Source organism: Brevibacterium sp. S111, assembly GCF_004745075.1.
GTDB lineage: Bacteria > Actinomycetota > Actinomycetes > Actinomycetales > Brevibacteriaceae > Brevibacterium.
Genome location: NZ_RHFH01000001.1, coordinates 56,153 through 111,520, shown reverse-complemented (window position 1 = coordinate 111,520; position 55,368 = coordinate 56,153). Strand labels below are relative to the sequence as shown.

Below are 55,368 nucleotides of genomic sequence, written 5' to 3'. Positions count from 1 at the left end.
ACCTGTTCCTCGGGCGGATGCGCGCCCAGGTGGCCACCGACATCGAAGAGCGCGTGGCGAAACAGGCCGCGAAGCCCAAGCGCAAGGGTGCCGATGAGGAAGCCGAGGACCGGATCGTCGCGGATCGCGTCGGCGACGATGACAGCACCGACGGTGACAAGCCCGAATAGGGCGACCGAGCCCAGACGGGCCTGCAGCGCCTCAGAGTGCCAGGCCCAGCCCCATCAGCGCGGAGAAGGCCAGGCCGGTCAGTCCCGTGGACTTGATCGGCGGGACCAGGCCCGGCCCTGTGGTGCCGCTGAGCACGGTCTTCAGCGGGCTCAGCGCAGGGACCATGGCAAGGATCGCCAGCGCCACTGCCGGATGCCCGTCGAGGATCGCCAGCGCCAACAGCGCGAACGGCAGCAGCACGAGCACCGCGTAGGCGATGCGCGCGGCGTTGTCGCCGAGCCGTACGGCCAGAGTGATCTTGTCGGCCTCGATGTCGGTGGGGATGTCGCGGAGGTTGTTGACCATGAGCACCGCCGAGGCGAGCGAACCGATCGCCACGGCACCGGCCCAGCCGCTGAGGCTGAGGTGACCGACCTGCATCCACATCGTGCCCAAGGTGGCGACGAGGCCGAAGAAGACGAACACGAACACTTCACCCAGCCCCATGTACCCGTAGGGTTTCTTCCCGCCCGTGTAGTACCAGGCCGCGGCGACTGCGGCAGCCCCGACGATGAGGAACCACCAGGCCTGTGAGACGAGGACGAGCACGATGCCGGCGAGACCGGCGATGCCGAAGAAGAGGAAGGCCGCTCGCTTGACCGCATGCGGCTCCGCCAATCCGGTGGCTGTCAGCCGAACCGGTCCGACGCGTTCGTCATCGGTGCCGCGGATGCCGTCGGAGTAGTCGTTGGCGAAGTTCGATCCGATCTGCAGGCACAGCGAGACGATGAGGGCCAGAAGACCGCGCAGCAGGATCTGAGCCATGCTGACGTGGTCGCTGCTGCCGGCGAGATCGTCGAGGATGAAGGCGGTGAAGCCGCCGAGCGATCCGATAGCGGCACCGGTGCCGATGAGGACGGGGGCGAGAGCCAGGGGGAGAGTTCTCAGTCGAGCTCCCGATATCCACTGGGCGGCATCAGCCATAGGTCTCGCTCACCTTCCTGTCATGTCCTCGAACCGTCTCATATTACCGATTGTTCACCGGCAACGGTATTCGGTGTCTCAAGGACCAGACCCGGCCTCGAGTTCGGCGGCGACTTCCGCTGCCGCCTTCCTGTCGGGTTTGCCGATCGACCGGCTCGGAATCTCCTCGACGGCGAAGACGAGCTGCGGCAGGAGCTGCCCGGTCATGTCCCGGTCGAACCCATTGAGGTGCCGTGCCAGCTGCCGCGGAGTCTCCTCCGCACCGAATGGGCAGTCATCGGCGAGTCGGACGAGGGCGACGATCTTCTTCCCCCACTCCGCGTCGGGCACCCAGGTCACAAGCATCTCCGTGACACCGGCGCGCTGCCAACTCGGCAGCAGCCCGGTCTCCAAGGCGTGCGGGGAGACGTTCTCACCGCCGGAGACGATGATGTCATCCGCGCGCCCGAGCACGCTGAGCACTCCGTTGTCGAGTCGACCGAGGTCGCTCGTGTGCATGAGTGCCCGCCCCTGCTCATCGGTGGTGAGTGCCGCCGACTCGATGGGAGTGATGGTCCCGTCGTCGTCGATGCCGACGTAGGCGTCGGCGACGACGGGTCCGCGCAGGTCGATCGTGCCCGCCTCGGTGATGGTGATGTCGACCCCGTCGAAGGGGACACCGTCGTAGACGCACCCACCCGCTGTTTCGCTCATCCCGTACGTCCGCACGATCGCCAGTCCGGCTTCGTCGGCCCGGTCGAGCAGTGCCGGTGAGATCGCCGCCCCGCCGAGGAGGATGTGGGAGATCTGCGCGGCCGCCCGCGTCGCTCGGTCATCGTCAAGGATCCGGTGCAGCTGAGTGGGCACGATCGAGGTGTATGTGGGCCGCCCGCCCGCCCGCTGCAGCAGCGAGTCGACAGCGGCTGCGAATGATTCTGCGGTGAACCTCGCCGAGGCGGCCCGCACGGGGGCCCGCCCCGCCAAGCGGGCTCGCAGCTCCACTTGGAATCCGGCGATGTGGTTGACCGGCAGACATAGGTGCCAATCTCCGGGTCCGGACAGGAACCGTTCGGTCGCTCGCGCCGAGGTGGTCAGGGCGTGGGAGGACAAGGCGACGGCCTTCGCCTGCCCGGTCGATCCCGAGGTGAAGAGGACGAGCGCCGGCGACGAGCCGGGACCGGCCCACATTCGGGGATCCGCTTCGGTGACGGCACCGGCCCGGGAGGCCGGGAGGATGAGGATCGACGTCCCCGCAAGGGCACGGTCGATGGCCTCGGGCAGTTCGGCGGCGCTGAGTTCGCGACTGGTCACGGTCGACCTCGGTGGCTCAGTAGTACCAGGGGAACGGGGACCAGTCGGGGTCACGCTTCTCGAGGAAGGCGTCACGGCCTTCGACGGCTTCGTCGGTCATATAGCCCAAGCGGGTGGCCTCACCGGCGAAGACCTGCTGCCCCATGAGTCCGTCATCGGCGAGGTTGAACGCGAACTTGAGCATGCGCTGCGCGTTCGGGGACTTGCCGAGGATCTCACGCGCCATCGTCAGGGCTGCCGATTCGAGTTCGGCATGGTCGACGACCTCGTTGACGGCGCCCATATCGGCCATCTGCTGTGCCGAATAGGTGCGGCCGAGGAAGAAGATCTCGCGCGCCTTCTTCTGCCCGACCATCTTCGCGAGATACGCCGAACCGTAGCCGGCGTCGTAGGAGCCGACATCGGCATCGGTCTGCTTGAACTTCGCATGTTCGCGTGAGGCGATCGTCATATCGCACACGACGTGCAGGCTGTGCCCGCCGCCGGCCGCCCAGCCGGGGACGACGGCGATGACGACCTTCGGCATGGTGCGGATGAGGCGCTGGACCTCGAGGATGTGGAGGCGTCCGGCCCGTGCCGGGTCGACGGACTCCCGGGTCTCACCGGCAGCGTACTGGTAGCCCGACCGTCCGCGGATGCGCTGGTCGCCGCCGGAGCAGAACGCCCAACCGCCGTCCTTCTCACTCGGGCCGTTGCCGGTCAGCAGCACGGCTCCCACGTCCGAGGTCTGGCGGGCGTGATCGAGGGCGCGATAGAGCTCATCGACGGTGTGGGGGCGGAAGGCGTTGCGGACCTCGGGGCGGTCGAAGGCGATGCGCACGCAGCCGATGTCGTCACCGGTCGTCGGGTCGATCGCCCGGTGGTAGGTGATGTCGGTGAAGTCGAAGCCGGAGACCTCACGCCATAGGGAGGGGTCGAAGATTGCTGAAACCGTCATGGTCACCAGCCTAGCGCTTGGTTATGAGTTCGGAGTCCAGGTGTCGTGGGCCTGGAGGCGAACCTCATCAGGCATCGCTTGCTGCCTTCGGCAAAGGCGCATGATGTCTCCGCCGAAGGCGCAAAGACACCTTGTGAGCCAGGCCATGCGGGTCTAGACTCAGTCACCATTCCGGAGAATCGGAACGACAAGCGCACCAGAACAGCAGTCAATGGGAGACTGAGATGGCCGAAGTTCTGCTCTACCACCATATCCAGGGCCTCACCGACGGGGTCGCCGCCTTCGCCGAGGATCTGCGGCAGCAGGGCCATACCGTGCACACCCCCGACCTGTTCGACGGACGGACCTTCGCCTCGATCGACGACGGCTTTGCGTTTGCTCAGGAGGTCGGCTTCGATACGCTCCGCGACAAAGGTCTGGCGGCAGTCAACGGGGTGGGATCTGAACTCGTCTATGCGGGCTTCTCCTACGGAGTGATGACTGCCCAGAAGCTGGCTCAGACCCGCCCTGGTGCGCGAGGCGCTCTGTTCCTTCATTCGTGTGCCCCGGTCTCCGAATTCGGGCAGTCGTGGCCGGAAGGAGTTCCGGTGCAGATCCACGGGATGGAAGGCGATGAGTTCTTCGACGAGGACCTGCCGGCAGCACGTGAGCTCGCTGAATCGACACCCTCGGCCGAACTGTTCGTCTATCCCGGCGATGCGCACCTCTTCACCGATTCCTCGCTCGAGGCGTTCGACGCCGACGCTGCTGGGCTGGTGCGCTCACGGGTGCACGCTTTCCTGCAGGACCTCTGAGCTCACGACTCTTTGGGCGCGAAGTTCTCGGGGCACGCTGACCTCAGAGTGCGCGGGGCACCGCGTCGAGATCTGTGCTGAGACACCGCTTTCCAAGCACGCGGCTTCGTGCTGTCGTGCCCCAACGACAGGGGATAGTCTGAGCCCATGCCCGAGATCGCACACACTTCGTCTGCTTCTGCCGCTGCCACCGCCTCCGCACCGCTCGATCTGCCTGAACGGTTCGAAGACATGCTCGAACGGCTCCACGTGGTGCGGCTGCCGATGGTCACCCGGTTCAGAGGCATCACCGAACGCGAGGTCGCGCTCTTCGCCGGACCGGCCGGGTGGGCAGAGTTCTCCCCGTTCACCGAGTACGGCACCGCGGAGGCGAGCCGGTGGCTGCGGGCGGGACTCGAATTCGCAGGGTTCGTTCCCACCCTCGCCGAGGCGGCTCCAGCCGCCGCTTCTTCCCGCGGTTTCGTGCCTGAGAGGGTGAGCGTGAATGGGACCTTGCCCGCCTGCGCTCCAAACGAGGTCGAGTCGATTCTCTCCCGCTATGGAACGGTGTCCACGATCAAGGCGAAGGTCGCCGAACACGGCATCGACTCCCTCGACGAGGATCTCGAACGGCTGCGGGAGCTGAGGCGTCTGTTCCCGGACACGACCTTGCGCCTCGACGCGAACGCCGGGTACTCGCTTCCGGACGCACTGGAGGCGTGCGAGGCCTTCGCCGGTTTCGAACTCCAATACTTCGAACAGCCCGTGGCAGGGGTCGAGGGGCTTGCGCAGCTGCGCGAAGCACTCACCCGACGGGACATTCCGATCGTTCTCGCCGCCGACGAGTCGATCCGCAAGGCCGAGGATCCGCTGCGTGTGGCCGAACTCGGTGCCGCCGAGGTCATCATCGTCAAGGTCCAACCGTTGGGCGGGATCGGGCAGGCTCTGTCCGTCATTGCCGCCTCGGGCTTGCCCACGGTCGTGTCCTCAGCGCTCGAATCCTCCGTCGGGCTGGCTGCGGGGGCCGAACTCGCCGCCCGGCTGCCGCGCACTCGGGCCAGTCGGGACATCCTCGGCGAGTCGGTAGCCTGCGGTCTGGGCACCGGGCGTCTCTTCACCGCCGATGTCGTGTCCGAATCAGCGAGCCTGACCCCGGTCGACGGGAGCATCCCCGCAGCGCGAATCACCCCGGATCCTGACCGTCTGCAGCAGCTGGCGGTGGATCCGGGGCGATTCGACTGGTGGACGCGGCGACTTCAACAATGCTGGACGTTCCTGCGCCGCGGAGGGACAGCAGAGGTCTAGACCCCCGGCCGGCCCATGTCTGGGCCACGGACTGCGGGGCCACCGACGGCCCGGACCTGTGTTGAGTGGGCGAGCTCAGCCGGCGTTCTTCACGGCCTCGACGAAGGCGTCGGCGGTCTTGGTCACCGTCGCCTCTTCGACATCGGCGACATTGGACACGGAGACAAGATTGTTGTCGACCTGAGCGTAGACCATCCTCATCTCCATCGCGGTCTGCCCGGCGGCATCGAAGGAGGCGACGACTCCGGCGGTCGCATCGGCCCCGGCGACCTCTGGATCGAAGGTCTGATAGTTCATCGTCATCTCCAGGCCCGCGGTCTTGAGCTTGACATCGCTGCACTCTTCGGCGATCTTCGACGGCCCATCGAGCTGGGTCTGCGGACCCTCAGGATCGTCGAAGCTCGTGATGCCTGCGGACAGGACATTGTCGGTGGAGGTGGCGGCCACTGTGGTGCCGTCCGAGGCAAGGTTCGCGTTGAGGATGTCGAGAGTGATGTTCTTGCACTTGGCCGGTTCGAACTCCGAGCCCTCGATGGCCTTCACCGACTCACTGTTGGCCTGGCCGGCCCCCTCGACGACCTTGAACGACTGGCCCTCGGCAGAGGTGGACTCGAGGATGTCCTTCAGCTGCGCCTCATCGAGCTTCTTCGCCTCCGGCGTCTGCTCGGCGGTCGGCGAGGAGTCTCCGCTGCCGTCGGGCTTGTCTGCACTCTGGTCACCGCCCGTGCATCCGGTCAGGGACAGTCCAGCGATGAGAGCGATGGCTGGGAGTATGCGTTTCATGTTGGGCCTCTCGAGTCAGCGTTCAGTGAAGATCAGCGTTCAGAGGAGTCAGCAGTCGTTGATTCATGACCGTTCCCAATATAGTCGCCGACGGTCTCAGCTGAGGCTGCTGTCTGTGTCGGATCTGGAACATCACCACTGACCTGGTCGTGGCCCACATCGGCCGTGGGGTGTCGATCGTCGGTCACGGTTCGTTCGTCGCCGCTCGCGGCATTTCTGTCGTCGGCTGCCGCGTCGGCCAGCGCCGAGGTGATCCGCACCGCGGTCACCTCGTCCTGTCCCAGCGCGGTGAAGTGTGCGGTCCGCTTGCCGGGGATGATCGGGTCGTGCATGGCCGCGGCCAGCCGACCGGTGAACGTCAGCCGCCCCTTCTTGTCCGCCTTCTGCTGGTAGGCATTGCTTCCGCCGGGACCGGACACGCTGATGTCATAACGACGGCCGGGATCGAAGAGCCCGGGCGTTCGGACACGGAAGCTGCCGGTGCCGGTCAGGGAGAAACCCGCGGCGCTGACGCCGTCGAAGCGTACGATCTGTGGCCGACGCCGGGAGATCTCGACGCGCCACCCGTGAATGTCGAAGAGGGCGTGCCCGGTGAGATAGGTGAATCGGCCGCCATCGGCCACGCGATCGGTGAGGCCTCGGTTCGAGCTCGAGTAGTTCCGCCGTCTGGCAAGCGTCTTCAGCCACGCACCGAGCTCGCGTTCCCAACTGGTCCAGTTGTGCAGCCCGCTGGTGCGGGGGAACCAGGAATGACGGATGCCGAGTGCGCTGAGTCGGGCGGCGAAGCGCTCGCCCTGAGCGTTGATCATCTTCTCCACCAGGTCCCGATCGTTCGTGCCCTCGAGGCTGCCGGATCCGGCGCTGAACCACAGGTCGAGGCCGGCGAGGTTCTCGGCCAAGGCATACGGGGAGTTCGCCAGCCATTCGCCGCGATCGGCGACCGGATCACCGAAGAGCGTCATCGACCGAGCACCTTCACGCATTGCGATGATGTCGAAGGCCGGTACGGTCGACAGCGGGTCCAAGGGGGAGGAGAACGCGGCTGCCGCCCCGTATCGGTCGGGATGCCAGGCCGCGTATTTCATCGCTCCGTACCCGCCCATCGACAGTCCGGCCAGTCGTTGGTTCTCCGGGGCGAAGTCCACGGAGAAGTTCGCCATGAGGAACTCGGGGATCTCCTCGGTGTGGAATCGGGGCCAATCGTGGACTTCGCTGCCGACAGCCAGCCGCGAGTACGTCCCGGCGCCGCCGTCGGGCATGACGATGAGGGAGGGGGAATCGAGAGTGAGCTCTTCGGCGGACCCGAGATCCGTCCACGACCGGAAATCGTCGCCACCGCCGTGGAAGAGGTGGATGACGGGGCTGACCTCGGCGGGAATGCCCGGCAGCAGCACCCGCACCCCGACGGTCCGGCCGAGAGCGGGGGAGTAGAGGAAGAATTCGCGCAGCCTCGGAGAGAGTTTCCGCTTGTCTCGGATGTGCCAGGTCCGTGCGTCCTTGCCGCGGGGTTCGGGTCCGAGGAAGGAGCTGTTCTGGTCGAGGGCGGGGTACAGTCCGCGTTGGGAGCGAGCCGCGGTCAGGGTGCGGATGGCACGAGCTCCCATCGCGATGATCAACGAGCGGCGCATGCGTCGAGGCTAGAGGGTGGAGATGAACCGCAGGTGGGTAAGTGGTTGAATATCAGGTGATGTCGAATTCGAGCGCGGCGGCGCAGCAGATAGCCCGGAGCCTGATCCGATCGCGGGTCACGGACGTGGTCATCGCCCCCGGGTCCCGGTCGGCCCCCTTGGTCTACGCCCTGGCACCGCTGAACGAGGCGGGGCTCATCCGCACGCACGTGCGCATCGATGAGCGTGACGCCGGGTTCCTCGCCCTCGGTCTTGCGCGCGGTCTGCGCGTGCGGGGCGGGGAAGCGGCCGTGGCGATCGTGACGACCTCCGGCTCGGCCGTGGCCAACCTCCACCCGGCCGTTCTCGAAGCCTCCTACGGACACCTGCCGCTGCTGGCCCTGACCGCCGACCGGCCCGCCCGACTGCGCGCCACCGGCGCGAACCAGACCATCGACGACCAGTCCCAGGTCCTCAGCGATGTCCGCGCCCGCTTCGACATTCCCGCGGGTGAGAGTTCGGACGTGATCGAGCGCGCCGTGATCGAGGCAGTGTCCGCGACCGCGGGCACGACCGGTGGAACCGGCACCGAGGCGGCCGGTCCGGTCCAGTTCAACGTGCAGTTCGACACCCCGCTCGTGCCCACCGTCGACGAGCTGAAGGCGTGGGCCGAAGAGATCGGCACCCTGCGGGCCGGACCGATGCGAGCGCGTGAGCCCCTGTGTTCGGAGGTGCACGTCACCGTCACCGATGGAACGGTCATCGTTGCCGGGGACGCCGGCGGACACTCGGCCGAGACCGTGCGAGCGCTCGCCGCCGACCACCATCTGCCGGTGCTCGCCGAACCCTCGAGTCCGCTGTCGCGGTCCACCCAGGCGACCTCGACATTCGTGCCCGCCCATGCGCGTGTGCTCGGCGAACACATCGAGCTGCGGGACGCGATCCGCACCGTCATCGTCCACGGCAAACCGACGCTGACGAGGCCCGTCGCCGCACTGCTGGCCGACGATTCCGTGCACGTGCAGCATGTGCCCGATGACATCGACACGGTCGGAATCACCGTGTTCGACGAGGCAGCCGTCACAGGCGAGGCAATCGACTCGGGGTCGGCAGAAGCCGACGCCTCATCGGGACCCGCCTGGGTGCGGAACTGGGTCGAGACGGGGGCCTCGATCGTGGCGGACGTCCGGGCCGAACGGGCTGAAGAGGCGGGCGCATCCTCACCTGTGAGCCTGCCCTCGGCGGAGAGGTTCCAGACGACGGCGCGGAGGATCACCGAACACCTCGCCGAGCAGGAGATCACGCTGTTCGTGGCGAGCTCGAACTCGGTGCGCTACCTCAGCGACGCCGAGACCATCCGGGCCCGCATCCACGCCTCTCGCGGTCTGGCCGGCATCGACGGGCTCGTGTCGACCGCAACCGGTCTGTCTCTCGGGCTGGGGGAACCGGTCGTCCTCCTCATCGGCGATATCGCGATGCTCCACGACGTCGGCGGACTGCTCACTCCGACCGCTGAGGCAGCCGGTGACGTGACGATCGTCGTGCTCAACGACGATGGGGGCGCGATCTTCTCCGGACTCGAACACTCACAGCCCCACCTCGAGGCCCACCTCGAGCGATACTTCACCGTCCCGCACGGTCGCGGATTCGCCGAACTGGCAGCCGCCTACGGCTGGGACTACGCGCAGGTGAGCGACGCTCCGGGCCTGAGCGCTGCACTGGCAGCCGAGGATTCCACGACCGGGCGGCGGATCGTCGAAGTGACACCTCTCGGCTGACGTCACACGAGTCCTCCCGATCGGATCATCCGTCCGACCGGGCCGGCAGCCTGACCGGATCGTCAGCCCGGCTCGCGTCTCAACTCAGACCGAGCGCCCTGCGCATCGGTTTGAGCTTCGCATTCGTCTCGGCCACCTCGGTGTCGGGATCCGAATCGGGCATGATCCCGGCCCCGGCGTACAAGCGGATCCGATTGCGCTCCTCGAGCTGGCCGCAGCGCAGGGCGATGCCGAACTGCCCGTTGCCGCGCCCGTCCATCCACCCGACAGGACCCGAGTACCGGCCCCGGTCGAGGGGTTCGAGCTCATCGACGTGGGCCACAGCGCTCGCCTGCGGATACCCGCCGACGGCCGCGGTCGGGTGGACGGCCGCGGCGACGTCGAGGGCGTTGAGACCGGAGTCGGCGGCCAGCGTCGCCTGCGCGTCCGAGGCCGAATGGATGACATTGGCCAAAGGCAGCAGGTGCGGGCGCTCATCGACGGTGACATCCTCGGCGACCGATCCCAGGCTGCGCTGCAGGGAGGCGATGGCGAAGGCGTGCTCGGTGCTGTCCTTGTGTGCGCTCAGCAGCTTTCTCGCCGCCGGCAGCTCGTCCATCGGGTCGGCCTCGACCCGGTAGGTGCCGGCGAGGACGCGGGAGGTCACCCGATTGTTCTCCACCCCGATGAGCAGCTCCGGGGTCGATCCGATGAGACCCGCGACATCGAAGGTCCAGCAGCTCGGGTAGCTGCGGTTGAGCGCACCGAGCACCGATCGGACGTCGATGTCGCCCTCGGTGGTCACGACTTCGTCGCGGGCCAGGACGATCTTGCGCAGCGAGGGATCGTCGGAGAACGCGTCGACTTCGTCGGAGGTCTCGACGGGAGTGAGCATGTCCGCGACCTGCGCGACGAGCTGCGACCACCGCGTCGGGTCGAGGTCACCGGGTTCGGCATGGGCCGATTCCACCCGTCGCAGCGGTTCGGGACGCAGCAGCGGGGGCAGGGGAGGTTCTGCGGCGGTGGTGATCGAGGTCAGCCACACGCGGCCGCCGCGGCGACCAAGGACGAATTCGGGGACGTGGATGATCGAATCGACCGTGGATTCGCCCGAATAGGCGACCGTGGCGAAGCACATCAGCCCGGATCCGAGGAGGTCGACCTCATCTTCGACGGTGGCCGCCTCGGTGATGGCCTTCCAGGCCTGGGACAGTTCGGCGAAGCGTTCAGGGCCGCTGGCGCGGATGCGCAGCACTCGGCCGAAGCCGATGAGCCCGGAGGTGTCACGCACCCAGCAGGAGAACCCGGAGGTGGGCAGCAGCTCGAGTGTCTGCTCGACGGTGGTCGGCAGGCCGGATTCGAAGGGGAAGCCGGGCCCGGGATCGACGTCATCGACGAAGCGGGAGCGCACGTTCAGGCGCGGGGCGGCGGCCAGGATGTCGGAGGTGCCTAGAGTCGTAGTCATGTCGCCTCGAGTCTAGACGAGGATGCGGGCTCGCGGCCTCCCCGCTGGAGTCGCGGTGAGCACTCGGGGCAGGAAGTGTGGCCATGTCCACACCGTCTGCCGCATGTCCGCGGTCGTGCGGATTCGCCCTCCCGCCGCAGGTGTTGAGACAATATGGTCATGAATCGTGCCAAGCTGGACAAGCAGCCCGCTGACGTCGCGTCGATGTTCGATGATGTCGCCTCCCGTTACGACCTCACGAACGATGTCCTCACCTTCGGGCTCGCCCGTGCATGGCGTCGCACCGTCGCCCATTCCGTGGCCGCAGGGCCCGGCGAACGTGTGCTCGATCTGGCGGCGGGAACCGGCACTTCGTCGATGACGTTCACTCACCACGGCGCCGAGGTGGTCGCCGGGGACATCTCCACCGGGATGCTCGCCGAGGGGCGCCGACGGCACCCGAAGATCGACTTCATCTACGCCGACGCGATGGATCTGCCCTTCGCCGATGCCAGCTTCGACGTCGTCACGATCTCCTTCGGCATCCGCAACGTCAACGACGTCGACACGGCACTGGCCGAGATGCTGAGGGTGCTCAAGCCCGGCGGCCGTCTCGTCATCTGCGAATTCTCCACCCCGACGCTCGACGCCTTCAGCCTCGTGTACAAGGAGTACCTGATGAAGGCGCTGCCGGCCATCGCCCGGGCCGTGTCCTCGAACCCCGAGGCCTACGTCTACCTGGCCGAATCGATCCGCGCCTGGCCGAACCAGGACGCTTTCGCCCACCAGATCCTCGATGCCGGCTTCGACCAGGTGAAGTACCGCAACCTCACCGGCGGAATCGTCGCTGTCCACCACGCCCTCAAACCCGCCGAGCCGGCAGCGAATGCCGGGGCGTCGGAGCCGACCGACCGGGCGGAGCACGGTGGCGAAGCGGAGACGCACACGCCTTGACGATGAATGAGTTCGATGCCGAGGTCGTCGTCGTCGGAGCCGGCCCCGCCGGATCGGCGATCGGCGCCTACCTCGCCCAGGCCGGCCACGAGGTCATCATCCTCGAGAAGTCAGGTTTCCCGCGCGACAAGATCTGCGGCGATGCCCTGACCCCGCGTGCGGTCAAGGAAGCCGGATTCCTCGGCATGGATCTGCCGGCCTCCGACGGCTGGCATCCGAACAAGGGGCTGCGCCTCATCGGCGGCGGGCACCGCCTCGAACTCGACTGGCCGGACATCGACGGCACCCCGAACTACGGGCTCACCCGCCCGCGCATGAGCATGGACGAGGCCTTCGCCCGGCATGCTCAGCGCAGCGGAGCCCGACTCTTCGAACAGGTGCGGGCCATGTCCCCGGACATCGGCGACGACGGGTGGATCAGGGGCGTGCATGCCTCCGGCACCGACCACCGAGGCCGCCGCGTCGGACCCGAAGCCCACTTCCGGGCCCCCATCGTCATCGCCGCCGACGGCGTGTCCTCCCGTCTGGCCGTGTCGATGGGGTTGGAGAAGCGCGACGACCGGCCGATGGGAATCGCCGCCCGTGCCTATCACACGACGCCTCGGCACGCCGATGACTACATCGAATCCTGGGTCGAGATGCGGTCGACGAACCAGGCCGGAGAGGCGGAGACCCTGCCCGGATACGGGTGGATCTTCCCCCTCGGCGACGGCACGGTGAACATCGGTGCCGGCCTCCTCGACTCCTCCCCGCAATTCAGATCCGTCGACCTGCGCAAGGTGATGGGGCAGTGGATCGCCGACATGGGCCACGAGTGGGGCATCGACGAATCGACCTCGCTGGGTCCGATCAAATCCGCCGCCCTGCCCATGGCGTTCAACCGCACTCCGCACTTCCACCGCGGTCTGCTGCTCGTCGGCGACTCCGGCGGTATGGTCAACCCGTTCAACGGCGAAGGCATCGACTATGCCTTGGAATCGGCGCGCATCGCCGCCGAGGTGATCTCCACGTACTCCCGTTACCCGCAGGCCGTGATGCGCCGCCGACTCGAGGAATACCCGGCACTGCTCGGAGACTCCTTGGGCGGTTACTTCACTCTCGGCCGTGTTTTCGCCGCGATCATCGGCCACCCTGCGCTCATGCAGTTCGGAATCAAGTACGGTATGGGTGTTGACGTTGTGATGGAGTTCGTCGTCAAATTGTTGGCGAACCTCTACCGCGACCCGAAGGTCTCCGAGGCCGATCTCATCGACAGGGTGATCTCCGCCCTGGCCCGAATCGTCCCGGCCACCAGCAATGTCTGAGCACATGGGCGAAGACTCTGAGCGCAAGGGCAAGGACAACGGCATGCCGACACCGACTACGACGAATGACGAGGACATGAGCCACCTAGCCTCTCCGGCCACCTTCACCGGTGACGACGCCCAGCTCGCGGCGGAGATCTCGACTCAGTTGGAAACCGTGGAGGCCAAACTCTACGAGGTGACCGAACAGACCCGCAGGCTCCCCGACGAGACCTCGAAGCACCTGTTGGCCGCCGGCGGCAAGCGGGCGCGCCCGAACCTCGTCCTGCTCACCGCCCGCCTCGGCGACGCCGAGAACGAGGACATCATCGATGCGGCCGTGGCCGTCGAACTCATTCACCTCGCCTCGCTCTACCACGATGACGTCATGGACGATGCTCCCGTGCGCCGCGGTGCGAAGGCCGCTCATGAGGTGTGGGGCAATTCGGTGGCGATCCTCACCGGCGATCTGCTCTTCTCCAAGGCCTCGGGGGTCACCGCGAAGCTCGGTCCCGAGGCCGTGCGCATCCAGGCCGAGACCTTCGAACGTCTCGTCCTCGGCCAGCTCAACGAATTCGCCGGACCGCCCGAAGACGCCGACGAGATCGAGCACTACATCCAGGTGCTCGCCGATAAGACCGGATCGCTCATCGCCACCTCGGCGCGGTTCGGTGTCATGTTCTCCGGCGCCGATCAGGCACTCGCCGAACCCGTCAGGATCTTCGGCGAACGCGTCGGCGTGGCCTTCCAGCTCGCCGATGACATCATCGACCTGACCACGACATCCTCGGAATCGGGAAAGACCCCGGGCACGGACCTGCGCGAACGCGTCCCCACCCTGCCCGTCCTCTACGTGCGTGCCGCTGCCGCCGCCGGCGATGACTCCGCGACCGAGGTGGTCCGACTCCTCGACGCCGACCTCACTTCCGATGCGGCTCTGGAGTCCGCTCGCGCGGCCCTGGCCGCTCATCCCGTGACCGAGCGAGCACGCACCGAGGCCGTGCGGTGGGCCGATGACGCCAAGGAGGCACTGGCCGCGCTGCCCGCCGGGCGGGTGAAGGAAGCGCTGTTCGCCTTCGCCGACTCCGTCGTCGCACGCAGCTCCTGAGCGTCCTCACACTTCTCAGTCTCTGCCGTTTCGGCCAGGCCGCAAAGGAACCTCATCGATGACCGTCGACTCGGCAGCCTCACCGTCTCCGAGTGCGAAGACACTCACACCGGCCGACTGGGTCGGCCTCGGCGTGCTCGCCGTGTTCCTCCTGGTGGGCCTGAGCTGGTCGAAGTGGCTGCCCTACTGGGACAAGGCGTGGGCGCTGAGCAGAACCTCCCTGTGGGACGGTGCTCCGCTCTTCGATGCTGCCGGGGAGGCCGTGTCGCTGTCGGGAGCCTGGGACTTCACTCTTGTGTACTTCACCGCAGTGTGGAAAGCCCTGCTCGTGGCGCTGCTCGTCGCCGCCGTCATCGACGCTCTCGTGCCGCGCGACTGGCTGCTGCGGCTGCTCAATCGGCGCAGCCATGCCGGTCAGTCTCTCGTCGGTGCCGCCCTGTCGATGCCGTCGATGATGTGCACCTGCTGTGCGGCCCCGGTGGCCGCGGGACTGCGTGAGACGGGGGTGCGTCGTTCGGCGGCACTGGCCTACTGGGTGGGCAACCCGCTGCTCAACCCCGCTGTGCTCATCTTCTTGGCCTTCGTCCTGCCGTGGCAGTACACGGCCGTGCGCCTGGTCTTCGCTGTTCTCATCGCTGTGGGTGCCAGCGCCCTCATCGGACGGTGGGTGACCGGACGCAACGATCCGGTGCCCGACCCGAGCCCCGCCTCGGCGACGGTGTCGTCTCTTCCCGTGCGCTTCCTGCGCTCCCTGGGGCGGTTCACGCTCATCCTCGTGCCCGAGCATATTCTGCTCGTCTTCCTCATCGGACTGCTCGCTCCGTGGCTGACCGGCGTCTTCGGTCTCGAAGCGCAGCTGGGCGCCGGTGCCGTCCTCGTCGTCGCGGTCGTCGGCACCCTGCTCGTCATCCCCACCGGCGGAGAGATCCCGATCATTCTCACCCTCGTGCCGCTGGGCGTCGGAGCCGGTGTCACCGGCGCCCTGCTCGTCGCGCTGCCCGCGCTGAGCATCCCGTCGATGGTCATGGTCGGCAAGGCGATGGGATGGCGGACGACCGCGGCCATGGGAGTCGCCGTCGCCGTCTCAGCGGTGCTCGCCGGTGGGATGCTGGCGCTGCTGAGCTGAAGTGCCGCACTGCCTCGTCGGGCTCGTCAGTCCTGATCCGATATCAGGTGGTCAGGCGACGCAGTGTGAGATAGGAGCCGAGGGCGAAGACCGCGCACAGCCCCAGCGCCCAGAAGGTGAGCCCGAGGGCTGAGGACTGAGCGAACCACATCCACACTTCGGCCCAGGCCCGATTGACGCTCACGATCGCCGCTGCTCCCATGAGGAGAAGCGCGATTGCCAGAAGCGAGATGGTGAGGACGAGGAACCCGAATCGCTTGTTGACGATGGCGAACCAGAAGCCGAGGATGAACGTCAGCATGGTGAGGACGAAGTAGGTCAGTCCCGCAGCCAAGGGCCCACCCTCCCAAACCCAGGGCAGGTAGGCGAAGTAGCCGTTGATGCCGTAGCCGTTCGTGGCCTGCTCGATGAGGCCGAGGAGGACGAAGACGAGGGAGATCCCGAACGCACTCAGCGCCGCGGCCAGGAGCGAGCCGAGGTAGAACTCGCGGCGGGTGAGGCTCATCGCCTGGGAGAAGTAGAAGGTCAGATTCATTGCTTGGGCGCCCACTACAGCGAAGTACCACAGGGGTGCCTGCGACCCACCGCTGTACATCGGCCCCTCGACACCCGAAGAGGAGATGATCCAGTAGACGCTCAGGGTGATGAGCCAGATCCCGCCGAGGACGAGGACGGGGACCCAGACGAAGGTCTGCGTATTGGTGAATTGGAGTCGGACGACACCCCAGGTCCGGTTCTTCGGCCCGGCAGCGGGTCGGATGCTGGCGGCGGAGGCGGTGGCGGTCATGGCTGAAGGCTCCTGTGTTCGGTGTCGGGCACGGATCGGCCGTCGGCCCCACTCTGAGTGGTGCGCACGACGAGCTGCTGCAGAGAGACGGGAGTGAGATCCAGGTTGGCCTCGGCGATGAATTCGCGGTCGAGGGTGCTGAGGTGTCCGAGCATCGTCACAGACGACACCCGCCCCAATGTCTCGCTGTGGATGACCTCACGTCCGGCGACAAGACGTCGGATCGCATCATCATCGCCGACGATGTTGACAGCGCGGCCGCGGACCGCCTCGGCGGATTCGTCCATGATGATCCGGCCGCGGTCGATGACGATGACGTTCTCGATGAGGTTCGCCACCTCGTCGATGAGGTGGCTCGAGAGCACGATAGTGCGCGGGCATTCCGCGTAGTCGGCGATGAGGCGGTCGTAGAAGAGCTGCCGGGCCACGGCGTCGAAACCCAGGTACGGTTCGTCGAAGAAGGTGACTTCGGCCCGCGAAGCCAGACCGATGATGACGCCGATGGCGGACTGCTGACCGCGGGAGAGCTTCTTGATCGGGGTCTTCAGGGGAAGGCGGAAGTCATCGACGAGCTCCTCGGCGAACGACCGGTCCCAGTGCGGGAAGAAGCGCCGGGCATTGGCAAGTGCGTGCTTGGCGGTCGCATCCTCCGGGTATTTCTGGCTCTCCCTGACGAAGCACATGCGGTTGAGTACGCGGGCGTTCTCGTACGGGTGCTCGCCGAAGACGTCGATGTCACCGCTGGTGGCGAAGTCCTGTGCCGTGAGGATCGACATCAGTGTGGTCTTGCCGGCTCCATTGCGGCCGAGCAGTCCGTAGATCGCGTCCTGTTCGATGGTGAGGGAGACATCGTCGAGTGCCTTCGTCTTCTTGTAGGTCTTCGTGAGGTGGCGGACTTCGATGACGGCATTCATGTCTCATCCTTTCGTGGTGACCGGATCGATGGCACTGGTCAGTCGGAGCTCTCGGGAGCGCTCTGTGATGAGCGCGATCACGTCCTCGGATCCCAGCCCCAGCCGATCGGCCTCATTGAGCAGGGGAGTGATGTAGGTGTCGGAGAACGTGGTGCGGTGCTCGTTGATGAGGAGGCCGCGAGCGCCTTCGGTGACGAACATTCCGATTCCGCGTCGCTTTTCGAGCACGCCCTTGGCGACGAGGAGATTGATCCCCTTGGCCGCCGTGGCGGGATTGATCGAGTAGAAGCTCGCGAGTTCGTTCGTCGACGGGGCCCGGGACATCTCGGACAGGGTCCCGTCGATGATCGAGTCCTCTACGCGCTCGGCGATCTGCGCGAACAGGGGTCTGCCGTCGTCGATCATATTCAACTCCATGTCTGTTGGTTAGTTACTCAACTAATGAACCATGGGGGTGAGGATGATGTCAAGGGCTTCCGGCGGAATCCGTTGGACTCTGAACCCGGCAGCCAGCGGATGGGCGCCGACGGGCTGGTGTTTGGCATGATCGGATCACGGGTTTCGGGTGGTTCCGAGGGGGCTGCCGACTCCGGCGGAAGTGGCGTCCACCGGCTCCGGCGGAGGCGGTGTCACGGACGACGACGGCTTGTGCGCACGAGATCGGTGCAGAGCAGGATGACGGCGATCCAGATGATGAAGAAGCCGATCCACCGCGGTGTCGACATCAGCTCACCGAGCACCGTGACGCCGAGGATGAACTGGAGGGTCGGAGTGAGGTACTGGAGCATGCCCACCCAGGACAGGGGGATGCGGCGCGCCGCGGCGCTGAAGAGGATGAGCGGGATGGCCGTGGCGGGACCGGTGATGATGATGACGAACACGTGCCATCCGCCCAAGCCGCTGAACGTCTGCAGACCCAGCGAGCCGAGGACGATGAGGTAGATCGCTGAGGGCACGGCGAGGACGAGGCTCTCGACGGTCATGCCCTCGAGCGCACCGACACGGGAGCCGACCTTGTTCTTCACGAGCCCGTAGAGGCCGAATGACAGGGCCACCGTGAACGCGAGGTAGGGGATGCGGCCGAGGCTGACCCCGACGACGATCACAGCCAGGAGGCCGAAGCCCACGGCCGTCCACTGCAGCGGGCGCAGCTTCTCACCGAGGAAGACCACGCCGAGGCCGATCGACAGCAGCGGATTGAGGTAGTAACCGAGCGAGATCTCGACGAGCTGGTTGGTTTCGACGCCGTAGATGAACGTCGTCCAGTTGATCGCGATGAGCACCGAGGCGAGCAGCAGGAGCCCGAAGGTGCGCGGTGAGCGAAGGATCTGCCAGGTGCGGGCGTACCCGCCGGTGAAGACGAGGAGGAGGGCGCAGAACACCAGCGACCAGATGACTCGGTGGGAGACGAGCTCGAGCGCACCCGTGGGAGCTGCGGCTGCGAAGAGCAGCGGCATGACTCCCCACAGCAGGTAGGCGGAGAATCCGTTGATCAGGCCGGCACGGCGGATTGCGCTCTCATCGGGTCCTGGGTCTGTGCTCACTCGCCCCAGTCTACTGAGAGTCGGGCAGCGACCGGGCGGGGCCCCGCACATGAGACGCAATCGAACCCGGCGCGGCTGGTTGGGAGCCAGCTGGGTGCGAAGTGCGAGCTTGGTCACGTCATTGTAAGGATCACCTACATTGACGATAGACTCGCTGTGACTGAATAGAGAGGTGTGAGAATGACTCGACCCTTCCGGGTGGCCATCGTCGGCGCCGGTCCTGCCGGGATCTACGCTGCCGATCTCATGATGAAGGCGGAACGCGATTTCGATCTGAGCATCGATCTCTTCGACCGCCTGCCGACTCCCTTCGGCCTCGTCCGCTACGGCGTCGCACCCGACCATCCGCGGATCAAGGGCATCATCAATGCCCTGATCAAGGTCCTCGACCGTGGTGACATCCGCCTGTTCTCGAACGTCGAATACGGCGTCGATCTCCACCTCGAGGAGCTCACCGACCGCTACGATGCCGTGATCTTCTCCACCGGCTGCTTCGTCGACGCCGCATTCGACCTGCCCGGCATCGACCTGCCCGGCTCCTACGGGGCCGCAGAGTTCGTCAACTGGTACGACTCGCATCCCGATGTCAGCCAGGAATGGCCGTTGGACGCGCAGCGCGTCGCCGTCATCGGCAACGGCAATGTCGCCCTCGACGTCGCCCGGGTGCTCGCGAAGCAGGCCGATGATCTCCACACCACGGAGATTCCCGACCATGTCTATGAGGGGCTCAAGGCCTCGCAGGTCACCGACGTCCACATCTTCGGCCGCAGGGGACCGGCCCAGGCGAAGTTCACCCCACTCGAGCTGCGGGAACTCGGACAGGTCAAAGACGTCGACGTCATCGTCTACCCCGAGGACTTCGAATTCGACGAAGGCTCTATGGCCGCCATCGAATCGAGCAACCAGACCAAACAGGTCGCGAAGACGCTCACGGACTTCACCATGCGTGAACCGACAGGGGCGAAGCGTCGCCTCCACCTCCACTTCCTCCACGCACCGGTGGCCATCCTCGGCGAGGATCGGGTGACCGGACTGCGGACCGAACGAATGGAACTGGACGGTGCCGGAGGAGTCAACGGAACCGGAGACTTCCACGATTGGGAGCTCGACGCCGTCTACCGTGCCGTCGGCTACGCCGGCACGAAGCTGCCGCAGCTGCCCTTCGACGAGCGCAAGCGCGTCATCCCCAACCATGAGGGGCGCGTCGTCGACTCTGACGACCAGACGAAGGCGGCCGAGGCCGACGTCGTCCAGGGCGTCTACTCGACCGGGTGGATCAAGCGCGGACCCGTCGGGCTCATCGGTCACACGAAGGGCGATGCGCTCGAGACCATCGGGCATATCCTCGACGACCGGGCCGCCGGTGTGCTCACCGACCCCGTCTACCCGGACGAGTCGGCCATCGTCGAACTCTTCGAATCCAAGGGCATCGACTATGTCGATTGGGAGGGCTACCACCGGGTCGAGTCCGCTGAGAAGGCCGCCGGCGAAGCCGAAGGTCGTGAACGGATCAAACTCGCCACCCGCGAGGCGATGCTCGCCGAGGCGCGCGGCCACGTCACCGCCGAATCCGTGGGCCAACCCTCCGGCGGCCACTGACCACCCTGGGCGCGGATCACTCCGGGTGCTGATCACTCCGGGTGCTGAACCCCTCGGTCACTGACCTCCTGGGGTGCTGACGCCGCCGGGGCATCCCGCACCGCCGGCGTCACCGCCTCCCGGCAGCGTCACCGCCTCCGCTGAGCGGCCAAACGCCCCGGCAACGTCATCTCCTCCCGGCGCACCGAGAGGACGAGTCGCTGCCGGGGCGTGATGCGTCCACCGCGTAGAGTCGAATACAGCTGACCGGCACCGAAAGGGTCGCCGGCACGCACCGGAACCAGACCGTCGGCAGGCAGGGGAGACCTCGTGAGAAACGAATCGCTGCTCAGAGCGATCGTCGAACGTGCTTATGCCGAACGACTTGATGCCTGGCAGGCGGCAGCCGTGCGGATCAAGCACTGGCTCAAGGAGCAGCAGAAGGGTCTGCTCAAAGACAAAGACATCTCGCGCCTCGATGTCGATGGGCACCGGATCAAGGATGCCGCACGGACCCTGGCGAAACTCAGCGAGAAGTCCGAAGAGGACCCGCAGCTGACGGTCGACAGCGCCGAGGACGTCGAGGACCAGATCCGTGACATCGTCGGCATCAAGGTGCTGTGCAAGTCACCGCGGGACCAGCGGATGATGTTCGATGCTCTGCGCGACCCCGAACAGCTCGGCACCTTCGAACTCATCGAATCGAAGGACTATACGGACCCGCCGAAGGCCAGCGGCTACCGTGCCTGCCATGTCATCCTCCGCATCCCCTCCGACCTCGGACAGCCGGTGTTCGCCGAGATCCAGGTGAAGACCCGTCTGCAGGATGCGTGGAGCGAGCTGACCCACGAGGACATGTACAAGCCCGGTGCGGCGATGAAGCCGAGCAAGCTGCACGGCGAGTTCGCTCGTGCGATGGCGAATATGCTCGCCACCGTCGATGACATGGCCGACACCCTGGCCCTCGAGCTCACCGCGCTGACCAACCCCGAGCCGGTCCTCGAGCTCGACGAGCTGCGCGAACAGGACACCGGGATCGAGGTCCGGGTCCGCGCGACGGGCCCGAAGTATGCGCTCGCCGTCGACGGGGACGGGCGTCAGGGCCTGGTGCCTGCCTTCGCGATCCGTCGCCTCAGCGAGACGAAGGGCACGATCAAAGTCAACGACTACGTCCGCATCGACGACCGGCTGCGCGTCAGCGTCGAAGAGGATTCGAAGGGCCTGTACTACATTCCCCTCGATCTGCCGCGACGCTGACGCAGCAACCGTCACCCTCACCGAGGCGGCTGACCGGCTCCCACGAGGGCGTGATCTCCGCGTCCCCGATCGGCACGCGTGGTCAGGACTTCATCGCGCGCGGCGACGAGGTTGGCCAGCGCGGCACGCACCTCCGGATAGCCGCGCGTCTTGAGCCCGCAGTCCGGATTGATCCACAGACGGTCGGCGGGCACATGCCGCAGCGCAGCCTCGATGAGTTCGACGAGTTCAGGCACCGCGGGCACCCGTGGGGAATGGATGTCATAGACTCCGGGACCGATCTCGCGTTCAAAACCGTACTCCGCGATGTCATCGAGGACCTCCATTCGGGAGCGGGCCGCTTCGATGCTGGTGACATCAGCGTCGAGGGCATTGATCGCGTCGATGATCTCCCCGAATTCCGAATAGCACAGGTGCGTGTGGATCTGGGTGCGCGGACTCACCTGTGCAGCGACGAGCCGGAACGAACGCACGGACCAGTCGAGGTAGTCCGCGCGGTCGGATTCGCGCAGCGGCAACAGCTCCCGCAGGGCGGGTTCGTCGACCTGGATGACACCGATTCCGGCCGCTTCGAGGTCGAGGACCTCATCGGCGAGAGCCAGGGCGATCTGGTCGGCGGATTCGCGCAACGGCACGTCGTCGCGAACGAACGACCAGGCGAGGATCGTCACCGGACCGGTGAGCATGCCCTTGACAGTCCTCGACGTCTGCTGGGCGGTGTAAGCCGACCATTCCACGGTGATCGGATTCGGGCGGGACACATCGCCGAAGAGAATCGGGGGACGGGTGCATCGGGATCCATAGGACTGCACCCACCCGTTGTCGGTGGTCGCGAAGCCGTCGAGGTTCTCGGCGAAGTACTGGACCATGTCATTGCGTTCGGGTTCGCCGTGGACGACGACATCGAGTCCCAGTTCCTCCTGCAGACCGACGACTCGGTCGATCTCGTCCTTCATCAGCGCGGTGTAGTCGGTATCGTCGATGCGGCCCGACCGGTGATCTGCACGGGCGCGGCGCACCTCGGGCGTCTGCGGGAACGAACCGATGGTCGTCGTCGGCAGCTCGGGGATCCCAAGCGTCTGCTGAGCCGCATGACGCGTTGCGAAATCGGTGCGGAAGCCGGTGTGTGCCGCAGCCGCCTCGGTGCGGGCCAGAACCGCATCGTTGTGGACTCGAGCCGATTCGGACCGGGTGCGCCGGGCCCGGTCGGCGCGTTCGAATGCCGCTGCACGCGCCTCGGGAGCCTCGGTGATCGCCGCGGCGAGAGCCTCGACCTCGGTGACCTTCTCCTCGGCGAATGACAACCAGGACGCGACATCGACCGGCAGCGCCGTCTCCTGCTCCACCGTATAGGGCACGTGGAGCAGTGATGTCGAAGTCGACACGCTCACCGTCTCTCGGTTCAGTTCCCGGAGCACGTCGAGGCTGGTGCGCAGATCATCGGCCCAGATATTGCGGCCGTCGATGATGCCGGCGACGAGGCGGACGTGGTCCGGCACCTGTGTGCGCAGACGCTGCACATACTGCGGATCCACGGCTCGGGTGGCGGACGAGATGTCGACACCGAGGGCATCGATGCCGGACCCGGCGAGCCCGTTCAGACCTGCCCGCAGGCTCCCGTACGGGGCGGTGACGAACAGCCGCGGCCGGACCTCGGTCGCGGACAGGGCCGAATAGGTGTGCCGGGCCGCCTCGGCGAGTTCCTCATCGCTCGTGCCGGGAATGTCGGCGACGAGGGCCGGTTCGTCGAACTGGATCCAGTCGACGCCGGCCGCGGCGAGCGAGCCGATGATCTCATGGTAGACGGCGGTGAGCTCGTCGAGGCGGTCGAACGGACGGGTGGTAGTGCCGGGAGCCGGTTTGGTCAGGGCGAGCAGAGTCAACGGCCCGACGAGTACGGGGCGGACGCGATGACCGGCCGCTTCGGCCTCAGCCACGAGTGCGAGCAGGTGCTGCGGGTGCGCGGTGAACGCGGTGTCGTCGGCGAGTTCGGGCACAAGGTAGTGGTAGTTCGTGTCGAACCATTTCGTCATCTCCAAAGGCGGCGTGGACGCGGTGCCGCGGGCGAGGGCGAAGTACTCCGTGAGGTCGAAGTCAGAGCCGTTGGAGGACGAAGGGATGAGACCCACCGTCAGCGCGGTGTCGAGGACGTGGTCGTAGTGGCTGTAGGAGGCCGGAATCGCATAGTCCTCACTCAGCCCCAGCCCCGCCAGACGGTGATAGGTCTCGATGCGGAGGGTGTGCACGGAACGGGAGAAGTCATCGGCGTCGATCCGGCCGGACCAGAAGCTCTCCAGCGCCCTCTTCAGCTCACGGCGGGCGCCGATGCGGGGGTATCCGGTGATGGTGGCGGTTGGGAATGGTGCGGTCATGAGCGGGTGTCCTTGTCTGTCGTCGTTGCGGTCGGTTGTGTTGGCGGCCATCGCCGAGGCGGTGGTGGTGGAAGAAGTGAGGTCACTGAGATTCCTTTCTCGTCGAGTGCGGTGAGCACGTCTTCGGTCGTGTTCTGGTCATTGAAGGTATAGAAATGCAGGCCGTCGGCGTCCTGGTCGAGGAGCGCAGCGGTGTGCTCCGCCGTGATCTCGAGCCCGATGCGCCGCGCCGAGGCGGGGTCGGAGATTCCGTCGAAGCGCGCAAGCAGGCCGTCCGGGATGGGCAGGCCCGAGAGGCGAGACATGGTGTGGAGACGGCGAGCGTCGGTGATCGGCAGGGTGATTCCTGCGTGCTCGGCGCGGCGTCTCAGCCGGGAGTACGCGGTGGGGTCGAAGAAGAGTTGGGTGATCGCGAAGTCGGCCCCGTTGCGCTGTTTGGCGGCGAGCACGTCGAGGTCCTCATCGGGGCCGGCCGACTCCGGGTGGCCGGAGGGGTAGGCGGCGACGCCGATGCCGAGACGTCCGGCGGCCAGGCAGGCGACATTCTCGCTTTCGATGCGGCGCAGGAGGCCCACGAGGTCATCGGCGTGGGGCAGGTGACCGGCTGGAAGCGAGGTCTGACCTACGGGGATGTCGCCGCGTATGGCGAGGAAACCGCGCACGCCGGCACTGAGGAGATGCTCGATCCAGGTGAGGAGCTCGACTTCGGTACCGGCGGTGCAGGCGAGGTGCGCCAACGGTCTGAGCGAGGTGGTGTCGGTGACTTCGCTGATGAAATCGGCGGTGCCCTGCAGCCAGTCGCTGTTCGCCGAAGAGGTGACGGCCAGATAGTCAGGGTGCAGCGAGTCGAGGAACCTCAGCAGCTGCGGCATTCGGGCCGCCTGCGCCGCTGATCGGGGCGGGATGACTTCGAACGACAGCGCTCGCCGCAGCCGGCCGCGAGCGGGCGGGAGACCATCGGCGACGCTGTCGGGCGCCGAGGCCGAGATCCTTGGGGTGAGATGAGTGGAAGGCATGCGGCCATCCTGACAGCGGGGACAGGACGACTCGGTGTCAACGCCACATGGGCGTCACGACCCGTCATCTGAGGGTCAAGCAGCGTCCACTGACGTCAGACGGGGACGTGTTCCGTCATGTTCGCTGCGGCAAGGGTATGGGGACCGGGCCGGCTGCTGCCCGGTGAGGAGGGACGGAAGGTGAGGGGAGGTGAGGGGAGGTAGCGGGTGAGGAGGGGAGTGCTGCGTGCCTCGGGTGCGACGCGCGGATCAGCGGTAGTTCGTGAACTGCAGGTCGACCTCGAGGTCCTGGGACTTGAGCAGGGCGATGACTTCCTGCAGGTCATCACGCTTCTTCGAACTCACACGCAGCTCATCACCCTGGATCTGGGCCTTGACGCCCTTGGGGCCTTCGTCGCGGATGATCTTCGAGATCTTCTTCGCATTGTCCTTGTCGATGCCTTCCTTGAGGGACGCATCGATGCGGTACTCCTTGCCGGAGGGGTAGGGCTCACCGTCTTCGAGGGACTTCAGCGAGATTCCGCGCTTGACGAGCTTCGACTGGAAGACGTCGAGGATGGCCTTGACCCGGTCCTCGCTGCTGGCCTTCATCTGTACGGCTTCACCGCTCCAGGCGATGGAGGCGTCGGTGCCGCGGAAGTCGTAGCGTGAATTGATCTCCTTCGCGGCTTGGTTGAGGGCGTTGTCAGCTTCCTGACGGTCGACCTTGCTGACGATGTCGAATGAGGATTCGCTGGCCATGGATGCTCCTTCGTGAGTATTCGTTCGTGCCCGCGGGAAACGGGCGTGGCTTCTGTCGCCGAGTCTAGTCGAGACGCGAGAATGTGACCTGCGACAACCGAGTTGGCGAATCGGACTCGGGCCTTGTATTCTTTTCAGGTGCTCATCGAGCGCCTACTGCGGCAGATTGCCCGAGCGGCCAAAGGGAGCTGACTGTAAATCAGCCGGCATTGCCTTCGAAGGTTCGAATCCTTCATCTGCCACGCAGAACGAGAGAAGCTCCGTGACCGAACGGTCACGGAGCTTCTCTCGTCTCGCACACTTCCCACATTCCCTTGCCAAGCCTGAACCTCGCCTCTAACGTTGAAGGACACCACCCGGCGGACGCGGTGGAGGAGAGGCGAGACGATGGGCGACGATCCGACTGACGCAGGGCCGCCTCGGCGCCTGAATTCGCTGGAGGACCGCAACGCTGTGGTCGAATCCGCCCTCGACAAGGCCATCAGACGCGGTGATTTCGATGATCTGCCCGGCCTCGGTAAACCGTTGACAGGTCTGCACGGTTCGTCCGATCCCGATTGGTGGATCAAGCAGAAGATGGATACCGAGGGCATCAGCGGAGTCGCCCCGGCCGCGTTCCAACTCCGGAAGGAGAACGCCGTCCTCGAAGACACCGTCGACGCCTTCACCGAAGAGGCAGATGTCCGCGACTACCTCGCAGGATTCAACGCCCGAGTGCGAGATGCCGTGATGGACCTGCGCGAAGGCCCGCCGGTCTTCACCCCGCCGCGCAACATCGACGACGAGGTCGCGGCATGGCGCCAACGCCGTGCGCAAGCGACGACCGACATCGGCGCCGGATTGGGGCCGGGAGGGCGCGGAGCGGAACCGGGCACCACGGGCAGGTCTGCGGAAGCCGGCGGTCGCAGTCAGGGGCGCGGTGGCCGACAAGCCGACGAAACGAGCGCGGAGAGGAAGCAGCCACCTCGGCGATGGTGGCGCCGTCTTCGTCGGTGATAGCGGCCCTGGGGTGAAGCCTCAGCAGGCCGGCGCCGGTCAGGGCCAGAGCGGTGACCGTTGGGGGTCCGAGGCCGTCATGCACGTTCGCCCTATCAGGGCATAGGGTGAACCCATGAGCTTTCTGCAGTTCCTTCACGAACGAGGCATGGCCGAACGGCCCGGGGTCGGCAGCCGACCGCTGGTGATTGCGCACCGCGGATATTCGGCAGTTGTGCCCGAGAACAGTCTGGCCGCCGTCGATGCCGCGCGTGCGCTCGGGGTCGACTTCATCGAGGTCGACACATCGACGAGCGCCGATGGCGTGCCCGTGATCCTCCACGACCCTGACCTGGACCGGACCACGAACCGCAGAGGCCCCGTAGCCAACCTCACCGCCGAGGAGCTGTCGTTCGTCGACGCCGGGTCCTGGATGGGGCCCGGATTCCACGGAGTGCGGATCCCCACCCTGTCCGCCGTGATGCGCGACATCCAGCATCGAGGCGGGGAGCTCCTGCTCGAGCTCAAAGGGGAGTGGTCTTCCGGCGCGGTGGCGAGGATCTCCGAGCTCGTGGTCGAGACCGGCATCGCCGACCGGATGATCGTCCAGTCCTTCAACCTCGAAACCCTCGAAACCTGCCGCGACCTCCTGCCCATGGTCGCCCGATTCCTGCTGCGCATGGTGCCCAAGCCCGAAGACATCGAGATCGCCCGTGATCTCGGGGCGGTGGCGATCAATCCCTCCTATAAGGGCTTCACCATGCGGAAATCGGTCGTCACCGAGATCAGGGACAACGACCTCGGGGTGTTCGTCTGGACGGCGGATGAGATGAACGAATGGCGAGAACTTCTTGACGCCGAGGTCGACGGGATCATCACCAACCAACCGGGCCGTCTGCAAGGGTTCCTGGCGGGGCGTTTTGACCCGGTGAGATGATCGTTTCCACTGGTGACAGCTGTGACGGCACAAGAATTGCGCCGGAACTCGCTGCCGAAACGAGGTCGTGTGAGTGACGTCACTCCGGGCCGATTTGCCCTGGCTGCGCGAACCCGTGTAAATTCTTACCTGTTGCCCCGATAGCTCAGTCGGCAGAGCATCTCCATGGTAAGGAGAAGGTCAAGGGTTCGATTCCCTTTCGGGGCTCTCGTGCCGCCTGGAATGCGGCGCTGGGGCGGGGTAGCTCAGCTGGTTAGAGCGCACGACTCATAATCGTGAGGTCGGGGGATCGAGTCCCCCTCCCGCTACTTTCAAGCCCCTCACCAGGGATAACGTCCCGGTGAGGGGCTATTTTTCTGCCCAGAGACGGCCACCGACACGGTTACGACACGCTTTGCATCCACTTGTCGAGCACCCCAACGACACCCTGCGGGCCAATGTTGAGCTTCTGCACGTAGTGCTTCGCCGTCACCCCGACCTCAGAGTGTCCAAGCTGCTTGGCGGGTGTTCGTCGGATTCTTCCCACCGTTTCAACCAGTCGTTTGCGAATGAAGCCAGAGTCGTCGTGCTCGAGGTTTCGCCGGCGATCGTTTGGCCCCGCAGGTCGGTCAGCGGCTCGAGGAGCGCGTTGCGTGCGGCTTCCTTTGCGGCACCGGTTCGGAACCGCGGCACAGTCTTGCCGTTCACCTGTTGGGATCGTGCTGTCGCCCGGTAGTTCTCGCGTTTTCCGGAGACGCTGGTGTTGCCCATGCGGACTGGCTGATGCCGTCACATGTGCGGTCGATCATCAAAGTCGAACGGAAGAACCGCCTGTCGAAGGTTGGGCCGATAAACCCGTCCCTGGCCGACATGAACGACGCCGGCACCGAACTGACAACGGCTCGGGAGCTCACGGCGGCGATCGCATCCGGGCAACTCACCCCCGACCAGCACGACGACTATCTGCACAGTGGCACAGCGTGGTCGGCGTACCGTCGCGGGACCCTCGCGCTGAGGGGAGCGGCATGATTCGCCCCATCGAGTACCTCATCACCCGCCGACGACTCACCCAAGCCCACCGAACCTCACCAAACATCGGGGCCAGAGCCGAACCTCACCAACCGTGTGTCGACACTAGGAAAAATCCCGTGAGGGAGGCGAAGCTCAGGGCATGAACTCACTCGCCGCTGCCAACGCTCCGTCACTGAGCGCGCACATCGACCTCCTCGAGCCGTTTGAACGGCGGCTTCGGCTGGTACTTGTGGGGGCCAAGCGTCAAGATTGCTCTGTGCCCGTCACGGCCACGTTCTTCGTCGAGGAAGCATTTGACGGTGCCGGCTTCGATGCCGGCCTGCCTGATGATTTCGACGACGGTGGAGCATTCGGGCCTGTCCTTGTCGAGATAGCCGACCTTCTCACCGTCGAGGGTCTTCACGTTGACGCGGTCGCCGGATGGTTCGAGTTTGACCCAAGCGTGCTTGAACCGTCCTTCGGGACTGATTTCGTCCCTGCCTTCGTAGCTTTCACAGAGCCAGGGTTTCAGGGCTCGTTCGATTGGTTCCCCTGCGTAGACGCGGGTTTTTGGTCCTTTGAAGATGTCGAAAAATCCCATGCGGGGATGCTAGGTGAGATTGGAGCGTTGGCGTGAAGACGTTCAACGGATGGTCGGAGGGACGAACAGGCGACGGCCCAGGGCGTGAAGGCGCCGGACGGTGAAGATGAGCGACACATTCAAGCGGCGGTGGAGGCTACAGGTCCAGTTCCGCAGCGATCTCAGTCGGCATAACCGCGATCGTGTTGCCCGCCCGACCCATGACCACTCCCACGAACTCTTTGCCGGAGTCGATAGGTTTCGCGAGACGACGAGCAAACCCCTTGTTGACATAGCCATAGATGTGTTTCGAACCGGGACGAGCGACAGCAATCGCGTTCGAATCGTACTTGTTCCCGGGCCGCCGGCGAAGATCAATGTGATCGCCGACTTTCAGCCGTGCGGCAGGGTAGTTCTTCCACCCGCGAACGTTCAGGTAGAAGATCCCAAGTCTTGCCAGGGCCAGGTTGCCAGGGGAGGGGTGCTTTCCGGACTTTTCACTGACGAACCGGTACTCGCCTTCTCGTCGTTCGACTCGAAAGGCGAGACTCCCGCATTCGTCGCGGACCAGCTCCGAATCGGCCTCCTCCTTCGACAACCAAGTCTGGCTCGAGGGTGCGGTGTCAGCGGTTGGGCCCGGGCTGAAGTCTTCTGGAGGCGCATCGATCGTCGGCGGCTTATGTGCAGCCGGCGACCGAACCTTTGCAAGCAGCCAGCATCCGAGCGCAATCACCAGAAGGATGCCGACTACTGCCCACATGAGGAGACCTCCATGTCTACCGTTGCCAGAACTTTAACTGAAGTAGTCGGGCAGGAGAAGCTATGAACTGGGACGAAAAGACTGAGGACCACGCGAGCGCTCATCACACCTACGAGCATCGCGGGTACCGCGAGAACAAGCGGTTCCACAAGATGTTCGTCAAAGGTGCGGAGTGGCAACGCGACCAACTCCGCACCGACGAAGCAGTCGAGCTTGCAGCAGAGGCCATCTGGTCCACCGACCCGGCACCCGCACTCGAATCATTCGACGGACCCGATACATGGGACGGGCAGGAACCCGAGATGAAGAACGACTATCGGAAAGCAGCACGGACAGTCATCTCCGTACTACTCGGGGAGGAACCATGAGGCCTGTAAGCAACGGTATGTTGCCTCGGGCGGTCGCGACCGCCCGAGGCAGATACTCGCCACTTCACGTCCGTTCACCATTTCAGGTTTTCCTAAGAGGACGGAACGAAAACCCCGCGAGGGGCACCGTTCAGGAAGTGGGGAGCAACCCCACCATACGCACCCGACATGTGAAAAGGCCGGGCAGACCACAGGCAGGAGGAAAGCTGTGAACCCGAACGAGCAGCCGACACGTCGCCTCGTACGCCCCGAGCCGGGTGAACGGGATCTGATCGAATGGGTCAATACCGACTCTGCAGTAGAGGTGCGAGCAACTGCTAGCGGTTCTTCCACCGTCCTTGCCGTCGTTCGAACGCGAACCGTTCCGCCCGTAACTGCCTGACTCGCTCGACAACATCCGGAGCGTAACTGTAGGCGGCGTCCGTATCCGCCAGCCCCTCGAGTGCAACGGTGTACTTCTCAGGCAGCAGATCGATGCGCCGGCACAACGAGTGACGGGCAGCCGCAGTGTGCGCGGTCTTCTCCAAATCGAGGATCATCCGATCATGCTCGGAGAGCTCGCTCACAGTGCCAGGAACCATGGAAGCCAGTGTGGCATAGGCGGCTGAACTTCATACTTACGTGCGATGCGATCAAAGGACAGTTTTCAGTAGTGTCGCGATGGTTGCCAGAGAATGGCAAAGCCCCTTGAATGAAGCCCGCAAGGAACATCCCCATGAAACTAGTGAAGTCGCTGGTAACCAGCGCCGTGATGGCTACTATGCTCGCCAGCTTCGCTGTAACCCCGGCCGCGGCCTCGAGCCAAAACGAGGTCACCGACCAAGAATTGACGAGCATGCAAGGGGCCTCACCGTACGTCGAAGCCGAGACGGAGGAAGAGGCCATGAAGAAGCTGGACAAAATCGAGCAGGAGAACCCCGGTGGGATATAGGCTCAGGTCGCCAGCGTCCGTTTCGGGCCGTGCGTTCTATACCCAGAAAGCTTCCACACCAGGAAATCGAGCGGTCATAAGTACGGCGGGGTCAAACCGGTCACTGTGTGCACGAAGACGGTAACAGGGATCAAGATGGCCTCCCAACTGCGCTACAAGAACGCGTTGATGTGGGTGAAGACCGGTGTTCAGGTCCCGCAAACTGCGACCGACAAGGACCTAAAGGCTGGAAAGTACCGGTACAAGAAGAAGGACTGGGTCGTTAAGTTTCAGCAGAAGAACATGAACTACCTGTGCAAAGGGACCAGAAGTCACAAGTGGTCGGCGAGCATGATCGGGCGTCTGCGCTATCAAGGTCGAACACTGTGGGCGCGAGTATACGCATCGCCAATCAGCGCAGAATGCGGACCACACTGATCGACAGGATGCGAGACTCAAGCAATGAGTAAGCAGAAATTGTACCTACTGTTCGCTGAACAGACGTCTCCGTTCGACCCAGACGACAAGATTGATCCGCTGGTCGGCATTTTTAGCGATGAGGCCGAGTGTGAACGAATCGAAAGGGAGCAGACGGGCTACAAAATCAGCTGGGAGGAACGCGACGTAGAGGATGCCGATGACCACACGATCGAACCCGGCGACACCGTTTACGCCTACCACTACATGGCGACCTACAGGCCGACACCAGACGGTGAGGAAGCAATCGAGCTCTTAAGCGACGCCGCAGTTGAGGATGTCTTCTTTCAAGAAGAGAACGCCCGGAAGAAGCTTGAAGTCGGTGATCTCCAGGTGATCACGGTCGGTGAACTTCGACTGAACGGTGATTTTCAGATTATCGAAGGCTAACGTGCCTGAGTAGGCTCCACCCTGAAGAGTGGCCCACGCAAACATGCTCGGGCCACTCTTCTTTTGTCACCCGCGTGTCGTCCCTGGTAACTCTCCCGTGCCCGGCCGCATGCTCCGTGCATGATCGTCAGACACCTCAACGCAAGCGACCTCGGCAAGACCGTCACCCTGCCGACCCTCGCAGCCCTCGGCCGGTGCCGTAGCGGCACACTCCACTCCATCACCCTCGAAACCGCCACCGACACCAGCGCACTCCGCATCGGCGACCACCTGCACTCAGTACCCAACGACGCGACCGTGTACGTCACCACCGAAGTGAGCGGACTCTGATGGTCGACAAGAGCAACTGGGACCCGAAGAAATGCCAAGCCACGTCGAAGAAGCGTGGCGATCAATACAAGAACTACCACGTCCGCGGTCTGCGCGTATGTCTCCGCCACGGTGGGGTATCCAAGAAGGCCCGCGCCGCTGCGACTCGCAACCTCGAGCAGGACCAGCTCACCCGCGTTGCCCGCCGCCTCGGCACACCCCACACCGACCTCGACCTGGCGCAAGCACTCCTGGATCTCGTTGCATCCAAAGCTGGCGAAGTCGAGTGGTTGCGTCACCAAGTCGAGCTCTTCGAGACTGACGGTGAACTGTGGTGGGGGACGACGAAGGAATCCGAGGAAGACATCCCCATGGGCGAGAAATGGGAGACTATTCAGGAAGCCTGCCAGCACATCGTGTACACGCTGTTGCACAAAGCGCAGGACCTGCTCGCGAAGTACGCCGGCGAAACGTTGAAGGCCGGTGTCGACGAGAGGCAAGTGCGTATCGCCGAGCAGACGGGCGCCCAGTTCGAAACCGTCCTCACATCACTCCTCACCGCCATCTCCGCGCCCCCGGAACAAATGCAGACCGCGGCCACCGAGATCCCACGGATCCTCAGCAACCTCGCAGGGGGTGGCAAATGAACGTCGAATACGTCAGATACCAAGAAGGCGAGAAGCAACGCCGCCGCATCCGCAACGCCTCCATCGAACTCGCCATGACCTACCACGCGATCGACCGCACACCGGACGGCGTGACGATAGGTGATCACGTCAACAGCATTGACACCAACGCCCTCGAGCCGACCGATAATGCGGCCGGCACGGGCATGTTGTGGGTGCAAACAGGGGCCCCTCCCGCTACCGATCAAGCCACTCACCAGGGATAAGGTCCCGGCGTGGGGGTCTTCTCTTATGCTCAGGGCCGGTCCGAGCGCGACGGATGTCCGTTCGACCGCAATTCGGCGGCGGGTATGGTCATCAGACGGTTCGTCACCTACTCTCATAGAGACTGTTCGACCGACGCGGGAGATCAACGATGATCAACGCACAACTGTCCGACTGGCTGCTCGATTCCGACCCGTCCTTGCGCTGGCAGGTCGAACGTGACCTCCTCGGTGCTGAGGACTCGACCTGGCAGTCAAGCAGAGCCGAAGTCGCACACGTCGGATTCGGTGCCGAGCTGCTCTCCCGACAGGACCCGGATGGGCAATGGGCCGGCGGAGCATATTTCCCCGCCGGCTTCGATTTCAACACTGAGCGTTCACAGCCGTGGACGGCGACGACCTGGGCGCTCAAGGACCTGCGCGAGTGGGGAGTGGCTGCGTCGGTGCTGGCAGGGACCGCAGAGAAATTGGCGCCCGTTCGGTGGGAATACGAGAACCTGCCTTACTGGGGCGGCGAAGTCGATGTGTGCATCAATGCGTGGACACTGTCGAACGGCCTCTGGCTGGGTGCCGATGTCGACGGGCTCGTCGACTGGTTCCTCGACCACCAGCTCGATGACGGCGGATGGAACTGCGAATGGGTCGACGGCGCGAAGGTGTCCTCCTTCCATTCCACCCTCAACGCCCTCGTCGCGCTCCTCGATTACCAAAAGTCCGCCGGTGACAGCGCACGCGTAGCTCAGGCCCGGGCCGGGGGAGAGGAATACCTGCTCGTCCGAGACCTGTTCCGCCGCCGAGGCACCGGCGAACCCTTCGACGAACGTGCCCTGGCGCTGTTCTGCCCCAGACGGTGGTTCTACGGGATCCTGCCGGCACTCGATTACTTCCGAGAAGCGGCACGAACCGATTGCACCGATCCGGATCCGCGCATGCGCGAAGCCGTTGAGATGATCCGGTCTCGCCGAGGAGCGGACGGACGCTGGCAACAGGAGCACCGCCTCGGCGGGCAAGTCTGGTTCCATGTCGACGCACCCGTCGGCGAACCCTCGAAATGGGTGACGCTGCAAGCCCAGCGGATCCTCGACTGGTGGGATGCCTCCGCCACCGCCCAAGGCGGCGATTGAGCCCACGAATGTCTTACCGGAGGTCGAATTCCCTGCCGCGGTTCTCGGCCGGTCGGGGCCCACGGATCCAGCGGTCCGCCTCGGCGATGGCGACATCATTGATGCTTGCTTCACGGCGTGCCATCAGCCCCTGAGCATCGAACTCCCACAACTCGTTTCCATAGCTGCGCCACCACTGACCGCCGGCATCGTGCCATTCGTATTGGAAGCGGACGGCAATGCGGTTGTCATCGAATGCCCACAGATTCTTGCGCAGCGCGTAGTCGAGTTCGCGGTCCCATTTGCGGGTGAGGAACGCAAGGATCTCATCGCGGCCGGTAATGAACTCATCGCGATTGCGCCACACCGAATCCACGGTGTAGGCCGCGGCGACTGTCTGCGGACTGCGAGTGTTCCACGCATCCTCGGCGCCCTGGACCTTCTGCGCGGCGGAGTCCCGATCGAACGGCGGCAATGGGGGACGGTGCTCAGTCATGAGGGGTCCTTCCCGGCCGCGTCCGTGTCTGCCTGTCTGGAGGCGTGCCTGCGGCCTGGCCCTTCATGCTACTCGGTGCCAACCGCGGCGGGAAGGTCGATGCGCAGCCGCGGCACAGAGACCCCATCCCCGCCGAGTGACGGGGACGGGGTTGCGTCGGGGTGGTGCCTGCTGGAATCTGACCGAGTCAGTCCTTGAAGTCGAAGTCTTCCTTGTCGATGCCGGGGAACATGAGTTCGTACTTGATCATCTGACCTTTGTGGTCGACGATCTTCACCGTCCCGAAGTACTTCCGCTCGCCCTTGTAAGCCTCTTTGTCCTTGACGGTGACCTGGCAGGACTTGAATCCGTACCACTCTCGGAGCTCCATATCGGAGTCGCACTTGGCTTCTTTGAGCTTCAGCTCGAGCTTGTTCTCGAACAGATCGACGAGGTCAGCTTCGATCGACGAAGCGGGCACGGTGCCGTTGCCGTCCTTGTCGATCTTCATCCCGTCGTCACTGGCCCAGTTTGTCGTCTTCGCAGCGTCGGCGAACGGATCGGTCGATTCGGTGTCGGTCGGCTCCGCCTCGGCGGGTTCGGAACCCGGCGATTCCGCCGGTGTCGTCTCGACTGACCCTCCGCCGAATCCGCCTTCGGGAGACTCGGCGGCTTCGGACTGTGTGTCTTCGGTCGGCTTGTCGGCACCGGGCCCGCCGCAGGCGGCCAGGGACAGGGCGAGGGCAGTTCCTGCGGCCGCGGTCAGCAGGCGGGGCATCAGATAAGTCCGACGAGTCGGTGTCATGGTCTCTCTCCTTCGCACGAACTGCGATCACAGAAGTTGTCAATACGTGAATGATTCTGCCATGGCCGTCAGCCTGCCGATGCGGCTGAGTGTGCGGATCCGGCGACAGCTGTGCCGATTCGGACACACGGAACCTGCGGAAGTGCCGGAACGCGGCCGACGAGACAGGCCGACGAGACAGGCCGACCGGTTGTGCGGCAGGCATCAGTCACCGTCAGCGTCGCACTGCACCGTTGCACCGAGGTGGTATGCCGCTGATGGTGACTGATGGTTCGGTACGTCGAGGAGAAGAGCCCACCGGCTCGGGGCGATTCGGTGTCGGCCGTTACCCGACTGCCGGGGCGGTCGTGTTGACGGCCTTCGCCATGGCCTCGAAGGCGCGGATCGTGGGGAACAGCTTCGTCGCATCCTGCGGCAGCCCCCAGCTGGAGAACTTGACGCCGACGATGTTCGCCCCTGGGTTCATGTAGATCATCTGGCCGTGGATGCCCAGGGCCAGGAACGCGTGGGAATCGGGGAACGGGAACCAGAACTGATTGTGATAGGCCCCGCCTGGCATCCGATTGTCGCCGGGTCCTTCGGCAAAGGCCCGCCGCACCTCCGCCGAGGTCGTCAGGGTGTCGCCGATCCACGTCGTCGGTGCGACCTGCTGGCCGGTCAGCGATTGGCCGCGATTGGCGTAGACGTAACCGAACCGAGCGAGGTCGCGCAGAGTGGTGTTGATGCCGCCGTCGAACATTCCGACGCCGTATTGGTCGGTGGCGATGAGCGCATCCTGCTCCGCGCCGATGTGCGACCACAGCACCCGCGACATCAGCGACTGCATGCTCTCTCCGGCAATCTTCTCGCACACCCAGCCGAGCACATCGGTCTCACACGAGCGGTATTCGAAAACGCCGCCGTGTTCGGACTTCGCCTCTAAGGTGGTGAGGAACTCGTACATTCCGATGCCCGGGTTCTCGCGCTTGGCCTCGGTCCAGCCGATCGACTCCTCGATCTGTCTGACCTCGGACTTCGGATCGAGGTAGTCCTCGGAGAACCGGATGCCCGAACGCATATCGAGGATGTGGCGCACCGTGGCTCCGGCATAGCCGGACTTCGCGAGTTCGGGAACGTAGTCGGTGACCAGGCGGTTCGGGTCGAGGTCGCCGGAGCCGACGAGCACGCCGGCGACCGTTCCGACCAGCGACTTCGATACCGACATGAGCAGATGTTCGGTGCCCGGCGTCATCCCGCCGAAGTACTCCTCGGCGAGCACTGTCCCGTTGTGCATGAGCAGCCACGCGTCCGTATCCGAAGCTTCGATGACGCTGCGGACGCTGCGCGCCTCGGAGTGCTCGGTCGCCGGTATCTCGACCTCACCGAGGTCCTGCAGGTCGGCCGGGAGTTCGGCCACCGGCCCGGTCCCGCGCGAGATCGGCGTCGTGGGCAGAACCTCTTTCACGTTCTGGAATGACCACCGAACATTGCCGGGTTCCTGCCAGTTGTCCCGATCGACGCCCGCGGAAGGGTCCACGCCCAGCGGCGGCGCGACCGCAGCGGGATCACCGCCGGCGGCGGCCGCGACATCGACGGACGGGTCGGCGATGGGCGGAGTGCCGACCCCCGCCGAGGAGGGGGTGGGCGTGGCGTTGTCCGGTGACGGTTCGGTCACGGTGCACCTTTCGGTCGGTTCGGAATGTTGCGCATCCAGGGCAGGCAGGAACCCCGCCGCATCAACTGTGACGAGGCTACCACCGGGGATCCGCCGCTCAGTCGCCCTTCGCACCGGGCCCGCCGAGGGCCGGTGCCGGGTCCTCCGCGGCGACCGGGACGCCGGCATACATGGCGCGGATCGAATCGATGAAGTGCTTGGCCCTGATGCTCAGCGAATCGGGTCCGCCCACATTGGTCTGCAGCGGGTTCTTCGTCACCAGCACTCCGAGGTCGGCGCCTTTCCACCGGTAGTCGCCGGCGCCGAAGATGCGCAGGAAGAACACTTCGTTGCCGTTCTGCAGCGGATGCCAGTCCAAGGCCGCCCGCTTATAGGTCAGCGTCCCGTACTGGTCGAGGTAGTACTGACCGGTCAGCGGCGAATGCGTGATGTATTCGGTGATCGGAGCCGTCTCCTTGATGATCATCTGGCTCCACTCGTCCGCACCGGAGAGCTCCTCCCACCGTTCGTTGATCTCGTTGACGTCGAGGTCGAATTCGACATCGAGGTACTCGAGCAGGTGGAACAGGAACAGCGGCACATCGGCGTAGGCACCGGCGGTGACGTTCGTGATCGCCGAGGCGCCGGAGATACGCGGATTGAGCTCACCGAGGTAGCAGACGTCGCTGTCGAGGTCGACGAGGACATCGACTTCGAAGAACCCGCGATAGCCGCGTTTGCGCAGACCCTCACCCATTCGCCGAACGAGGTCGCGGGTCTGGGCCCGCTGTTGGGCGGTGAGGACGTCGGGCTTCATCTCGTTGCCGCACCATCCTCCCTTGTAGGGAGTGAGTTCGGCGAAACCGGCGAGCTCGGTCAGATACGGACCGACGACGACACCGCTGGAGGTGATGACCGCCTCGACGGCGACCGGAGTGTTGTTGATCCGCTTCATCACCTTGAGCTGCTCGCCGATGATGTCGTCCTTATGCTTCTCCCAGTCAGCGGGTCCGGAGATGAAGAACGTCGTCTTCCCCGAATCGCCGTAAGGAGTCTGTACGACCAGGTCGGTGCCCAGCCCCTCCTCAGCGGCCCGCTTGTTGAGCTCTTCGTACGCCTCAGCTGTGGTCAGCACGTTGGGGACGGAGAAGGCGCCGGCCTCGTTGCCGAGCTTCGTCGTCTCGATCTTCGAATCGAGCTGATTGCGCAGAGCCGCCGACGGCAGGATGAGATCGTAGCCGAGCTCGCGGCAGATCCGTTCGGTCTCCTCATCGAAGAAGACCATCGCCACCTTCACCCGCTCCCCGTGGGGAACGCTGCGCGTCATATGCGCGCGCACTTCGGCATTGAGCAGCAGCCAGTTGTTGATCGCCTCACCCGAGTCGAACTCGACATAGGGCTTGTAGCGGGGGGAGAACACCCGCGGGTGCGCGCCGTCCCACCCGTCGTAGTACGTGATGTAGGAGAAGTTGCGCACCCACCGGTCGAGACCGAGGAGGTTGAACGGGGTGGCCCCGACGAAGTAGATCGGAGTCTGATTCGTCCGGAAGAAGTGACGCACTTCGGAGACGTTGCGCAGTGGGCGGCGGATCTGGACACGGTCGGCTTCTTTGCCTGTGTAGGCGGCGTCGGTGGCGACTGTGACCTCGACCTGCGGCTCGGCGTCCTCGTGCACGGTCGGCTCAGAGCTCGCGACGGCAGCGACTGCAGGGGGTGCAGCAGGCGTCGCGGCGGCCGGTCCGGCGGCCGCTGGAGAGCCTGGTCCGGGAGCATGCGGAGAGGGAACGGCGACTGCGTCCTTGACTCGGGCACCGGAATTCGCTTTCTGCGACTCAGGGATCGCTGGGCCTGCGCTGGGGGATTCGTCGGTCATCGCACTACTCCTTAGCAAACGTGATGTGGATAACATATACCAGTTTCGTAGTCCTGGGCCCGATGGTGCGGCAATTGTGTGAATCGGACGCGAACGAGCGGCCGAATGTTCGCCGATGAGCGTCGCGGCAGGCCTGTGCCTTAGGCTGGTGTCGATACTGACCACAGTGGAAGAGAGAGCGCATATGCCGGTGAATACCGAGAAGCAGGGGGCCTCGTTCTCCCTGCCGCAGCCCTATGAAGTCTCGCGGGAGGCGGTCGCGGAATTCGGGCTCGCCACCGGGGCCAAGGCCGAATACCATTTCGACACCGAGGCGGCCACCTCACTGGGCTACCGCGACGTCGTCGCTCCGACGACCTTCGCCGTGATCATCGCGCAGAAGTCCGAGGCGGCCTACATCTCCGATCCCGATTCGGGCATCGACTTTTCGAAGGTCGTCCACGGCTCCGAGCAGTTCTCCTTCACCCGCCCCATCGTCGCCGGCGACGTGCTCTCCGCCGTCACCCATGTCGACGGTGTCCGTTCCGCGGGCGACAACGCCATGATCACCACCCGCACCGAGATCACCGACGCCGCCGAACAGCCCGTCGTCACCGTGACCTCGACCATTGTCGTGAGAGGAGACGGAGAATGAATCCCATCGACTTCTCCGCGCTGACCATCGGAGACACTGTCGTGGAGTCCGAGATCCCACTGTCTCGGGCCACGCTCATCGACTACGCCGCGGCCTCGGGCGACCACAACCCGATCCACTGGAACGAACGCTTCGCCCGCGAGGTCGGACTTGACGGAGTCATCGCCCACGGCATGCTCTCCATGGCCGTCGTCATCGCCCCTCTCGTCGAATGGCTCGGCGACCCCGGTGCGATCGTGGACTACCGGACGCGCTTCTCCGCTCCGGTGCCCGTCCCCGACGCCGAGACCGGGTCGCCGGCGACCCCGACGACCGCGCTGAAGATGACCGCCACCGTTGGAGCGGTCGACGCCGCCGTCGGCACCGCCCGCATCGACATCGCCGTGAAGTCCGGCGAAGCCGATGTCCTCAGCCGCACCCAGGTTCGGATCTCCCGGTGACCGAAGCCGTGAATGAGGATCTCTCGACATTCACCACCTTCCGCCTCGGCGGTCCGGCCGAGCATGTGACCATCGCGGAGATCCGCGAGGAGCTGCTCGACTTCTGTCACGCCCACCCGCTGGAGCTGACCGGCGACGACCGTTCCGACGTCCTCTTCATCGGGGGCGGGTCGAACCTGCTCATCTCCGATGACGGGTTCGACGGTGCCGTGTGCGTCGTGCGCACCACCGGGGTGACGACGACCGAGACCACGAGCACCGATACACAGGTCACTGCCGAGGCGGGGGAGGACTGGGATGCATTCGTCGCCCACACCCTCGACCTCGGTCTGTCCGGGCTCGAAGCGCTCTCCGGCATCCCCGGCTCGGTCGGGGCGACCCCGATCCAGAACGTCGGGGCCTACGGCACCGAGGTCGGTGAGCTCATCACCTCCGTCGAGGTCTTCGACCGTGTGGCCGGGCAGATCCGTCGTCTCAGCGCCGTCGAACTCGAATTCGGCTATCGCACCTCGGCGCTCAAACGCGCGCAGGCCGCGGTCGGAACCCCCCAGTTCGTCGTGCTGTCGGTGACCTTCGATCTCCAGCACAGCGAACTCTCCCTGCCCGTGCGCTACGCCCAACTCGCGTCCGCACTCGACGTCGAGATCGGCACCCGCGTTGCGGCGGCCCTCGTGCGCGACAGCGTCATCGCGCTGCGTCGGTCGAAAGGCATGGTCCTCGACGGGGACGATCACGATTCCTGGTCGGCCGGCTCCTTCTTCACCAACCCGATCGTCGACGACCCCGAGATCCTGCCGGCGGAAGCCCCGCGCTACCCGGTGACCGATCCGCTCAGCGGGGCGAAGATCGAAGGGAAGACGAAGACCTCGGCGGCCTGGCTGATCGAACACGCCGGGTTCGCCAAGGGCTTCAGCATCGGTGACGGACACGCCGCCTTGTCGAACAAGCACACCCTGGCGCTGACGAATCGAGGACACGCGAGGACGGCCGATGTGATCGATCTCGCCCGCACCGTCGTCGACGGAGTCGCGGACGCCTTCGGCATCACGCTCGAACCGGAGCCGACATTCATCGGCTGTTCGCTGGACCGCTGAGACCAGCCGTGGGCAGCCAGCACCTTCTTTAGACTGGTGGACGTGTCTTCACGTCGCAGAACCATCACTCTCATCATCACCCTGGCCGCGGTCGGTCTCCTGACCCTGCCGTGGGCGCTGTTCACCTCGCGGGCCGATCTCACCTTCGGTCCCCACGAAGCGCAGTACCAGGTCACCGCGGACTCCCGGCTGACCGTCGACTTCGGTCCTCTGGGGAAGCTGCTCGTCCCGGCCGAGGACTACATCCCGCTCGGCCTCGGGCTGCGGGTCTCCATCGGCGAGATCCCGGTCTCCGGTGATGCCAGTGATGAGCAGCGACCCGCCGCAGACCCCGACGCGGTCGACGATCCCGGTGGAGGAACGGTCGACGCCCTCGGCGGTGACGTGGCCTCCTACGCCTCGCTCTTCTCCGCCCCGCAGGCCCAGGTCGACCAGATCGTCCACGGACTCAGCCAAGCGATCCTCATCCGCTGGGCTCTGGCGGTCTGTGTGATCACCGGCGGGCTCGTCGGTCTCGCCGCCTTCCTCGGCCCGCGGCGCGTAGAGGCCATCTCGCGCGCCTTCGTCGGCAAGGAGCTCCTCGGCATCGGCCTGGTCGTCGTCCTCGTCCTCGCCGGTCTCGGCACCGTCGTGTTCAATCGGCCGAAGCCGATCTCGGCGGACCCGGCTTTCGACGGCACGCCCTTGGCCGGATCTCAGGTCACGGGCCGCCTCGGCGGGATCATCGACACCGCGGTCACCGCGGTGCAGGACTTCGCCGACGACAACGATGCGTTCTACGACAAGGTGCTCACGACCCTGCGCGCCGAATGGGATCAGCGGCCGATCTCGGGCAACTGGACGGACAGGGGCATGGTCCCGCCCGCCGGAATCGGAGGTCCGGGGGGAGAGGACGGGGACTCCGCCTCAGGGGCGGACGAGGATGCGGGCGTGACGACCTTCGTCTTCGCCTCCGACATCCACTGCAATATCGGTATGGCGCGCGTCGTCGGAGCCGTCGCCGGAATGAGCGGCGCCGATGCCTATATCGACGGCGGGGACGTCTCCATGACCGGCACGTCGGCTGAGAACTACTGCCTCGACGTGCTCGACGATGAGCTGCCTGAGAAGCTTCCGCGCATGATCGTCAAGGGCAACCACGACTCCGTGGAGACGACCAGGCATGCGAAGTCGACCGGGTGGAAGGTGCTCGAGGACTCGACGGCCGAGATGGGCGGGGTCACCTTCTTCGGAGCCGCGGATCCGCGTCGGACCGTCTTCGGCTCCGGACCGCAGCTCGAAACGGAGCTCACCGTCGACCAATACGCTCAGCGACTGCGTGATGAAGCGTGCGCGACCGACTTCGACATCATGCTCGTCCACGACCCGGCAGTCGGTGCCCCGGCGCTGCGTTCGGGGTGTGCCGACTACGCTCTGAGCGGACATTGGCACCGGCGAGTGGGCCCGGAGACCTCCGGTTCGGGGGTCCGCTACGTGAGCTCGACAACGGGCGGAGCGCTGGCGAATGCGCTCACCCCGGGCCCGCTGCGCATGGACGCGGAACTGAGCATCATCCGCGTGGACAACCGGACCAAACGACCCATTGACATGCAGCTGATCACGGTCAACCCCAAACAGGAAGTCCGCATCGATCCGTGGGTGCGCTTCCCCGAACCCCTGCCGCTCGCGGCTCAGCCACCGGCCGAGGAACCGGGTGAATGAGCGGGTGCCGGCACGCCTGAGGAACCATCCGGATGCTCGGTTCGACGAACGGCGGTCGGGCACGGTATGCTCGTTTCTCGTGGTCGGACACCACAGAGATCCGCACGGAACTCATCGTCCGGCCGAAGGGGTGTGGCGCAATTGGTAGCGCAACGGTCTCCAAAACCGTAGGTTGCAGGTTCGAGTCCTGTCACCCCTGCGCAGTTGACTCTGCCGAAGTCTCATCGGCCAGGCGCCGTCCTCGACCGGCATGAACAATTGTGAAGCCCCAACGAAACCGACCGAGTGAGGATGTGTGAGCGACACACCGGCAAAGAAGACTGGCAGCGCACCCAGCAGTGCCTCCGGTCCTAAGAAGCTCGGGTTCTTCGGACGAATCCTGCAGTTCTTCCGCGAGGTCGTGGCCGAACTCAAGAAGGTCGTCACCCCGACACGGAAACAGCTGGTCAACTACACGTTGGTCGTCCTGGGGTTCATTCTGTTCATGATGCTCCTCGTCACGGTCCTCGACCTGGTGTTCGGCAAGCTCGTCGGATTCGTCTTCGGCGGAACACCGCTGTGGCCTTTGTGGTGACTCGCTGTTCGCAGCGACGCACCTTATGCTGAACCTTCACTCCCATCCGGGAATCACAACACGCGAAGCGAGGAATTGATCGGTGTCGGATACCAACTCACCTGAGCAGGAGACCCCTGAGACCCAGGACGTCACTCCCGAAGAGTCGGGTGCCGCTGTGGTGCCCGAAACCGAAGCTTCGGACGTCGAGGCTGTCGCCGCCGATGACGCGGACGTCGAAACTGCTGACGACGAGCAGACCGCCGAGGCCGACCAGGCCGAATCCTCCGAAGACAGCGATGCTGCCGAAGCCGCTGCCGACGAAGTCGATCCTGCCGAGGAGTTCAAGGCCGAGCTGCGCATGCAGGAAGGTGACTGGTACGTCATCCACTCCTACGCCGGCTACGAGAACCGCGTGAAGCAGAACCTCGAGAACCGCACCATCAGCCTCAACCTCGAAGAGTACATCTTCGAATCGCAGGTGCCGATGGAAGACGTCGTCGAGATCAAGAACGGACAGCGCAAGCAGGTTCGCCGCGTGCGCATTCCCGGCTATGTGCTCGTCCGTATGGAGCTGACCGACGAGTCGTGGGGCGCCGTGCGCCATACCCCGGGTGTGACCGGATTCGTCGGCAACGCCTACGACCCGACCCCGCTGTCGATCGACGAGGTCTTCTCGATGCTCGCCCCGGTCTTCGAAGAGCGCCAGGCCGAAGCCGCCGCCGCTGAAGGTCCGGCCGCCGAAGCCGCTGCGAAGTCCGCCCCGATCACCGAGGTGGAGTTCGAGGTCGGCGAGTCCGTGCTCGTCAAGGAAGGCTCCTTCGAGGGCCACCCCGCCACGATCCAGGAGATCCGTCCCGAATCGCAGAAGCTCACCGTGCTGCTGTCGATCTTCGAACGCGACGTCCCCGTCGAGCTCGGCTTCGACCAGGTCGCGAAGCTGTGACATTGCACTTCTGAGCCGATCGTGCAGCCGCGCAGCGGCGGCGATCGCCGACGCAGGGGCCCGGATGATTCCGGGCCCCTGCGTCGTCTCCGGGGGCGCTGATGCAGCGGTCGTGTCCGCGGGGGAGGGGGCGGCCGCCTCGGCGATGGTGGCGTGCGGTGATCCGCCTCACGGGCATTTGCTCCCGGGACTGCCCGCATGGAATACTGGTGTGGTTTGATTGCGGCCCTTATCGGATGGTCGCCGTCGAACGATGTGCTGTATATGTCTGGCACATCGAAACTTCAAGATTAAGGACCGTACATGCCTCCCAAGAAAAAGGTAGCCGGCCTCGTCAAGCTCCAGATTCAGGCAGGTGCCGCTAACCCGGCTCCTCCGATCGGTCCGGCGCTTGCCCAGCACGGCGTCAACATCATGGAATTCTGCAAGGCCTACAACGCCGCCACAGAATCCCAGCGTGGAAACATCGTTCCCGTCGAGATCACCGTGTTCGAAGACCGTTCGTTCACCTTCGTTCTCAAGACCCCGCCGGCCGCTGAACTCATCAAGAAGGCCGCTGGAGTCAAGTCGGGTTCGGCCACTCCGCACACCGTCAAGGTTGCTCACCTGAGCGCCGACCAGGTGCGTGAGATCGCCACCACGAAGATGCCCGACCTGAACGCCAACACCCTGGAACAGGCCGACCGCATCGTTGCCGGAACCGCGCGTTCCATGGGCGTCACCACCGACATCGAGGTCTGAAGACCTCACCTCACACAGTGGCAGGGCCTGCGCAGCCCACACCACGACTGCAAGGAGCAAAGCAGATGGCAAAGCGTTCAAAGGCCTATCAGGCCGCGGCTGAGAAGATCGCCGCAGATGTGAACTACGAACCGGCTCAGGCAATCGCCCTGGCTAAAGAGACCACCGTGGCGAAGTACGACGCTACGGTCGAGGTCGCCCTCCGCCTCGGGGTTGACCCCCGCAAGGCGGATCAGATGGTGCGCGGCACCGTCAACCTTCCGCATGGTACCGGTAAGACCGCCCGGGTCCTGGTGTTCGCTGCCGGCGACCGTGCAGAAGCTGCCCGTGAAGCAGGTGCTGACTTCGTCGGCTCCGATGACCTGCTGGAGAAGGTGGCCGGAGGGTTCACCGACTTCGATGCCGCTGTTGCGACCCCTGACATGATGGGCAAGGTCGGTCGTCTCGGTAAGGTGCTGGGTCCCCGTGGCCTGATGCCGAACCCGAAGACCGGAACCGTGACCATGGATGTCGCGAAGGCCGTGACCGACATCAAGGGCGGAAAGATCGAATTCCGCGTCGACAAGCACTCGAACCTGCACTTCATCATCGGAAAGGTCTCCTTCTCCGAGGAAGCACTGCAGGCGAACTTCGATGCCGCGGTCGACGAGATCCTGCGACTGAAGCCGTCCTCCTCGAAGGGCCGCTACATCAGCAAGGCTACGATCACGACCTCGAACGGCCCCGCCGTTCCGGTCGATCACTCGGGCCTGCGCCTCTGATCGTCTGATCAGCGCGCTTGAGGGGCGGGAAGCGAGTTTTCGTTTCCCGCCCCTTCCCTTTCCCTCCCCCCTTGCTACCTGACGGCGGCCCAGCAACCTCGCGCGAGGTTGCTGGGCCGCCGTCAGGTAGCAAGGGGGGAGTCTCGGTGGGTGGGTGCGGTCTTGCCCGAATACAGGTTCGCGGTTAGATTATGAGCATTCGAGGCTCTCTTCCGATTACCGCCGATGGAGGTGGATCGTCCGCATGGATTCGACGCTTCTGCTCGAAGACGCGTATCAGCGCACCGTGCGTCGGGCCCATGAGCGCCTGGAGCCGCTGATACCCGGCCGACCGAGCGATGAGTCCCGGCTGCATGGTCATCTTCGCGGTGTGCGCACCTCAGTGCTCGAATCGTGGCATCGATCGCTCGACCGGCTGCGTGATCCCGCGGGTGCAAGGGTGCACGTGGCGTATGAAGCAGATCAGCTGACCGAGGTGAGACGTCGCCATCCTTTTCACGCGATCATGCCTCTGCTGCGATCGCATCTGCTCGAACCTGCGAAAGACTCGGGACTGCTGGCCGCGCTCGGTGATGAGCAGGGCCGTCTGCTGTGGATCGAAGGCGAGCGGAGCGTGCGCAATCGGGCTGAGACCATGGGCTTCGTCCCCGGAGCCGACTGGTCGGAGGAAGTCATGGGCACCTCGGCGCCGGGCCTGGCCCTGCAATCGGGAACTGCGGTGCAGATCAGCCGTGCCGAGCACTTCGCTCCCGACGTCCATTCCTGGAGCTGCAGCGCCGTCCCGGTGACGCATCCGCTGACCGGGCAGGTCATCGGCATCATCGACGTCACCGGCGGAGACGACGCCGTGTCCTCGATCGTGCTGCCGCTGCTCTCGTCGACGGCCAAGGCAGCCGCAGCCCGCCTGTCCGAGCTCTACACGCCGCAACAGGGACGAGACACCGGCACCGAGGCGGCTGGAACAGAGCTGACCGTCCTCGGTGCGGGGCCCGCCCTGCACTCACCCGGCCGGGCGGAAGTCGCCCTGACCCGGCGTCATGCCGAGATCCTGCTTCTGCTCCACCGATTCCCCGACGGGATCAGCGGATCAGGACTCGTCGAAAGACTGTGGCCGGTCGGCGGCAGCGAAGTCACCGTGCGGGCGGAGATCACCCGGCTGCGCAGGGCCATCGACGGAGTCGAGCATCTGAGCATCGAGGCGCGTCCCTACCGGTTGCGCGGGCAACTGGGCTCCGACCTCGAGCGCACTCTCCAGGCGCTGTCCCGGGGCGACATCGATACAGCGCTGGAGTTCTATCGGGGGAGTGTGCTGCCGGATTCGGACGCTCCGGGCGTACGCGAGATCGGCGCGGAGGTCGATGCGCTCATGCGCGAGACCCTTCTTCAGGACGGGACTTGGCAGCAGCTTTGGCGCTATTCCGAACTTCCGGACTTCCGCGGGGACAACGAGATCCTCATGGCTGTCCTGAGGCTGGCGCCTCCGGATGCTGCCGAGCGCAACTCGGCCGTAGTGCGGTTGGAATCCCTCGGGCACTGACGTCCTCAGGCGCTGACTTCAGGGAGAGTCGCGGGTCGATGAGCTTCTTGCCGCAGGGGTGCGGGAGGGGGCGGGAACCGATGACCCGACCGCTCACAGGCTGTGATGCAACCCCTATGCAACGTTGCCTTCAGTAGCGTCATTCTCACACGGAGAACATCCGGTGAAAGCAGACGCATCAAAGGAGTTGCAATGACTGTCTACGCACAGCCTGGTCAGGACGGATCGCTCGTCACATTCAAGTCCCGCTACGAGAACTTCATCGGGGGCCAGTGGGTGCCGCCGGTCAACGGGAACTACTTCGACAACCCCAGTCCCGTGACCGGCCAGGTATTCACCGAGATCCCGGCCAGCACCGCCGAGGACATCGAGCTTGCTCTCGACGCTGCGCACAAAGCCGCGCCGGCCTGGGGTAAGACCTCGGTCGCCGAGCGGGCGAACATCCTCAACAAGATCGCAGACCGCATCGAGGAGAACCTCGAGACGCTCGCCGTCGCTGAAACCTGGGACAACGGCAAGGCGATCCGCGAACCCCTCAACGCGGACCTGCCCCTGGCCGTCGATCACTTCCGCTATTTCGCCGGGGCCATTCGCGCTCAAGAAGGTGGGCTGTCGCAGATCGACGAGGACACCGTGGCCTACCACTTCCACGAACCGCTCGGCGTCGTCGGACAGATCATTCCCTGGAACTTCCCGATCCTCATGGGAGTGTGGAAGCTGGCACCTGCCCTGGCGGCAGGAAACGCCGTCGTCCTCAAACCCGCGGAGCAGACGCCGGCCTCGATTCTCGTGCTCGTCGAACTCATCGCAGACCTGCTGCCCGAGGGTGTGCTCAACGTCGTCAACGGCTTCGGCCTCGAGGCCGGAAAGCCCTTGGCCTCGAACAAGCGGATCTCGAAGATCGCGTTCACCGGTGAGACGACGACGGGCCGTCTGATCATGCAGTACGCCTCGCAGAACATCATTCCGGTGACTCTGGAGCTCGGCGGCAAGTCGCCGAACATCTTCTTCGAAGACGTGTTGGCCAAGAACGATGCGTTCGCGGACAAGGCCCAGGAGGGCTTCACCATGTTCGCGCTCAATCAGGGCGAGGTGTGCACCTGCCCGTCGCGTGCACTGATCCAGGATTCGATCGCCGACCCGTTCCTCGAGGCGGCCGTCGCCAGGACGCAGAAGATCGTTCAGGGCAACCCGCTCGACACGGAGACGATGATGGGTGCGCAGGCCTCAAACGATCAGTTCGAGAAGATCATGTCGTACCTGGACATCGGGCGGCAGGAAGGCGCCGAAGTACTCACCGGCGGCGGCAAGGCCGAGCTCGACGGAGATCTGGCCGGCGGCTTCTATGTCCAGCCGACGATCTTCAAGGGCACGAACAGGATGCGCATCTTCCAAGAGGAGATCTTCGGTCCCGTCGTCTCGGTGGCGACTTTCTCCGACTACGACGATGCTCTGACCACCGCCAATGACACTCTGTACGGCCTCGGTGCCGGAGTCTGGTCTCGGGACGGCAACACCGCCTACCGGGCCGGTCGCGACATTCAGGCCGGACGTGTGTGGGTGAATAACTATCACGCCTACCCGGCCCACGCGGCCTTCGGCGGGTACAAGGCTTCGGGCATCGGGCGTGAGAACCACAAGATGATGCTCGACCACTACCAGCAGACGAAGAACCTGCTCGTCAGCTACTCGGAGAACGCGCAAGGCTTCTTCTGATCCAATTGCTACCCGACGGCGGTCCAGATACCTCGCGCTAGGTTGCTGCGCCGCCGTCGGATGCTTCCACCACAGATCCAAACCCCGTTGTCACATGTATTCACGTCATCACAAAGGAGCGAATGATGTCCGAAATGAAAGCTGCAATGGTCAAAAGCCTGGGACAGGAACTTGTCGTAGGTGACAGCCCGATTCCCGCGCCCGGTCCCGGTCAGGCACTGGTCAAACTCATCGCCTCCGGCGTCTGCCACACCGATCTCCATGCCGCTCATGGAGATTGGCCGGTCAAACCGAAGGTCCCGCTCATCCCCGGCCACGAAGGAGTCGGCATCGTCGAGCAGGTCGGTGAAGGCGTCACCGAGGTCGAAGTCGGCCAGATGATCGGCAACGCCTGGCTGTGGAGCGCCTGCGGAACCTGCGAGCATTGCCGTCAGGGGTGGGAGACGCTCTGCGAGCAGCAGGTCAACGGCGGCTACGGAGTCGACGGATCCTTCGGCGAGTACATGCTCGTCGATACGAAGTTCGCCGCGGTCATTCCGGACGGTGCCGACCCCTACGAGATCGCGCCGGTTCTGTGTGCGGGAGTCACCGTGTACAAGGGACTCAAACGCACCGAAGTCAATCCCGGCCAGTGGGTCGTCATCTCCGGCATCGGTGGACTCGGCCACATCGCTGTCCAGTACGCGGTGGCCATGGGCATGCGTGTCGTCGCGGTCGACGTCGCCGAGGACAAGTTGGCTCTGGCGAAGAAGCACGGAGCGGAGATCACCGTCAATGCCTTCGCCGAAGACCCTGCCGAGATCATTCAGGAGAAGATCGGAGGATCCCATGGAGTCCTCGTCACCGCGGTCCACCCTGCGGCGTTCGGTCAGGCGATCGGTATGACCCGCCGAGGCGGCACCATCGTCTTCAACGGTCTGCCGCCAGGTGATTTCCCGGCCCCGATCTTCGACATCGTGCTCAAGGGCCTGACGATCCGCGGTTCGATCGTCGGCACTCGTCAGGACATGGTCGAAGCGCTCGAGTTCTACGCTGCCGGCAAGATCCACCCGACCTTCTCGAAGAGGCCGCTGGATGACATCAATGCGATCTTCGACGAGATGATCCACGGGAAGATCGACGGCCGCGTCGTCATCGAGTACTGACGGGCCAGGTTACCCAGAGAACTCCCTGACGGCGGCGCAGCAACCTCGCGCGAGGTTGCTGCGCCGCCGTCAGGTGGTGTGAGGGGGATCTCTGGGGGCGATTGGACTTGTTGCGAAAGACTTCGTTACACTGAAAACACCCAAGACCGTCGGTCTCTGTGGAACCACCAGGATTCACCATCGAATCTCGGTGTCTGCAGGCGAAGACTCCCAGAGAGTGACCCACGCAGGTGAGCTCGAGATTCTTCCGTTCGATTCCTTCCGGAATCCTACGGCCAAGCGTTTCACGCCTTCCTGCGTGAAGCGCTTTTTCTGTTGTCGGGACAGACCGGACGACTTATGAAAGGAACACCATGGCGAGGCCAGACAAGGCAGCCGCAGTCGAGGAGATCAAACAGCAGTTTGAGAACTCCGACGCTGTGTTGCTGACCGAGTACCGCGGTCTCACCGTCGCGCAGCTGAAAGAACTGCGCGTTTCTCTCGGTGAGAACGTCAGCTACGCCGTGGTAAAGAACACGCTGACCAAGATTGCAGCCAAGGAAGCCGGGATCACCGGTCTCGATGAGCACCTCAATGGGCCCACCGCGATCGCGTTCGTCAACGGCGAACCCCCTGAGGCTGCCAAGGCTCTGCGTAACTTTGCCAAGGCGAACGACAAGCTCGTGGTGAAGGGCGGCTACTACGATGGAGCCGCACTCAGCCCCGAACAGGTCAACCAGCTCGCCGACCTCGAATCCCGCGAAGTGCTGCTTGCAAAGGCAGCTGGTGCTATGAAGGCAAGCCTCCACCAGGCGGCTTACCTCTTCACCGCTCCGCTGGTCAAGGCCGTGCGCACTGTCGATGCACTCCGCGAGAAGCAGGACGACGCTCCTGCTTCCGACGCCTGAGCATCACCCCCAACCAACCCGGTCACACACCGTGACCATCACAGGAAGGACTAGCCACCATGGCTAAGCTCACCACCGACGAGCTCCTCGAAGCTTTCAAGGAGCTCACGCTCATCGAACTGTCCGAGTTCGTCAAGAAGTTCGAAGAAGAGTTCGACGTTGAGGCTGCCGCTCCGGCCGCCGCTGTCGCCGTCGCCCCTGCCGCCGGAGGCGGAGAGGAGGCTGCTGAAGAGCAGACCGAATTCGACGTCGTCCTCGAAGCAGCCGGCGAGAAGAAGGTTCCCGTCATCAAGGAAGTCCGTGGGCTCACCTCCCTCGGACTCAAGGAAGCCAAGGACCTCGTCGACGGAGCTCCCAAGGCCGTCCTCGAAGGCGCTTCGAAGGAAGACGCAGAGAAGGCCAAGGAGGTCCTCGAGGCCGCCGGTGCCACCGTCACCCTCAAGTGACTCTGTGCTGATTGCGGCCAGTGCCGCATTCTGAAGAACCCCACAGCATCAGCTGTGGGGTTCTTTGCGTCTTCACCCGTTCGGTCCCAGCCAGCCCCGGGCTGAGCGTGCGGCGTTCGAGGCTGCGGAAGAGGTGGGGCACGAGACCTCAGGAGAGGCTGAACTCCAACGGAACTCGGCGGTCATGATCCCCGGGCATCGTGCGGGCGGGCAGGGCCACCTCGGTGTCGTCCTGGTGAAGACGCATTCCATCGATGTCGCCGAGCTGACGCTGTACGAACCCGCGATCGACGGGCACGCCATGTCCGGGAATGAAGGTCGTCGCCTCCGGGAAGTCGAGGATCCGACGAAGGCTGTTCGCCCACTGACTGAGAGAGGAATCGGCGGCTGCCTGGGGAGGATCGCCCTCTTCGACGAGGTCGCCGACGAAGACGACACCCGACTCGGGCAGGCGGACGATGAGATCGGCTGTCGAATGGCCTCCGAGGACATGGAATTCCGCCCAACAGTCACCGAGATCGACGCCGCTGACATGCTGAGTGGACGAGTCGACCGCGGTGACGTCGACGAAGAGCTCGCTGGGATCGAGAGGCAGCTGTGAGGCGAAATCGGCGGTGGCGGGGTCGTGGCGCAGCGCATCGAGGGCAAGCCATGTGCTGGCCGCCTGATCCGTGGCGAAGGAGGACGAGGCGAAGGCTCGGTCGCCTCCCGCTTCGAGCAGCGCGGCGGCCCCGAAACAGTGGTCCCAATGATCGTGTGTGATGACCAGATCGGTTCGTGCCGGACCGCTGGTCTGCGCTTGCAGCTCTGCCGCCCGGGCGGCGAGGTGCCGGCCGGTGTCCGGACAGGGGCCGGCATCGACGATGAGGCTGCCGCTGCTGCCGGTGATGATCGCGCTGTTGACGGTCGCGGGATCGGTGCGAAGCACGCTGATAGTCGTCATACTATGAGTCTAGAGGGGACGAGCCTTGCTGCTGCGGGTGAGCTGAGGCACGTCGAGCACGACATCCGTCCTCCTCGGTGGCTAAGATCGCAGTCGGCGGCGACAACGCAGTCATCAGCTTCTGGGAACGAGGAGATCGATGGAGATCACGCATATTCGCTCCGGCACGCTGACCGACTCCGACGTCGACGGGCTCCTTGATGAGATCGTCGACTTCGATCGGAGGATCAATCGTGCCCTCGGGTTCGGTGAGGACTTCGACCCATTGCCCGGTTCGGTGCGCGGGAAACTCGTGCGCGCTGGCGAATTCACCTCTCATGAGATCTGGCTGGGCCGCGTCGACGGCAGACTCGTGGCGAAAGCGGGAGCCTATCTGAGCCTGTTCGACAACACCGACGTCGCCGATGTCTACATCGGCGTCCTGCCCGAACTGCGGCGGTCGGGCTTGGGCACCGAGCTGCTGACGGTCATGGAGCGGCAGCTGGCTGAAACCGGGAGGACACGACTGACTGCCTGGGCCGAAATCCCGGCAGCAGACTTCGACGCCGATCCGCGCAGACCTCGGATCGCCGCGGACGCCGGTACCGGCAGCCTTCCGGCCGAACGGGCCGAGGTCGTTTTCGCCCAAGGTCATGACTACCGCCTCCAGCAGGTCGAGCGATGCTCTGCTGCGGTCGTTCAGTGCAGTTCCGGCGGGGGAGTGGACTCGTTCAGGACCGAAGACGGATATGTCATCCGCACCTGGGCGGGACCGGTACCGGAGGAGCACATCGAGGCGATCGCGCTGCTTCACCAGAGGATGTCCACGGATGCTCCCGGAGCTGCCGACCTCCATGACGAGGAGACCTGGGATACCGCTCGAGTCCGGGCTCTCGAAGCGGACCGTGAATACACAGGAGGGCGCACGCACACGGCGTTGGCGCTCTTCGATGGCGAAGGGGTCGGCTTCACCGAGGTCGTGAGTTACACACAGCGTCCGCACGTGGCTTATCAGGGCGCCACTCTCGTGCTCAGCGAGCACCGTGGCCACGGGTTGGGAGCGCGACTGAAGATCGCCAATCATGAGGCGCTGTGTCAGTCCTCGCCGGTCGAGCGCGTCTACACGTGGAATGCGGCGGAGAACTCGTGGATGCTGGCCATCAACGATCAGGCCGGGTTCGAAACCGTGGGGTGGGTCGGTCTGTGGAAGAAGATTCTTGCATGACTTGACCAGATGCTATAAGGTTGATATTTGCATCGTTCTGCCTGTGGTGTGCCTTCATATAGCGGTGGGCACGTCATTTCCACTCAAGTGAACCACGTCGGTGCCGGGAGTCGAAATCTGACACACCCGGAAATTGCCGAAGGGAAGTCGAGTGGGCAGACGAGGTATCAGATGGTGAAGCACTCGGAAGGAACCAATTGGCCGCCGCCAACGACAACACCAGGACCGCTAATCCCCCCCAGAGAATTTCCTTCGCGAAGATTCGCGAACCTCTCGAGGTTCCCGATCTGCTCGGTCTGCAGACGGACAGCTTCGACTGGCTGATCGGATCGGAGGCGTGGCAGGACCGCGTCGCCGAAGCCATCGAGATCGGAGACGACTCCGTCGCAACCACCTCGGGACTCGAGGACATCTTCGAAGAGATCTCGCCGATCGAAGACTTCGGCGGATCCATGTCGCTGTCGTTCCGCGAGCACCGGTTCGAGGCTCCCAAGTACTCGATCGATGAGTGCAAGGAACGCGACATGACCTACTCGGCGCCGCTGTACGTCACCGCCGAGTTCATGAACAACAACACGGGCGAGATCAAGAGCCAGACCGTGTTCATGGGCGACTTCCCCCTCATGACCGACAAGGGCACGTTCATCGTCAACGGCACCGAACGCGTCGTCGTCTCCCAGCTCGTCCGGTCGCCCGGCGCCTACTTCGAATCCAGCGTCGACAAGACCACGGACAAGGACATCTTCACCGCGAAGATCATCCCCTCCCGTGGCGCATGGCTGGAGTTCGAGGTCGACAAGCGCGACCAGGTCGGTGTGCGTCTCGACCGCAAGCGCAAGCAGTCCGTGACCGTTCTGCTCAAGGCTCTCGGCTGGACCGAGGCGAAGATCCTCGAAGAGTTCGGCGAGTTCGAGTCCATCCGCGAGACGATGGCCAAGGACACCGTCAACACGCAGGACGAAGCGCTGCTCGACATCTACAAGAAGCTGCGCCCGGCCGAGCCCGCGACGGCTGAGGCCGCCCGCAACCTGCTCAACAACCTCTACTTCAACCCGAAGCGCTACGACCTGGCCAAGGTCGGCCGTTATAAGGTCAACCGCAAGCTCGGCGTCGAGGCTCCGCTGTCGGACTCGGTCCTCTCGACCGACGACATCGTGGCCACCATCCGCTACCTCGTGTCGCTGCACGCCGGAGTGGAGACCTCCAAGGGCACCCGCGACGGCGAAGAGGTCGAGCTGAGCGTCAAGCTCGATGACATCGACCACTTCGGCAACCGCCGCATCCGCGCCGTCGGGGAGCTCATCGAGAACCAGATCCGCACCGGTCTGTCGCGTATGGAGCGTGTCGTGCGTGAGCGCATGACCACCCAGGACGTCGAGGCGATCACCCCGCAGACCCTGATCAACATCCGCCCCGTGGTGGCTGCGATCAAGGAG

57 protein-coding genes and 4 tRNA genes (2 of these 61 only partly in view) are annotated in these 55,368 nt (G+C 64.8%); 39 read left to right on the top strand and 22 right to left on the bottom strand.

Going from position 1 to position 55,368, the window contains the following annotated elements; genetic code table 11:
• On the top strand, window positions 1-170 hold the 3' portion of the coding sequence (locus EB836_RS00600) for a DUF4229 domain-containing protein (protein WP_135537188.1). It extends 133 nt beyond the left edge of the window; only the last 170 of its 303 coding nucleotides appear in the window; the start codon falls outside the window, past its left edge; it ends in the stop codon at window positions 168-170.
• A 31-nt stretch (window positions 171-201) separates the two neighbouring features.
• Here EB836_RS00600 and EB836_RS00595 read toward each other — a convergent pair whose 3' ends face one another.
• The 3 genes from EB836_RS00595 to EB836_RS00585 form a co-directional block, all read right to left on the bottom strand.
• The gene (locus EB836_RS00595; protein ID WP_135537187.1) at window positions 202-1,134 is read right to left on the bottom strand and encodes a 1,4-dihydroxy-2-naphthoate polyprenyltransferase; all 933 of its coding nucleotides are present in this window, start codon (window positions 1,132-1,134) and stop codon (window positions 202-204) included.
• A 78-nt stretch (window positions 1,135-1,212) separates the two neighbouring features.
• On the bottom strand, window positions 1,213-2,424 hold the full coding sequence (locus EB836_RS00590; protein ID WP_135537186.1) for an AMP-binding protein: 1,212 nt from the start codon (window positions 2,422-2,424) through the stop codon (window positions 1,213-1,215).
• Window positions 2,425-2,440: 16 nt separating this feature from the next.
• The gene (locus EB836_RS00585; RefSeq protein ID WP_135537185.1) at window positions 2,441-3,361 is read right to left on the bottom strand and encodes a 1,4-dihydroxy-2-naphthoyl-CoA synthase; all 921 of its coding nucleotides are present in this window, start codon (window positions 3,359-3,361) and stop codon (window positions 2,441-2,443) included.
• Window positions 3,362-3,585: 224 nt separating this feature from the next.
• Here EB836_RS00585 and EB836_RS00580 point away from each other — a divergent pair, with 224 nt between their 5' ends.
• The gene (locus tag EB836_RS00580; protein WP_135537184.1) at window positions 3,586-4,155 is read left to right on the top strand and encodes a dienelactone hydrolase family protein; all 570 of its coding nucleotides are present in this window, start codon (window positions 3,586-3,588) and stop codon (window positions 4,153-4,155) included.
• A 147-nt stretch (window positions 4,156-4,302) separates the two neighbouring features.
• Window positions 4,303-5,439: an o-succinylbenzoate synthase gene (locus EB836_RS00575; protein ID WP_135537183.1), complete on the top strand. Its 1,137-nt coding sequence runs from the start codon at window positions 4,303-4,305 to the stop codon at window positions 5,437-5,439.
• Between the two features lie 75 nt (window positions 5,440-5,514).
• Here the strand turns inward: EB836_RS00575 and EB836_RS00570 are convergent, their stop codons facing one another.
• The gene (locus tag EB836_RS00570) at window positions 5,515-6,222 is read right to left on the bottom strand and encodes a hypothetical protein (protein ID WP_135537182.1); all 708 of its coding nucleotides are present in this window, start codon (window positions 6,220-6,222) and stop codon (window positions 5,515-5,517) included.
• 32 nt (window positions 6,223-6,254) lie between these two features.
• Window positions 6,255-7,850: an alpha/beta hydrolase family protein gene (locus EB836_RS00565; RefSeq protein WP_240689510.1), complete on the bottom strand. Its 1,596-nt coding sequence runs from the start codon at window positions 7,848-7,850 to the stop codon at window positions 6,255-6,257.
• Window positions 7,851-7,909: 59 nt separating this feature from the next.
• On the opposite strand from EB836_RS00565, the gene menD reads away from it, so the two are divergent.
• Window positions 7,910-9,607 carry a 2-succinyl-5-enolpyruvyl-6-hydroxy-3-cyclohexene-1-carboxylic-acid synthase gene (gene menD / locus EB836_RS00560; protein ID WP_135537181.1) on the top strand — a complete coding sequence of 566 codons (1,698 nt, stop codon included), beginning with the start codon at window positions 7,910-7,912 and terminating at the stop codon, window positions 9,605-9,607.
• A 79-nt stretch (window positions 9,608-9,686) separates the two neighbouring features.
• Here menD and EB836_RS00555 read toward each other — a convergent pair whose 3' ends face one another.
• The gene (locus EB836_RS00555) at window positions 9,687-11,051 is read right to left on the bottom strand and encodes an isochorismate synthase (RefSeq protein ID WP_135537180.1); all 1,365 of its coding nucleotides are present in this window, start codon (window positions 11,049-11,051) and stop codon (window positions 9,687-9,689) included.
• A 159-nt stretch (window positions 11,052-11,210) separates the two neighbouring features.
• On the opposite strand from EB836_RS00555, the gene EB836_RS00550 reads away from it, so the two are divergent.
• The 4 genes from EB836_RS00550 to EB836_RS00535 all read left to right on the top strand — a co-directional run bounded on the left by EB836_RS00550 (window position 11,211) and on the right by EB836_RS00535 (window position 15,501).
• Window positions 11,211-11,984, top strand: coding sequence for a demethylmenaquinone methyltransferase (locus tag EB836_RS00550; RefSeq protein ID WP_135537179.1), 774 nt, complete (start codon window positions 11,211-11,213; stop codon window positions 11,982-11,984).
• Between the two features lie 2 nt (window positions 11,985-11,986).
• The gene (locus EB836_RS00545; RefSeq protein WP_135537178.1) at window positions 11,987-13,288 is read left to right on the top strand and encodes a geranylgeranyl reductase family protein; all 1,302 of its coding nucleotides are present in this window, start codon (window positions 11,987-11,989) and stop codon (window positions 13,286-13,288) included.
• A 76-nt stretch (window positions 13,289-13,364) separates the two neighbouring features.
• The gene (locus EB836_RS00540; RefSeq protein ID WP_135537481.1) at window positions 13,365-14,375 is read left to right on the top strand and encodes a polyprenyl synthetase family protein; all 1,011 of its coding nucleotides are present in this window, start codon (window positions 13,365-13,367) and stop codon (window positions 14,373-14,375) included.
• A 58-nt stretch (window positions 14,376-14,433) separates the two neighbouring features.
• Complete coding sequence (locus tag EB836_RS00535) at window positions 14,434-15,501, top strand: permease (protein WP_135537177.1); 1,068 nt, start codon at window positions 14,434-14,436, stop codon at window positions 15,499-15,501.
• Window positions 15,502-15,544: 43 nt separating this feature from the next.
• On the opposite strand, the gene EB836_RS00530 is transcribed toward EB836_RS00535, so the two are convergent.
• The 4 genes from EB836_RS00530 to rarD all read right to left on the bottom strand — a co-directional run bounded on the left by EB836_RS00530 (window position 15,545) and on the right by rarD (window position 18,746).
• Complete coding sequence (locus EB836_RS00530) at window positions 15,545-16,288, bottom strand: hypothetical protein (RefSeq protein ID WP_135537176.1); 744 nt, start codon at window positions 16,286-16,288, stop codon at window positions 15,545-15,547.
• Window positions 16,285-17,202: an ABC transporter ATP-binding protein gene (locus EB836_RS00525; RefSeq protein ID WP_135537175.1), complete on the bottom strand. Its 918-nt coding sequence runs from the start codon at window positions 17,200-17,202 to the stop codon at window positions 16,285-16,287. Before EB836_RS00525 ends, EB836_RS00530 begins: the two co-directional genes overlap by 4 nt.
• A gap of 3 nt (window positions 17,203-17,205) precedes the next feature.
• Window positions 17,206-17,607, bottom strand: coding sequence for a GntR family transcriptional regulator (locus EB836_RS00520; RefSeq protein ID WP_135537480.1), 402 nt, complete (start codon window positions 17,605-17,607; stop codon window positions 17,206-17,208).
• Window positions 17,608-17,831: 224 nt separating this feature from the next.
• Complete coding sequence (gene rarD / locus EB836_RS00515; RefSeq protein WP_240689509.1) at window positions 17,832-18,746, bottom strand: EamA family transporter RarD; 915 nt, start codon at window positions 18,744-18,746, stop codon at window positions 17,832-17,834.
• A gap of 180 nt (window positions 18,747-18,926) precedes the next feature.
• On the opposite strand from rarD, the gene EB836_RS00510 reads away from it, so the two are divergent.
• Both EB836_RS00510 and EB836_RS00505 read left to right on the top strand, forming a co-directional pair.
• Window positions 18,927-20,345 carry an FAD-dependent oxidoreductase gene (locus EB836_RS00510; protein ID WP_135537174.1) on the top strand — a complete coding sequence of 473 codons (1,419 nt, stop codon included), beginning with the start codon at window positions 18,927-18,929 and terminating at the stop codon, window positions 20,343-20,345.
• 309 nt (window positions 20,346-20,654) lie between these two features.
• A complete protein-coding gene (locus tag EB836_RS00505) occupies window positions 20,655-21,581 on the top strand; it encodes a RelA/SpoT domain-containing protein (protein WP_135537173.1) in 927 nt (308 codons plus the stop codon).
• A 17-nt stretch (window positions 21,582-21,598) separates the two neighbouring features.
• Here EB836_RS00505 and metE read toward each other — a convergent pair whose 3' ends face one another.
• The 3 genes from metE to EB836_RS00490 form a co-directional block, all read right to left on the bottom strand.
• On the bottom strand, window positions 21,599-23,953 hold the full coding sequence (gene metE, locus EB836_RS00500; RefSeq protein WP_135537172.1) for a 5-methyltetrahydropteroyltriglutamate--homocysteine S-methyltransferase: 2,355 nt from the start codon (window positions 23,951-23,953) through the stop codon (window positions 21,599-21,601).
• Window positions 23,950-24,969 (bottom strand): methylenetetrahydrofolate reductase, encoded by a 1,020-nt coding sequence (locus tag EB836_RS00495; RefSeq protein ID WP_135537171.1) that lies wholly within the window; start codon window positions 24,967-24,969, stop codon window positions 23,950-23,952. Before EB836_RS00495 ends, metE begins: the two co-directional genes overlap by 4 nt.
• A gap of 249 nt (window positions 24,970-25,218) precedes the next feature.
• Complete coding sequence (locus EB836_RS00490; protein WP_135537170.1) at window positions 25,219-25,710, bottom strand: YajQ family cyclic di-GMP-binding protein; 492 nt, start codon at window positions 25,708-25,710, stop codon at window positions 25,219-25,221.
• 160 nt (window positions 25,711-25,870) lie between these two features.
• Between EB836_RS00490 and EB836_RS00485 the strand changes: the two genes are divergently transcribed.
• The 5 genes from EB836_RS00485 (at window position 25,871) to EB836_RS00465 (ending at window position 27,930) form a co-directional block, all read left to right on the top strand.
• Window positions 25,871-25,952: transfer RNA gene (locus EB836_RS00485), tRNA-Tyr, on the top strand.
• 145 nt (window positions 25,953-26,097) lie between these two features.
• Entirely contained in the window at window positions 26,098-26,706 is a 609-nt protein-coding gene (locus EB836_RS00480) for a DUF1992 domain-containing protein (RefSeq protein WP_135537169.1), read from the top strand.
• A gap of 115 nt (window positions 26,707-26,821) precedes the next feature.
• Window positions 26,822-27,622: a glycerophosphodiester phosphodiesterase family protein gene (locus EB836_RS00475; protein WP_135537168.1), complete on the top strand. Its 801-nt coding sequence runs from the start codon at window positions 26,822-26,824 to the stop codon at window positions 27,620-27,622.
• A 134-nt stretch (window positions 27,623-27,756) separates the two neighbouring features.
• Window positions 27,757-27,829, top strand: a tRNA-Thr gene (locus EB836_RS00470).
• A gap of 27 nt (window positions 27,830-27,856) precedes the next feature.
• A tRNA-Met gene (locus EB836_RS00465) sits at window positions 27,857-27,930 on the top strand.
• 160 nt (window positions 27,931-28,090) lie between these two features.
• On the opposite strand, the gene EB836_RS00460 is transcribed toward EB836_RS00465, so the two are convergent.
• Entirely contained in the window at window positions 28,091-28,372 is a 282-nt protein-coding gene (locus EB836_RS00460) for a hypothetical protein (RefSeq protein WP_135537167.1), read from the bottom strand.
• A gap of 12 nt (window positions 28,373-28,384) precedes the next feature.
• Between EB836_RS00460 and EB836_RS00455 the strand changes: the two genes are divergently transcribed.
• Window positions 28,385-28,630 (top strand): hypothetical protein, encoded by a 246-nt coding sequence (locus tag EB836_RS00455; protein ID WP_135537166.1) that lies wholly within the window; start codon window positions 28,385-28,387, stop codon window positions 28,628-28,630.
• Window positions 28,631-28,802: 172 nt separating this feature from the next.
• On the opposite strand, the gene EB836_RS00450 is transcribed toward EB836_RS00455, so the two are convergent.
• Window positions 28,803-29,213, bottom strand: coding sequence for a hypothetical protein (locus tag EB836_RS00450; RefSeq protein WP_135537165.1), 411 nt, complete (start codon window positions 29,211-29,213; stop codon window positions 28,803-28,805).
• Window positions 29,214-29,349: 136 nt separating this feature from the next.
• Window positions 29,350-29,952, bottom strand: a complete 603-nt coding sequence (locus EB836_RS00445) for an HIRAN domain-containing protein (protein ID WP_135537164.1) — start codon at window positions 29,950-29,952, stop codon at window positions 29,350-29,352.
• Window positions 29,953-30,014: 62 nt separating this feature from the next.
• On the opposite strand from EB836_RS00445, the gene EB836_RS00440 reads away from it, so the two are divergent.
• On the top strand, window positions 30,015-30,320 hold the full coding sequence (locus EB836_RS00440) for a hypothetical protein (protein ID WP_135537163.1): 306 nt from the start codon (window positions 30,015-30,017) through the stop codon (window positions 30,318-30,320).
• A 317-nt stretch (window positions 30,321-30,637) separates the two neighbouring features.
• On the opposite strand, the gene EB836_RS00435 is transcribed toward EB836_RS00440, so the two are convergent.
• A complete protein-coding gene (locus tag EB836_RS00435) occupies window positions 30,638-30,901 on the bottom strand; it encodes a DUF3263 domain-containing protein (RefSeq protein ID WP_135537162.1) in 264 nt (87 codons plus the stop codon).
• A 134-nt stretch (window positions 30,902-31,035) separates the two neighbouring features.
• Between EB836_RS00435 and EB836_RS00430 the strand changes: the two genes are divergently transcribed.
• The 6 genes from EB836_RS00430 to EB836_RS00405 all read left to right on the top strand — a co-directional run bounded on the left by EB836_RS00430 (window position 31,036) and on the right by EB836_RS00405 (window position 34,419).
• A complete protein-coding gene (locus tag EB836_RS00430) occupies window positions 31,036-31,251 on the top strand; it encodes a hypothetical protein (protein WP_135537161.1) in 216 nt (71 codons plus the stop codon).
• Between the two features lie 441 nt (window positions 31,252-31,692).
• Window positions 31,693-32,097, top strand: coding sequence for a hypothetical protein (locus tag EB836_RS00425; RefSeq protein WP_135537160.1), 405 nt, complete (start codon window positions 31,693-31,695; stop codon window positions 32,095-32,097).
• Window positions 32,098-32,217: 120 nt separating this feature from the next.
• The gene (locus EB836_RS00420) at window positions 32,218-32,427 is read left to right on the top strand and encodes a hypothetical protein (RefSeq protein WP_135537159.1); all 210 of its coding nucleotides are present in this window, start codon (window positions 32,218-32,220) and stop codon (window positions 32,425-32,427) included.
• On the top strand, window positions 32,427-33,053 hold the full coding sequence (locus tag EB836_RS00415; RefSeq protein WP_135537158.1) for a hypothetical protein: 627 nt from the start codon (window positions 32,427-32,429) through the stop codon (window positions 33,051-33,053). Before EB836_RS00420 ends, EB836_RS00415 begins: the two co-directional genes overlap by 1 nt.
• A complete protein-coding gene (locus tag EB836_RS00410) occupies window positions 33,050-33,298 on the top strand; it encodes a hypothetical protein (protein ID WP_135537157.1) in 249 nt (82 codons plus the stop codon). The genes EB836_RS00415 and EB836_RS00410 overlap by 4 nt, the downstream gene beginning before the upstream one ends.
• A 149-nt stretch (window positions 33,299-33,447) precedes the next feature.
• Entirely contained in the window at window positions 33,448-34,419 is a 972-nt protein-coding gene (locus EB836_RS00405; protein ID WP_135537156.1) for a squalene cyclase, read from the top strand.
• A 13-nt stretch (window positions 34,420-34,432) separates the two neighbouring features.
• Here the strand turns inward: EB836_RS00405 and EB836_RS00400 are convergent, their stop codons facing one another.
• From EB836_RS00400 to EB836_RS00385, 4 genes are all read right to left on the bottom strand, one after another.
• The gene (locus EB836_RS00400) at window positions 34,433-34,894 is read right to left on the bottom strand and encodes a nuclear transport factor 2 family protein (protein WP_135537155.1); all 462 of its coding nucleotides are present in this window, start codon (window positions 34,892-34,894) and stop codon (window positions 34,433-34,435) included.
• Between the two features lie 187 nt (window positions 34,895-35,081).
• Window positions 35,082-35,678 carry a hypothetical protein gene (locus EB836_RS00395; protein WP_135537154.1) on the bottom strand — a complete coding sequence of 199 codons (597 nt, stop codon included), beginning with the start codon at window positions 35,676-35,678 and terminating at the stop codon, window positions 35,082-35,084.
• A 325-nt stretch (window positions 35,679-36,003) separates the two neighbouring features.
• Window positions 36,004-37,332, bottom strand: coding sequence for a serine hydrolase (locus tag EB836_RS00390; RefSeq protein WP_135537153.1), 1,329 nt, complete (start codon window positions 37,330-37,332; stop codon window positions 36,004-36,006).
• 97 nt (window positions 37,333-37,429) lie between these two features.
• Window positions 37,430-39,184, bottom strand: coding sequence for a biotin carboxylase (locus EB836_RS00385; RefSeq protein WP_135537152.1), 1,755 nt, complete (start codon window positions 39,182-39,184; stop codon window positions 37,430-37,432).
• A 184-nt stretch (window positions 39,185-39,368) separates the two neighbouring features.
• On the opposite strand from EB836_RS00385, the gene EB836_RS00380 reads away from it, so the two are divergent.
• The 14 genes from EB836_RS00380 (at window position 39,369) to rplL (ending at window position 51,785) form a co-directional block, all read left to right on the top strand.
• Complete coding sequence (locus EB836_RS00380) at window positions 39,369-39,818, top strand: MaoC family dehydratase N-terminal domain-containing protein (RefSeq protein WP_135537478.1); 450 nt, start codon at window positions 39,369-39,371, stop codon at window positions 39,816-39,818.
• The gene (locus tag EB836_RS18260) at window positions 39,815-40,258 is read left to right on the top strand and encodes a MaoC/PaaZ C-terminal domain-containing protein (protein WP_135537151.1); all 444 of its coding nucleotides are present in this window, start codon (window positions 39,815-39,817) and stop codon (window positions 40,256-40,258) included. Before EB836_RS00380 ends, EB836_RS18260 begins: the two co-directional genes overlap by 4 nt.
• Window positions 40,255-41,352, top strand: a complete 1,098-nt coding sequence (locus tag EB836_RS00370) for a UDP-N-acetylmuramate dehydrogenase (protein ID WP_240689508.1) — start codon at window positions 40,255-40,257, stop codon at window positions 41,350-41,352. The genes EB836_RS18260 and EB836_RS00370 overlap by 4 nt, the downstream gene beginning before the upstream one ends.
• Window positions 41,353-41,394: 42 nt before the next feature.
• Window positions 41,395-43,053 carry a metallophosphoesterase gene (locus EB836_RS00365; protein WP_240689507.1) on the top strand — a complete coding sequence of 553 codons (1,659 nt, stop codon included), beginning with the start codon at window positions 41,395-41,397 and terminating at the stop codon, window positions 43,051-43,053.
• Window positions 43,054-43,179: 126 nt separating this feature from the next.
• A tRNA-Trp gene (locus EB836_RS00360) sits at window positions 43,180-43,252 on the top strand.
• A gap of 96 nt (window positions 43,253-43,348) precedes the next feature.
• Complete coding sequence (gene secE / locus EB836_RS00355) at window positions 43,349-43,627, top strand: preprotein translocase subunit SecE (protein WP_135537149.1); 279 nt, start codon at window positions 43,349-43,351, stop codon at window positions 43,625-43,627.
• Window positions 43,628-43,709: 82 nt separating this feature from the next.
• Window positions 43,710-44,552 carry a transcription termination/antitermination protein NusG gene (nusG, locus tag EB836_RS00350; protein WP_135537148.1) on the top strand — a complete coding sequence of 281 codons (843 nt, stop codon included), beginning with the start codon at window positions 43,710-43,712 and terminating at the stop codon, window positions 44,550-44,552.
• A gap of 303 nt (window positions 44,553-44,855) precedes the next feature.
• Window positions 44,856-45,293 carry a 50S ribosomal protein L11 gene (gene rplK / locus EB836_RS00345; RefSeq protein ID WP_135537147.1) on the top strand — a complete coding sequence of 146 codons (438 nt, stop codon included), beginning with the start codon at window positions 44,856-44,858 and terminating at the stop codon, window positions 45,291-45,293.
• 65 nt (window positions 45,294-45,358) lie between these two features.
• A complete protein-coding gene (gene rplA / locus EB836_RS00340) occupies window positions 45,359-46,054 on the top strand; it encodes a 50S ribosomal protein L1 (RefSeq protein WP_135537146.1) in 696 nt (231 codons plus the stop codon).
• Window positions 46,055-46,298: 244 nt separating this feature from the next.
• Complete coding sequence (locus EB836_RS00335; protein ID WP_135537145.1) at window positions 46,299-47,591, top strand: helix-turn-helix domain-containing protein; 1,293 nt, start codon at window positions 46,299-46,301, stop codon at window positions 47,589-47,591.
• A gap of 192 nt (window positions 47,592-47,783) precedes the next feature.
• Complete coding sequence (locus EB836_RS00330) at window positions 47,784-49,307, top strand: aldehyde dehydrogenase family protein (protein WP_135537144.1); 1,524 nt, start codon at window positions 47,784-47,786, stop codon at window positions 49,305-49,307.
• Window positions 49,308-49,432: 125 nt separating this feature from the next.
• Complete coding sequence (gene adhP / locus EB836_RS00325) at window positions 49,433-50,452, top strand: alcohol dehydrogenase AdhP (RefSeq protein WP_135537476.1); 1,020 nt, start codon at window positions 49,433-49,435, stop codon at window positions 50,450-50,452.
• Window positions 50,453-50,805: 353 nt separating this feature from the next.
• Window positions 50,806-51,339 (top strand): 50S ribosomal protein L10, encoded by a 534-nt coding sequence (gene rplJ / locus EB836_RS00320; RefSeq protein WP_135537143.1) that lies wholly within the window; start codon window positions 50,806-50,808, stop codon window positions 51,337-51,339.
• A gap of 59 nt (window positions 51,340-51,398) precedes the next feature.
• A complete protein-coding gene (gene rplL, locus EB836_RS00315; RefSeq protein WP_135537142.1) occupies window positions 51,399-51,785 on the top strand; it encodes a 50S ribosomal protein L7/L12 in 387 nt (128 codons plus the stop codon).
• A gap of 148 nt (window positions 51,786-51,933) precedes the next feature.
• On the opposite strand, the gene EB836_RS00310 is transcribed toward rplL, so the two are convergent.
• Window positions 51,934-52,728: an MBL fold metallo-hydrolase gene (locus EB836_RS00310; RefSeq protein ID WP_135537141.1), complete on the bottom strand. Its 795-nt coding sequence runs from the start codon at window positions 52,726-52,728 to the stop codon at window positions 51,934-51,936.
• A gap of 139 nt (window positions 52,729-52,867) precedes the next feature.
• On the opposite strand from EB836_RS00310, the gene EB836_RS00305 reads away from it, so the two are divergent.
• Window positions 52,868-53,932, top strand: a complete 1,065-nt coding sequence (locus tag EB836_RS00305; protein ID WP_135537140.1) for a GNAT family N-acetyltransferase — start codon at window positions 52,868-52,870, stop codon at window positions 53,930-53,932.
• Window positions 53,933-54,129: 197 nt separating this feature from the next.
• Window positions 54,130-55,368 carry the start of a DNA-directed RNA polymerase subunit beta gene (rpoB, locus tag EB836_RS00300; protein WP_135537139.1) on the top strand. 2,241 nt of this gene lie beyond the right edge of the window, so the window shows 1,239 of its 3,480 coding nt (coding positions 1-1,239); it begins with the start codon at window positions 54,130-54,132; the stop codon falls past the right edge of the window.

Excerpts from the sequence above, each read along its gene's own strand:
- EB836_RS00595 (WP_135537187.1), bottom strand. The coding sequence starts at position 1,134 with ATGGCTGATGCCGCCCAGTGGATATCGGGAGCTCGACTGAGAACTCTC.
- EB836_RS00585 (WP_135537185.1), bottom strand. The coding sequence starts at position 3,361 with ATGACGGTTTCAGCAATCTTCGACCCCTCCCTATGGCGTGAGGTCTCC.
- EB836_RS00580 (WP_135537184.1), top strand. The coding sequence starts at position 3,586 with ATGGCCGAAGTTCTGCTCTACCACCATATCCAGGGCCTCACCGACGGG.
- EB836_RS00575 (WP_135537183.1), top strand. The coding sequence starts at position 4,303 with ATGCCCGAGATCGCACACACTTCGTCTGCTTCTGCCGCTGCCACCGCC.
- EB836_RS00570 (WP_135537182.1), bottom strand. The coding sequence starts at position 6,222 with ATGAAACGCATACTCCCAGCCATCGCTCTCATCGCTGGACTGTCCCTG.
- EB836_RS00565 (WP_240689510.1), bottom strand. The coding sequence starts at position 7,850 with ATGCGCCGCTCGTTGATCATCGCGATGGGAGCTCGTGCCATCCGCACC.
- menD (WP_135537181.1), top strand. The coding sequence starts at position 7,910 with ATGTCGAATTCGAGCGCGGCGGCGCAGCAGATAGCCCGGAGCCTGATC.
- EB836_RS00555 (WP_135537180.1), bottom strand. The coding sequence starts at position 11,051 with ATGACTACGACTCTAGGCACCTCCGACATCCTGGCCGCCGCCCCGCGC.
- EB836_RS00550 (WP_135537179.1), top strand. The coding sequence starts at position 11,211 with ATGAATCGTGCCAAGCTGGACAAGCAGCCCGCTGACGTCGCGTCGATG.
- EB836_RS00545 (WP_135537178.1), top strand. The coding sequence starts at position 11,987 with ATGAATGAGTTCGATGCCGAGGTCGTCGTCGTCGGAGCCGGCCCCGCC.
- EB836_RS00540 (WP_135537481.1), top strand. The coding sequence starts at position 13,365 with ATGAGCCACCTAGCCTCTCCGGCCACCTTCACCGGTGACGACGCCCAG.
- EB836_RS00535 (WP_135537177.1), top strand. The coding sequence starts at position 14,434 with ATGACCGTCGACTCGGCAGCCTCACCGTCTCCGAGTGCGAAGACACTC.
- EB836_RS00530 (WP_135537176.1), bottom strand. The coding sequence starts at position 16,288 with ATGACCGCCACCGCCTCCGCCGCCAGCATCCGACCCGCTGCCGGGCCG.
- EB836_RS00525 (WP_135537175.1), bottom strand. The coding sequence starts at position 17,202 with ATGAATGCCGTCATCGAAGTCCGCCACCTCACGAAGACCTACAAGAAG.
- EB836_RS00520 (WP_135537480.1), bottom strand. The coding sequence starts at position 17,607 with ATGATCGACGACGGCAGACCCCTGTTCGCGCAGATCGCCGAGCGCGTA.
- EB836_RS00510 (WP_135537174.1), top strand. The coding sequence starts at position 18,927 with ATGACTCGACCCTTCCGGGTGGCCATCGTCGGCGCCGGTCCTGCCGGG.
- metE (WP_135537172.1), bottom strand. The coding sequence starts at position 23,953 with ATGACCGCACCATTCCCAACCGCCACCATCACCGGATACCCCCGCATC.
- EB836_RS00495 (WP_135537171.1), bottom strand. The coding sequence starts at position 24,969 with ATGCCTTCCACTCATCTCACCCCAAGGATCTCGGCCTCGGCGCCCGAC.
- EB836_RS00490 (WP_135537170.1), bottom strand. The coding sequence starts at position 25,710 with ATGGCCAGCGAATCCTCATTCGACATCGTCAGCAAGGTCGACCGTCAG.
- EB836_RS00480 (WP_135537169.1), top strand. The coding sequence starts at position 26,098 with ATGGGCGACGATCCGACTGACGCAGGGCCGCCTCGGCGCCTGAATTCG.
- EB836_RS00475 (WP_135537168.1), top strand. The coding sequence starts at position 26,822 with ATGAGCTTTCTGCAGTTCCTTCACGAACGAGGCATGGCCGAACGGCCC.
- EB836_RS00460 (WP_135537167.1), bottom strand. The coding sequence starts at position 28,372 with ATGGGCAACACCAGCGTCTCCGGAAAACGCGAGAACTACCGGGCGACA.
- EB836_RS00455 (WP_135537166.1), top strand. The coding sequence starts at position 28,385 with ATGCCGTCACATGTGCGGTCGATCATCAAAGTCGAACGGAAGAACCGC.
- EB836_RS00450 (WP_135537165.1), bottom strand. The coding sequence starts at position 29,213 with ATGGGATTTTTCGACATCTTCAAAGGACCAAAAACCCGCGTCTACGCA.
- EB836_RS00445 (WP_135537164.1), bottom strand. The coding sequence starts at position 29,952 with ATGTGGGCAGTAGTCGGCATCCTTCTGGTGATTGCGCTCGGATGCTGG.
- EB836_RS00440 (WP_135537163.1), top strand. The coding sequence starts at position 30,015 with ATGAACTGGGACGAAAAGACTGAGGACCACGCGAGCGCTCATCACACC.
- EB836_RS00435 (WP_135537162.1), bottom strand. The coding sequence starts at position 30,901 with ATGGTTCCTGGCACTGTGAGCGAGCTCTCCGAGCATGATCGGATGATC.
- EB836_RS00430 (WP_135537161.1), top strand. The coding sequence starts at position 31,036 with ATGAAACTAGTGAAGTCGCTGGTAACCAGCGCCGTGATGGCTACTATG.
- EB836_RS00425 (WP_135537160.1), top strand. The coding sequence starts at position 31,693 with ATGAGTAAGCAGAAATTGTACCTACTGTTCGCTGAACAGACGTCTCCG.
- EB836_RS00420 (WP_135537159.1), top strand. The coding sequence starts at position 32,218 with ATGATCGTCAGACACCTCAACGCAAGCGACCTCGGCAAGACCGTCACC.
- EB836_RS00415 (WP_135537158.1), top strand. The coding sequence starts at position 32,427 with ATGGTCGACAAGAGCAACTGGGACCCGAAGAAATGCCAAGCCACGTCG.
- EB836_RS00410 (WP_135537157.1), top strand. The coding sequence starts at position 33,050 with ATGAACGTCGAATACGTCAGATACCAAGAAGGCGAGAAGCAACGCCGC.
- EB836_RS00405 (WP_135537156.1), top strand. The coding sequence starts at position 33,448 with ATGATCAACGCACAACTGTCCGACTGGCTGCTCGATTCCGACCCGTCC.
- EB836_RS00400 (WP_135537155.1), bottom strand. The coding sequence starts at position 34,894 with ATGACTGAGCACCGTCCCCCATTGCCGCCGTTCGATCGGGACTCCGCC.
- EB836_RS00395 (WP_135537154.1), bottom strand. The coding sequence starts at position 35,678 with ATGACACCGACTCGTCGGACTTATCTGATGCCCCGCCTGCTGACCGCG.
- EB836_RS00385 (WP_135537152.1), bottom strand. The coding sequence starts at position 39,184 with ATGACCGACGAATCCCCCAGCGCAGGCCCAGCGATCCCTGAGTCGCAG.
- EB836_RS00380 (WP_135537478.1), top strand. The coding sequence starts at position 39,369 with ATGCCGGTGAATACCGAGAAGCAGGGGGCCTCGTTCTCCCTGCCGCAG.
- EB836_RS18260 (WP_135537151.1), top strand. The coding sequence starts at position 39,815 with ATGAATCCCATCGACTTCTCCGCGCTGACCATCGGAGACACTGTCGTG.
- rplK (WP_135537147.1), top strand. The coding sequence starts at position 44,856 with ATGCCTCCCAAGAAAAAGGTAGCCGGCCTCGTCAAGCTCCAGATTCAG.
- rplA (WP_135537146.1), top strand. The coding sequence starts at position 45,359 with ATGGCAAAGCGTTCAAAGGCCTATCAGGCCGCGGCTGAGAAGATCGCC.
- EB836_RS00335 (WP_135537145.1), top strand. The coding sequence starts at position 46,299 with ATGGATTCGACGCTTCTGCTCGAAGACGCGTATCAGCGCACCGTGCGT.
- EB836_RS00330 (WP_135537144.1), top strand. The coding sequence starts at position 47,784 with ATGACTGTCTACGCACAGCCTGGTCAGGACGGATCGCTCGTCACATTC.
- adhP (WP_135537476.1), top strand. The coding sequence starts at position 49,433 with ATGTCCGAAATGAAAGCTGCAATGGTCAAAAGCCTGGGACAGGAACTT.
- rplJ (WP_135537143.1), top strand. The coding sequence starts at position 50,806 with ATGGCGAGGCCAGACAAGGCAGCCGCAGTCGAGGAGATCAAACAGCAG.
- rplL (WP_135537142.1), top strand. The coding sequence starts at position 51,399 with ATGGCTAAGCTCACCACCGACGAGCTCCTCGAAGCTTTCAAGGAGCTC.
- EB836_RS00310 (WP_135537141.1), bottom strand. The coding sequence starts at position 52,728 with ATGACGACTATCAGCGTGCTTCGCACCGATCCCGCGACCGTCAACAGC.
- EB836_RS00305 (WP_135537140.1), top strand. The coding sequence starts at position 52,868 with ATGGAGATCACGCATATTCGCTCCGGCACGCTGACCGACTCCGACGTC.